This window comes from Mesorhizobium sp. M4B.F.Ca.ET.058.02.1.1 (assembly GCF_003952505.1).
Classification (GTDB): domain Bacteria; phylum Pseudomonadota; class Alphaproteobacteria; order Rhizobiales; family Rhizobiaceae; genus Mesorhizobium.
The window spans coordinates 5,975,560-6,029,742 of the sequence record NZ_CP034450.1; the positions used below are offsets into that span (position 1 = coordinate 5,975,560).

Sequence of the window (54,183 nt, forward strand, 5' to 3'; positions counted from 1 at the left end):
GTAGAGCTGGACATGCGGGCCGCCGCCCTCGAAGCCGCGCGCCCACAGCCAGCCCTGGTCGGACAAGAGCATGCCGACGCGGCCTTCGCCCTTGCGGTCGAGCAGGAGGAGCGGCAGATTGTCGGCGCCCTTCATCACCACTTCGCCTTCGGGGTTCTTGACGCCGATGGTGCGGAACCAGCGGCTCCAGTGCGGCGGCTCGCTGTTGGATCCGTCGAGCCCTCGCGTCACCGGGTGGCGCTGGCCGAGATCGGTGAGGCGCGGGTAGAAGGCCTTGTCGACGACCTCGCCGCTCGGCATCGCCGGCAGCGCCGACATCAGCGGCGTGCGGGCGATAGAACTCTCGCCGGAATATTCGGGGCCGGCGGCGATCAGCAGTGCGCCGCCCTTTTCGACATATTCGGAGATGTAGTCGTAATAGAGGATCGGCAGCACGTCACGGTGCTGGTAGCGGTCGAAGATGATCAGGTCGAAATCCTTGATCTTCTCGACGAACAATTCGCGCGTCGGAAAGGCGATCAGCGACAGTTCGTTGATCGGCGTGCCGTCCTGCTTTTCCGGCGGCCGCAAAATCGTGAAATGGACGAGATCGACCGAGGCGTCCGACTTCAACAGGTTGCGCCAGGTGCGCTCGCCGGCATGCGGCTCGCCGGAGACGAGCAACACGCGCAGATTCTCGCGGATACCATCGACCAGAGCGATGGCGCGGTTGTTGGCGTCGGTCAGTTCGTCCGGCTGGTGGTCAATGGCGAGCTCGACGATGTTGCGGCCGGCATTGGGAATGGTGACCTGCAGGGGCATCGTCTGGCCGATCGTGGCGCGCTCGACGGAGACCTGCTCACCGTTGATCGAAACGCGGACGTCGACCTGGCCGGACTGATCACCGGTGGCGATGACACGGTAGGTCATGTCGAGCGGCTTGCCGACGAGGCCGAAGCGCGGTGCGTTCTCGAAGCGTATGCGGCGGTCCTTCTCGTGGTCATTGCCGGTGATGAGCGCGTGCAGCGGCGCATTGAAGTCGGGCGCGCCGGCGGGCGCGTCATGCACCTCGCCGTCGGTGATCATGACGGCGCCGCCGATTCGCGATGGCGGCACGTCGCGGAAGGCGCCTTCGAGCGCGCTGAACAGCCTGGTATCGGTACGCTCCTCGGCGGCATCGGACTTGCCGGCCTCGACCACGCGCACGTCGAACTGCTTGAAGCGGGCAAGGCGCTGCTGCAGCCCGGCCAAGGCCTCATCGGTCTGTTTGGTGCGTTCGCCGATGTCCTGGCTCTGGCTGCGGTCGACAATGATGGCGACAACGCTCTTCAGGGCATCGCGCTCCTCATCGAGGAACACCGGGTTGAGCAGCGCGGCGCCGAGCGCCAGCAAGGCGGTGAAGCGCAGGACCGAGCCGCGCTGACGGAACCACAGGCCGACCAGCGCCAGCAACGCCAGCGGCGCCAGCACTGCGACAAGCCACGGCCAGGCCAGAAGCGGTTCGAAGGAGATCGACCAGTTCATGGCTTTACTGCCCCAGCCGTTCGAGCAGGACAGGCACGTGCACCTGATCGGATTTGTAGTTGCCGGTCAGCATATACATCATGATGTTCACGCCGGCGCGCAGCGCATAGATCCGCTGCATCGGATCCGCCGGCACTGTGGGCAGCAAGGGGTCGCCATTCTCGTCCACAGCCCAGGCGCCGGCGAAGTCATTGGCGGTGATCAGGATCGGCGAGACGCCGTCGCCGACGCGCACCGGACGGTTCTCGGCATTGCTGGCGTCGAGCGAGGCCTCGACCCACAGCGGGCTGCCGTTGAACCGCCCGGGGAACTCCGGAAGAATGAAAAAGGATTTGGTCAGCACGTGGTCCGACGGCACCGGCTCCAGCGGCGGCACGTTGAGATTGCCGAGGATGTCGCGCAGCCGTTCCGTCGCCGGGCTGGTCGAGTTCGCGCCGATGCCGTTGGCGAACTGGTCGCGGGTGTCGAACAGCACCGTTCCGCCCTGCTGCATGTAAGCGTCGATGCGGGCGATCGAGGCTTCGCTCGGCATCGGGGCGGCCGGGTCGATCGGCCAGTAGATCAGCGGGTAGAAGGACAATTCGTCCTTGGCAATGTCGACGCCGGCCGGCGCGCCGGGCTCCAACGCGGTCTTCTCGATCAGGAAGCGGGTCAGGCCTTCCAGTCCGGCGCGGCTGATCGAATCGACGCCGGGCTCGCCGGTGAGCACATAGGCGATGCGGGTTTTCGAGATGTCCTCGATCGCCTGGGTGTCGCCGGGCTTGGCGTCGTCGGCGCGTGCGCGATCGGCATGGCCGAGCAGCGCGCCAAGCCCGATAAGCAAGGCAGCCGCCGTTGTCGCGGCGGCGCGGCGCGGCCGGCGCGATAGCAGGCCGCCCATCCAGAACACCGCCAGCGTATCGAGCACCATGAGCACCAGCGCCGCGGCGACGAGGGCGCCCTTCAGGTTGCGCGACTCGTCAAAAGCGTACTGGATGGTGGTCACCGGCAGCGAGACGTTGGGCCTCGCCAGCGGCGCAAAGGTGCTGGCTGCATCGAGCAGATTGTGGGCGAACACACCGGTCTCGGAGCCGTAAAGGCCCGGCGGGTTTTCGATCGTCACCGGCAGTGGACCGGGACCTGGCACCAGCGGGCGAGCGTCCGGGGTCGGCGGCACGAGCATGCCGTCTGCGGCGATCATGCGATAGGGGGCCAGCGAGGTGGCGGCGGCTTCGGCATTGGCGACCGCGGCACCCTGGTTGCGCGACAGTTGCACGATGCGCCTCAGCATCTCGACGAAACTGCCCGAGATCGGCAGGTTCGACCATGTCGCCTCGGGCGTGACGTGGAACAGCACCAGCGTGCCCTTGCCCTTCTTTAGCCCGGTCACCAGCGGCGTGCCGTCAGCCAGCGTCGCCCAGGTGCGCTCGACAATGTCGGGCGTCGGTTCGGCCAGCACCTGCCGGGTGACGGTCACCTCGGTCGGTGGTGCAAGATCGGCGAAGGCGCCATTCTTCGGGAATTCGGTCACGGGCTGCGGCGTCGTCCAGGACAGCGCGCCACCTAGCGCGCGTTCGCCGCTGCGCAGCCTGACCGGCAAAAGGTCGTCGTCATTGCCGGCGGCGGCCAGCCGCGAGCCGGCGAAACGCACCAGCGTGCCGCCCTTGTCGACCCAGTCGACCAGCTTAGGCCGGACCTGCTCGGGAATGGTGCCGACATCGGCCATGACGATCATCGCCGGCTTCTGGTCAAGCAATTGCGGGATGGCGTCGGCGAGGTCGACGCTCGATGGCTCGACGAGATCGGCAAAGGGCTGCAACGCACGACGGATGTAGTAGAGCGGCGACAAGAGCGGCTGCGCCTGGTCGGCCTCTGACTGCGACAAAAGCCCGACGCGGCGGCGCTTGGAGCTTTCGTCCAGCACCCGCAGGGCGCCGGCCTGATGTTCGCCGTCGAGCGCGATCGAGGCGAAGTCGTTGCGCAGCTCGAACGGCACGGCCATGGTGCCGGTGGCCATGGACTCGCCCGGCGAAAAGGTCAGCGTCGCATCGGCGATGCGGCGGCCCTTGTCATCGAAGGCGCCCGCGGTGACCTGCGCGGGCGCCGGATCGCCCGGCGCGCGTATGGCGGTCAGCGCGAAACCGTCGACCTGGTTGTCGGCGCCGGTCAGGCCGGTCAGCGAAATCCGGTCGGACGTGGCCCAGACCAGGCGCGCGGCGTTGCTCGACAAAAGCGTGTTGAAGGCGGCTTCGTCGCCTTGCCCGGCGAGCCCGTCGGCGAGCACGGCAACGCTGGCGCCGGGATGGCTCTCCAGGCTTGCCGCGACGCGGGCATAGACGGCGGGACGGTCGGTCGGGATCGGCCGCGGCTTGGCCGCGCGCAGCCGGTCGAGCGCGGTAGCGGCGTCGAAGGGGCCGATCTCGGCGTTGGGCTTTTCGGCGGTGAAGGCGATGATGACGGGCACGCCGTTCGAGCCGGCGTCGGCGATCAGCCGTTCGGCCGTGGCGACGCGCTTGCCCCAGTCGGCGGCACTTGCCCAGTCATTGTCGATGACCAATGCCAGGGCCGAGCCCTCTGCCGGCAGTTTTTCACGCGGATTGAAGACCGGTTCGGCAAGTGCGACGACGATGAGGGCCGCCATCAGCAATCTCAGCAGCGTCAGCCACCATGGGCTCTGCTGTGGCGTCTCCTCGCGCTTCAGGACGCCGGCCAGGATCTTCAGCGGCGGAAACACTTCCGTCTGCGGCTTCGGCGGGGTGAGCCGCAGAAGCCACCAGATCACCGGCAGCGCCAGCAGGCCCCAGAGCACCATGGGCGCACCGAAGGAAAGCGGTAGCCAGCTCATGCGCCGATCTTTCCGGCATGACCACTATGGACGGTCAGCCCGGTATGACTTGCGGTCAACCCGGTATGACCTGCGGTCAACCCGGTATGACCCATGGTCAACCCTGCATGACTGCCTTCGGCGGTCAAAGCCATGTGGATGCGCACCAGCGCTTCCGAGGCGAGGCGGTCGGTGTGATTGACGGTGAAGCTCCAGCCCAGCCGCCTGCACCAGCCGGCCAGTTCCTGGCGGCGGGCATTGTAAAGCAGGCGATACTCATCGCCGAACATCTCGGCGCGACCGGCGGTCAGCTTGTCGCCGGTCTCGGGATCGGTGAACTCGGTGCGCCCGGCATAGGGAAAGGTCTCCTCGGCCGGATCGGCGACCTCGATCAGGTGGGCGCGCACGCCGTGGCGGGCGAGCACGTCGAGCCAGGCCATGGTCTCCTCGACCGGATCGAGGAAGTCGCCGACGAGGACGACGTCGGAAAAGCGGCGGATGCCGGAGAGGTCGGGCTTTGCCGGCAGCGCGCCGGCATGGCCGAGCTGGGCGGCGATGCGCTCGGCGCCGTTGCGGGCGGTGAACGGATCGGTCAGGCCCGGCCAGGCGATGCGCTCGCCGCTGCGCGACAGAAGCTCGGCCATGGCCAGCGCCAGGACGAGCGCGCGCGATTCCTTGGAAACGCTGGCGCCGGCCGATTTGTAGAGCATCGACGGCGAGGGATCGGCCCACAGCCACACCGTGTGGGCCGCCTCCCATTCGCGGTCGCGCACATAGGTGTGATCGTCGCGGGCCGAGCGGCGCCAGTCGATGCGCGAGGAATCGCCTTCGACATAGGGTCGGAACTGCCAGAAATTCTCGCCGATGCCGCGCTTGCGGCGGCCATGCCAGCCGGCGATCACGGTGTTGACGATGCGACGCGCCTCGACCAGCAGGTCCGGCACCAGCGAGGCCCGCAACCGGCCACGGGCGAGCGCATCGCGCGTCGCAACCGGTGCCTGGACCTCGCCTATTCGTGCCATCAGATGCCTTTTGCCAGTTTCGCCACCACGTCACGCACAGATGTGCCCTCGGCGCGGGCGGCGAAGGTCAGCGCCATGCGATGTTGCAGCACCGGCTCGGCGAGCGCCCTGATATCGTCGACCGACGGCGCAAGACGTCCATCATAGAGCGCGCGGGCTCGGGCGCAAAGCGTCAGCGCCTGGCTGGCGCGCGGCCCGGGACCCCAGGCGACTAGCTTGTCGGTCTCGGCGTGGCCCTGGCCGGGGCGGGCCGAACGCACCAGCTTGAGGATCGCCTCGACCACGCTTTCCGGCACCGGCATGCGGCGGATCAGCGTCTGGATCTCCTTGAGCCGCGCCGGCTGCAGCACATTCTCGGCCTTGGCGTCCTCGACGCCAGTGGTTTCGAGCAGGATGCGGCGCTCGGCCTCGATTTCCGGATAGAGGATGTCGACCTGCATCAGGAAGCGGTCCAGCTGTGCCTCGGGCAGGGGATAGGTGCCTTCCTGCTCAAGCGGGTTCTGCGTCGCCAGCACGTGGAAGGGCGAGGGAAGGTCGTGACGCACGCCAGCGATGGTGACGTGGTATTCCTGCATTGCCTGCAGCAGCGCCGACTGGGTCCGCGGCGAGGCGCGGTTGATCTCGTCGGCCATCAGCAGCTGGGCGAAGATCGGGCCGGAGATGAAGCGGAAGGAGCGCTTGCCGAACTCGTCCTGCTCCATCACCTCGGAGCCGAGGATGTCGGAAGGCATCAGGTCGGGGGTGAACTGGACGCGGCGGGAATCGAGGCCGAGCACGACGCCCAAGGTCTCGACCAGCTTGGTCTTGGCGAGGCCAGGCACGCCGACCAGCAGCGCATGACCGCCAGCGAGCAGCGCCACCAGCGTGCGCTCGACGACCGCATCCTGGCCGAAGATGACGCGGCCGACGCCGTTGCGGACTTTCGAGATGTCCGCCAGCGCCTTCTCGGCCTCGGCGATCATGTCCTTTTCGCTGATCGGGCTTTCCTTGATCATCACGCTCATGCCGTTTCGATCCTTGTGCTGGAAATACCGGCTTGCACTGTCTGTGCCGCAGAATGCCGCGATTCGGCCTCGCCTGGCGCCTGCATTTGAACTTAAATCACAGAGTTAGGCTGACAAGCGGAACAACAGTGACTATTTCGTGACCATGACGGAGCTCACAGAACATCGTGAACAGAGCCTCACCAGCGCCACCGAGGCGCGCGGGTTGGAGGCGCTGATCTCGCGCTCGACCCGCGCCGGCAAGGGGCCGGCGCCGGTGGAGCGCTGGAATCCGGACTTCTGCGGCGACCTCGACATGGAGATCAGGGCCGACGGCACCTGGTTCTATCTGGGCACGCCGATCGGGCGCATGCCGCTGGTGCAGCTTTTCTCCACCGTGCTGCGCAAGGACGCGGACGGTAAGACCTATCTGGTGACCCCGGTGGAGAGGGTGGGGATACGCGTCGTCGACGCCCCCTTCGTCGCCGTCGAGATGGATGTGTCCGGCGCCGGCGACGACCAGGTCATCACCTTCCGCACCAATGTCGGCGATGTCGTCGAGGCCGGGCCGGGCCACGCCCTGCGCTTCGTCGACGAGGAGGCGACCGGCGGCCTGAAACCCTATGTGCTGGTGCGCGGCCGGCTGGAGGCGCTGGTGGCGCGGCCGGTGATGTACGAACTGGTCGAGCATGGCGAGGAGATCGACATCGACGGCAGGACGATGTTTGCCGTGCGCTCCAGGGGCGAGGTCTATCCGATCATGCCCGCCGAGAAGCTGAAACGGCTCAGCGCGTGATGGACCAGGTGACGCCGCCGCCGTTCTCGACCTTGGATTTTCGCCAGCGCGTCGCCGCTCAGGCAGACGCACATGCCGGCGACGACTATGGCGATCATCGCTTCAATCCAGGCCATCCTAGGCTGAAGCACGCAAAGCCACTGCGCGATGCCGCCGTGCTGATCCCGGTCGTCGATCACGGCGCCGAGGCGACGATGCTTCTGACCAAGCGGGCGGAGAAGCTGCGCAGCCATTCCGGCCAGGTGGCCTTTCCAGGCGGAACGATCGATCCAACCGATCCCAATCCGGAAGCGGCCGCATTGCGCGAGACGTTCGAGGAGATCGGCCTCGAGCGCGATCATGTCGAGATCATCGGCCGCATGCCTGACTATGTTTCCGGCAGCGGCTACCGCATCGCGCCGGTGTTGGCGGTGGTTCGGCCAGGCTTCTCCTTGACGCTCAATGCCGACGAGGTCGACGCCGCTTTCGAAGTGCCGCTGCGATTCCTGATGGACCCGGCCAACCACGCCAGGGACAGCCGCATGTGGGACGACCTCGAATGGTTCTTCTATGACATGCCCTATGGCGGCCAGCGCATCTGGGGCGTCACCGCCGGCATCATCCGCACCCTCTATGAAAGGCTCTATGCTTGAGTGCTCCGGTATCGCTCGCGGGCAGGGCCGACTGGCTCAATGAAAAGCACCTGCAGCGTCTGCTGGCCGCCCTGGCGGAAGGCGGTGAGCAGGCGCGCGTCGCCGGCGGCGCCGTTCGCAACACGCTGCTTGGCCAGCCGGTCGCCGACATCGATATCGCCGCGACAACGCTGCCCGAGGAGACCATCCGCCGGGCCGAGGCGGCCGGCTTCAAGACGGTACCGACCGGCATCGAGCATGGCACCGTCACGGCGATCGCCGGCGGCAAGGCCTATGAGGTCACCACGCTACGCGCCGATATCGAGACCGATGGGCGGCGGGCCAAGGTGTCGTTCGGGCGCGACTGGAAGCTCGACGCCGAGCGGCGCGATTTCACCATCAACGCGCTTTATGCCGAAGCTGACGGAAACGTCGTCGACCTGGTCGGCGGCATCGCCGACATCGCGGCGCGCCGGCTGCGCTTCATTGGTGATGCGGAAGCGCGCATCCGTGAGGATTACCTGCGCATCCTGCGCTTTTTCCGATTCTTTGCCTGGTATGGCGACGGTCGACCCGACGCCGAAGGGTTGAAGGCCTGCGCGCGGCTGAAGGACGGGCTCGGCCAGCTCTCGGCGGAGCGCATCTGGTCTGAACTGAAGAAGCTCCTGTCGGCGCCGGACCCGTCACGCGCTCTTTTATGGATGCGTCAGGCCGGCGTGCTTACCAGCGTTCTGCCGGAAAGCGAGAAATGGGGCATCGACGCCATCCATGGGCTGATCCGGACCGAGAGGGACCTGGGCTGGACAGCCGACCCGCTGCTTAGGCTGGAAGCCATGGTGCCGCCTGATGCGGCGCGGCTGAAGACGCTTGCCGGAAGACTGAAGTTTTCCGCAGCCGAGGCGGAGCGGCTGCGGCATTGGGCGCTGACGGCGGCGATCGAGCCCAAGACGAGCGAAGGCGAACTGGCGAAGAAACTTTATCTCGGCGACCGAAACGGCATTGGCGACCGGCTGCGGCTTTCGCTGGCTTCGGCGCGGGCGCGGGCTGCCGAGGACAACCAGGCACTGATCGACGCCGGTGGTTTCTCGCGCCTGCTTGCCCTCGGGTCGAAATGGCAAAAGCCGGTATTCCCGATCAAGGGCGCCGATCTCACCGAACTCGGCGCGTCGCCCGGCCCGAAGCTCGGCGCGATCCTGAAAAATCTCGAGAAGGAATGGATCGGGTCCGGTTTTACCCTCGACCGCGGCGCGCTCATCAAGCGCGCCGCAAAGGCACTCGAAGCTTAGGTGCGGCTCACTTGATGGAAGCGGGAGCCAGCGCGCGTGAAAGGCTGGCTTCGCCCTTGCCATAGACCGAGGCATTGTAGTTGACCAGCGTGTCGGTACGGGCTGTGTTGAGCAACTGGTTGGTGATCTGTGTCGGCGTTGCCGTGGTGAATTTGCTGCCGACGATCGCGGCATAGCCGGAAATGATCGGCGCCGCGAAGGAGGTGCCGTAAAGGCTGGTCTTGCTGCCAGTGACACCCACGACAAGGAAATGGCTCTGCACCAGCGGGTTGGAGCCGGCGTAGTTGGAATACGAGGCAAGCTGGGCCTTGCTGGTCGTCGTGCCGTTGGTGGAGAGCGCGCCGACGAAGATCGCCGAGGCTTTGCCGACCAGCGCGAGGTCGAGGTAGTCCTGCTGACCATTCTTGATACCGCCGACGGCGACGGCATCGTTGCCGGCTGCCTTCGAGACGACGGCCGACCCCTTGGTGGCATAGGAGATGATCGAGGCTTCTTCCGGTGCCCAGCCGATCTGACTGACGCTGTAGCCCGCCTTGGCGTACATGCCGTAGCTCAGATTGAGCACGTTGAGACCGGGCGCCAGCGAGACGGCTGTCCCCGTCGAGAAGTCCTTCGACCTGATGGTTGCCAGCGGCGCGACCATGCTGGCCTCCTGGCGGGTCCATTCGCCGTGTCGCTGGGTTTGCACTCCGAGGCCGAAATTGCCGGAGAAGCGCGATGAGCTGCTGAAGTCGTCTACGATGGTGATGGTGACGCCCTTGCCCTTGTAGCCCGCGGCCCACGCGACGCCGACGTCGGGGGTCATCCAGCTCTGCAGCGCTTGCGTCGCCGGCGCGGCCGGAATCGCTGCGCTCACACATATCGATCCGCCGCCGTGGCAGAGCGCGGCCGTCTCGTCGGCGTCGAGGGCTTCCTGCGCCGATGCGATCGGCGCTGAGAGGATGGCGAGCGCAGCGGCGAGGCCGAATTTCCAGTGGTTGGCTGACATTTTGTTACTCCAGTCAAACAGGAACCAGGACGGACGATTGCGACCTTCGGGGTGGGTTGACTTGCTCATGGCAGCCTCCAAGCTCAGAAAGTAACACGGTAGTTCAGCCACAGATGCATGCTCTCGGGCTTAGCGTTAACCAGATATTTCAGGGTTTCCTCAGGTGCCATCTCGGCGGCAGCGAGCCGGCAGTTGACGCTGTAGGTGCCCAAATCCCCATAGTCGGCCACGCATGGCTTTTCGGTGAGGTTGCCGCCGATCGTCGAGGTCAGCGAGATCGACAGGGTGCTGCTCGGTGTCGGATGCGTCTGCGTGAGGAAGCCCAGCTTGAAGCTGGGTCCGATGCTGTACTTCTCGGCTTTTTCTCCGGTGCCGAGCCCCCACAAAATACCGGTGTTTTCCGTCAGCTGGGTGAGGAAGTCGACGTGGAGATCGACCCAGCTGGCGTGGTACCACTGGTTGAACGAAACCCAGGATCCGCTCTGCAACTCGTAGCCGCCGTCGCCAAGGTTCCTGGCGCGGTCGCTGAGCGGCGAACCCTGGTGCATGCCAATCAGTGAAGTCGTAATCTCCTGGGCCGTTGCCGGAGACGCGCCAAGGAAGGCCGACAGCAGCAGTGCTATCGCGCGGTACCTGCGTCGATTGCCGGACCTTTCGCGCATGCGCGAAAACACCTCGCCCCACCGTTTCCGGACCAGCGCCTGTTGGCGGCGGGCTCTGACGGCCCCTGTACCCGGTTCATTCGCCCGACAGTGGCACGACTACCGTTACCGCCGGGTTATCCAAGCAGGTGCGAATATAAGTATTTGATTGAAATATTTGCGCTGTCCGGCAGCCGTGGCCGGCAAGCGGGGCAGGATGCCTGTGGCTCCGGCATCCCGCTTTGCTGGGCTGGATCGCGCAATTGCCGCGATTTGATCCGGCCGGAAGGCGTTACGCGGCGTCGCGAACCTTCTGGATTCGCGAGCGGATCGCCTCGATCATTGTCTCGCGAATGGTCGTTTCGCCATGCGTTTCGCGCATATGCTCGACGGCGCGGCGCATCACCTCGGCCTCTTCTTCGGCGCGTGTGTGCCATTCACAGCCGGGCACGAGCGATCCGCAGTGGAATTCCTTCATCGGATTTTCCTTTCCTCCTTGCAGCGCCGACGGACGTCCGCACTCTCGATGCGTGCACGATCCTTTGTCGAAAACCGAGAAGTTTCCGGGTCGCGCACTGGCGAGCAACCATAACACGGTTCGAGGGTTTTGGTTGCCGGCAGAGCCGAAAAAGGCGGAGCATCGCTGCTCCGCCCTCTTACGCTACCTCGGAGCAAGACCGGACATGACCCCGACTTCCTCCTGCGAGCAGGCCGTCACTTCATGATCTTGACTGCCTCGGCAATCTTGTTCTTGCCGTTCATGTCCCAGGAAACGCGGACCTTCTCGCCAGCCTGCAGGCCAGGATCCTTGAAGGCCTTGGACAGCGTAAAGGTGGATCCATCATCAAGAACGAGGCTCATGGCCGTTCCATCGAAGCTCTTCACCGTGCCCGTGGTGTGCTTGACCGCCGCGAACGCGGCGCCACCAGAGGCGAGAAGAGCAGCGGTTGCCGCCGTCACAATAAGCTTGCGCATGGCATGTTCTCCTGGAAAATGCGGGCACCCGGTTGGCAAGGCACCCCACTCAATCATGGGCCGTCCGGTCACGTCGCGTCGCGGCTCAGAGGGGAGGAACCGCCGGCGTTTCCCGGCCCGGAAACGACAAATAGCCCTGATTTTTCAAATGCCTATTAGACGAAAAAGATAATCAAGGCGCCACATTGCGCGCCCAGATTCGGCGAATGGGACCGCATTGCGGTTCACATCCCGCTCACCGATATTTTATGGCCATCTGACCTCGGGCGGCAGGCTGGACAGGATCGAGGCGACATTGCCGCCGGTCTTCAGCCCGAAGATGGTGCCGCGATCGTGAAGCAAGTTGAATTCGACGTAGCGGCCCCGCCGAATGAGTTGTTCGTCACGGTCGCCGTCGGTCCAGTTGTCGTTGAAATTGCCCCTTACCAGGTGTCCGTAGACGACGAGAAAAGAGCGCCCGACATCCTGGACAAAGTTGAAATCGGCATCCCAACCGCCCTTGTCCTCGCCCGAATGCAGCCAGTCGAAGAAAATGCCGCCGGTGCCGCGCGGCTCGTTGCGGTGCGGCAGATAGAAATATTCGTCGCACCAGGCCTTGAATTTGGCGTAGTCGGCGACGCCGGCGTTCTTCTCGCAGGCAAATTGCATGGCGCGGTGAAAGGCGAGCGTATCCGGGTCGTCCTGGACGCGGCGACGGTCGAGCACCGGCGTCAGGTCGGCGCCGCCGCCGAACCACTGGCGCGAGGTGACGACCATGCGCGTGTTCATGTGCACCGCCGGCACGTTCGGGTTCCAAGGATGCGCGATCAGCGAGATGCCGCTTGCCCAGAAGCGTGGATCCTCCTCCGCGCCCGGCATCTGTTTCCTGAACTCGGGCGAGAACTCGCCGTAGACGGTCGAGGTGTGGACGCCGACCTTCTCGAAGACGCGGCCATACATCATCGACATGGTGCCGCCGCCGCCCTTGCCATCGTCGCGCTCCCAGGGGGTCTTCTCGAAATGGCCAGGCGACCATGAAACCAGCGGACCCGTCAGATCCTGCTCGATCTGCTCGAAGGCGGCGCAGATGCGCTCGCGCAACGCTTCGAACCACAGGCGGGCCTTCATCTTCTTCTGCTCGATGTCGGCCGGCAGGCCCACCGGTATTTCAGGTCGTTCCAAAATCAGGTCTCCAGTCGCGGACGATAAAGGACTCGTCTTTTCCGGGCGCGATCCCTAATCTCTTAGGAGCAAGGGTCAAGTCCCGACCACGGTGCAAGGAGTTCCTTCGTGCGCACCCCGGCAAGACCGCCGCTGGATGGCTTGAAGAAAAGGCTCGACCGCTCGCGCGCCGAGCGCGAGCGCATGCCGCGCGACGGCTTCCTGCGCGAGACCTTCATCCTGCCGCGTTCGGACGCCCGCCTGAAGGCCAAGGAATGGTTCGAGCGCTTCCCCAAGCAGGCCTACTGGACCGAGATCGAAAGCTGGTTCGAGCGGCCAGGCGACGTCATCGAATTCACGATAAGGCGGCTGCCGGCGGCGGATTGAGAGTGGCGGCCCCAGTGGGGTGATCAGCGCGCTATCAGCCTTCGCGCTCCGGTGCCCTCCCGCGCCAGCCGGTCTTCCTTGTTCCTGAGCGGGCATCTGTCGATCGACATGCAGCCGCAGCCGATGCAGTCGCTCAGGCCGTCGCGCAGCTTCTTCAGCTGGTTGATCTTGTGGTCGAGCCCGTTGCGCCAAGCCGTCGAAAGTAGATTCCAATCCTCGCGCGTCGGCGTGCGGCCCTCGGGCAGGGATTGCAGCGCCGTGGCGATTTCGGCCAGCGAGATGCCGACTTCCTGGGCGACGCGGATGATCGCCACGCGCCGCAGCACGTCGCGGCCGTAGCGCCGCTGGTTGCCCGCCGTGCGGTGGCTGCGGATCAGTCCGCGCGTCTCGTAGAAATGCAGCGCCGATACAGCCACGCCGCTGCGCATGGCCACCTGGCCGACCGTCAGTTCCGTTGCTGGAGCCATCTCCCACTTTCCGCTTGACCTCAAGTTAGGTTGAGCTTGTAGCGAAGAAATCCTGATCGGGCAAATGCAGGAGAAGGCAATGTGCGCCTGGGCGAGACTGACTGGAGAAACCACCGCCGTCGGCGATGGCAGGGATGGCGGATTGCGGATCCTATCCGAGCAGGCGGATCGCTTCGCCCGCGACCATGGCGACAGACAGCGCGACGTTGATGCTGCGCGCGCCTGGCCGCAGCGGGATGGTCAGTCGCGCATCCGCAGCGTGATGGACCGGATCCGGCACGCCTGCGGATTCGCGACCGAAAAGCAGGACGTCTCCATCGGCAAAGGCAAAGTCCGTATAGGCGGCGGCGGCTTTGGTGGTGAGCAGCACCAGCCGCCGCGCGTCGCCCGCGCGCCATTGCTCGAAGGCGTGCCAGTCGACATGCCGGGTCAGATCAGCCATTTCGAGGTAGTCCATGCCGGCCCGTTTCAGCGCCCGGTCGGAGAGCGGGAAGCCGGCCGGCTCGATGATGTCGACACCGAGGCCGAGGCAAGCGGCGAAGCGCAGGATCGTTCCGGTGTTGCCGGCAATGTCAGGCTGGTAGAGCGCGATGCGGAGACGGTCGTTCATTTCCGCGTCTTTCTAATAAGTGGCAGATCGGCCACAGGGATTTCCAGGTTTCGCAGATTGCTGGACTGGCGGGTGGCCATTTTCTGCGAAGTCGAGTATACGCCTTTCATCGTCAACCCGAACCGATGGAGGGGGAATTCATGATGACCATGCACAACCAGCGCCCCTCCTGGGGGCTTATGCGCCCCGCGGCGGTTTCGGTACGACGATTCTCCTGACTCTCTAAGACTTGATCGCTCCGATTCCCGCCGAACCCAGTTTTCGGTTCTCGAAGGAATCCTGCGATGTTTTTCAGACGCCCAAAGGGGCCTGACGCCCCACCTGACCGTGCTCTGACTGACGCCTGCCGTCATGTCCGGACCGACGCTGCGCGCACCGACGTACCCGGCCCCTTCGGCCGAATGCCGGAGGTCGATGTTGCGTCACCCTTTTTATCGCATTTGCACATGGAGGATGGACCGATGTTCGATCCCTACAAAATACCCGGCTCAAGAAACCTGCACGAGCGCAGAATGGCGACCTGGGCGCTGCTGGTCGGCGAGACCTACTCGTCGGCAGTGCACGCCGAGACGCGCCGGCGTCCGCATCGCGGCATGCTGCCGGACGTCGACTTCTCACGCGCCGTGCCCGATCACAGCCGGCCTTCGCTGGTGCGTCGCCTCATCAGGCTGATCCGGCCCGGCGCGAAAAGCCGGGCAGGTGCCAGTTTTTCGTCCGCAAACTCTGGGGCGTCAGGATCGTCGGCTGAGCCTGTCGGCGAAAAGCCCGCGACACCCTATATAGCGCGAAGCAGGGCCGGCGATGCAGATGATTCTGCATCGCCGGCCCGCGGCGCTGCACGGTCGAGGAAGCTTGTCCATCAATCCCGCGCCGCGTGAGCGCATAGACAGTCGAGTGCCTGCAATGTTCCGCTGGTTTGAAAACAAGCTCGATCCGTTCCCGGCCGCGGAGCCGGTCGAACCGCCCAAGACGCTGGTCGCCTTCTGCGTGCACTACACGCGCGGCGCCTGGCCCTACATCATCCTCGACGCGCTCCTGGTGACGGCGATTGCCGTCGCCGAAGTGTGGATGTTCGGCTTTATGGGCCGCATCGTCGACTGGCTCTCGGGGCAAAATCGCGAGACCTTCCTGCAGACCGAGAGCTGGAAGCTCGCAGGCATGGCCTTCATCGTGTTGTTCGCGCTGCCGGGCACCGTGTGGTTCCACTCGCTTCTTAACCAGCAGACGCTGATGGGCAACTATCCCATGCGCATCCGCTGGCAGGTGCACCGCTACCTGCTGAAGCAGTCGATGACCTTCTATCAGGACGAGTTCGCCGGCCGCATCGCCACCAAGCTGATGCAGACGGCGCTCGCCGTGCGCGAGTGCGTCATCAAGCTCATCGACGTGCTCAACTACGTCATCGTCTACTTCCTTGGCATGCTGTTCATCGTCGGTTCGGCCGACTGGCGGCTGGCGACGCCGCTCGCTATCTGGCTGGTCGGCTATATCGGGCTGCTACGCTATTTCATCCCGCGGCTCGGCAAGGTCGGCGAGGAGCAGGCCAATGCGCGCTCGACCATGACCGGCCGCGTCGTCGACAGCTACACCAACATCCAGACGGTGAAGCTGTTTTCCCATGCGCGCCGCGAAGCGTCCTTCGCCAAGGAGGGCATGACGGGCTTTCTCGAGACGGTCTACCGGTCGATGCGGCTGGTGACGGTGCTCTACGGCCTGCTCTACATCCTCAACGCGCTGCTCCTGTTCTCGGTCACCACGCTGTCGCTGTGGCTGTGGCTCGGCCAGGCGGTGACGATCGGTGCGGTCGCCGTGGTGATCGGCCTGGTGCTGCGCATGTGGGGCATGTCGCAATGGATCATGTGGGAGATGTCGGGCCTGTTCGAGAATATCGGTACGGTGCAGGACGGCATCGCGTCGATCTCGCTGCCGCGCCTGGTCGATGACAGGCCGGACGCCAAGGACATCGCCGTCAGCCAAGGCGAGATCCGCTTCGAGGACATCCGTTTCCACTATGGCAAGCAAAAGGGCGTCATCGAGAATCTGTCGCTGACCGTGAGGCCGGGCGAGAAGGTCGGCATCGTCGGCCGCTCGGGCGCCGGCAAGTCGACGCTGGTCAACTTGCTCCTGCGCTTCTACGACTTGGAAAGCGGCAGGATCCTCATCGACGGCCAGGAGATCGCTGCGGTGAGACAGGATTCGCTGCGCGCGCAGATCGGCATGGTGACGCAGGACACCTCGCTGCTGCACCGTTCGGTGCGCGAGAACATCCTCTACGGCCGGCCGGATGCCACCAATGAGATGCTGGTCGAGGCGGCGGAGCGGGCCGAGGCGATCGACTTCATCGGCGGGCTGATCGACGCCAGCGGACGCACGGGTTTCGACGCCCATGTCGGCGACCGCGGCGTCAAATTGTCCGGCGGCCAGCGGCAGCGCATCGCCATTGCCCGCGTCATGCTGAAGGACGCGCCGATCCTCATCCTCGACGAGGCGACGTCGGCGCTCGATTCCGAGGCCGAAGCCGCGATCCAGGAAAACCTCTACCGGCTGATGCAGGGCAAGACCGTCATCGCCATCGCGCACCGGCTGTCGACTATCGCTGCGATGGACAGGCTCGTCGTCATGGACAAGGGTCGCGTCATCGAGGAGGGTTCGCACGAGGATCTCGTCGCCAAGGGCGGGCTCTACGCGCAGCTCTGGCAACGCCAGTCGGGCGGTTTCCTGCTTGATGAGGCTCCGGCCGAGGCCGACAACGACGTTATTGCCAAGGGTGAAGCCGCGGAATGATGCAAGCCGTCTATCGCTGGTTCGAGCACTGGGTCTATCCATTCCGCGAGCCTGCGTCTCTTCGGCCACCCGCGGGTGTCGGCGGCTTCCTCTGGCACTATGTCGGGCAGGCGAAGCTCGCCTTCTTCGCCATGCTGGTCATTGGCGGCATCGCGCCACTGGTCGAGGCCGGGCTGTTCTATTTCGTCGGACGGCTGGTCGACATCCTCGATCAGCTTCCCGGCGAGCGCAGCTGGCATGCGCTGTGGACCGCCGCCGGCCCTGAACTCCTGTTCATGGGCGCCGTGGTGCTTGTCATACGCACGGCCGTGGTCGGCCTGTCGGCACTGGTCGACGAGCAGACGATCACGCCCGGCTTCTACAATCTGGTGCGCTGGCAGGCGCATCGCCATGTCTCGCGTCAGTCCTACGCCTTCTTCCAGAACGACTTCGCCGGCCGCATCGCCACTAAGGTCTGGCAGGCTGGCCAGGCGACCGGCGACCTGATGGAGAGCTTCATCGAGGTCATCTGGTTCATGATCGTCTATACGGTGACGACGCTGGCGCTGGTCGCCGGCCTCGATTTCAGGCTGGCAGTGCTTGTGGTGATCTGGATCGCCGCCTTCGGCTTTCTGGCCAAGCGCTATCTGCCGGCGATCCGCAGGCACGCCGAGGCCACCGCCGAGGCCGGCTCGATGATCAACGGCCGAATCGTCGATTCCTACTCCAACGTGCAGACGCTGAAGCTGTTTTCGGCCGATGGCGACGACCGCTACATCCGGAGCGGCTTCGACATCTATCTCGATGCGCTTCGTCCGTTCACGCGCCGGCTGACCGGCGTGCGCATGGCGCTGACGACGCTGTCGGGCGTCATGATCACCACCATCGCCAGCTTTGCCATCTATCTCTGGGTCGAAGGCTCGATCACCGTCGGCGCCGTCGCCTTCACGCTTTCGCTCGTCTTGCGGCTCAACATGCTACTGGGCCGGGTGATGATGCAGCTCAACGGCATCCTCAGGAATCTCGGTGTGCTGGAGAACTCCAAGGCGTTGATCTCGCAGCCGCTCGGCCTCATCGACGCGCCGGAGGCCAAGGAATTGATCGTGGCCGGCGGCCGCATCGATGTGAAGAACGTGACCTTCCACTACGGCAAGGGGGCCGGCGTGCTCGACGGCATCGACCTCGTCGTCAGGCCCGGCGAGAAGGTCGGGCTGGTTGGCCCATCGGGAGCAGGCAAGACGACGCTGGCCAACCTGATCCTGCGCCTCTACGACCTCGAGGGCGGCAAGATCCTGATCGACGGCCAGGACATCGCGCAGGTGACACAGAATTCGCTGCGCGCCAATATCGGCGTGGTCAGCCAGGACACGGCCTTGTTCCATCGCTCGCTGCGCGACAACATCAAGCTCGGCATGCCGGACGCGACCGAGGCGCAAGTGATCGCGGCGGCGCGGAAGGCCGAGGCACACGAGTTCATCACAGGCCTGCGCGACAATCGCGAGCGCACCGGCTACGAAGCCTATGTCGGCGAACGCGGCGTGAAGCTGTCAGGCGGCCAGCGCCAGCGTGTGGCAATCGCTCGCGTCTTCCTCAAGGATGCGCCGATCCTGATCCTGGACGAAGCGACGTCGGCGCTCGATTCCGACATCGAGGCGGCGATCCAGGAAAACCTGGCGCGGCTGATGGAAGACAAGACCGTGATAGCCATCGCGCACCGCCTGTCAACGATCGCCGCGCTCGATCGGCTGGTCGTGCTCGACGGCGGGCGCATCGTCGAACAGGGCACCCATGACGAGCTGGTGGCGCTGGACGGGCTTTACGCGCGGCTCTGGAAGCGGCAGTCCGGCGGTTTCCTGTTCAATGAGGAAAGCGTGCTGGAAGAGACGCGGCCGGCGGAGTAGGAAGAGGAATGTCGGTTCGCATGCCTTCGTATTTTGGACGAGCGGGCGCGCAGGACAACGCGCTCGACCTGCTCGGCCACGAAATCCTCGCCGAGAAGGCGGCGGCGCTCGGCCGCGCCGGCCAGCGCGTCGAGCAGACGCTGGCGAGACTGCGCGAGGATGGCGGCGATGAGGAAAGGCGGCCCCGGCTCCTCAAGGATGCCGCCGAGGCCGTCCATGCCTACTTCATCCAGCGCGAGCTCTGCGGCCTGCGCAAGCACGATGCGGTCATCCGCGAATACAATATCCCGAGAGCGGTTCTGGTCAGGCTCGGCGCGAAATAGGCGCTGCCTTCGGGACTCTTGCCGAACAGGAGGTTCGGGATCTACTCCAGCCACTCGGTGACGAAGCTGCCGTTCTCGTGGATATCGATGGTCTCCAGCGGGCCGGGACCGAGATTGGTGAATTTGTGCGGCGTGTTGGGCGGCACGATCAGGATCTGGCCCGCGAATGCCTCGATCTCCCGGTCGCCGACCGTGAACAGGCCGCTGCCCTGGCGGACAATGAATATCTCGCTGTACGGGTGCCGGTGCAGGCGCGGGCCGCCACCGGTGCCGGGCAGAAAGTTGAAGATCAGGCAGGAGTTGGAACCCCAGGCGCCGCACTCGAGTTCGCCTTGCCAACGGTCGGGCATCCTGGCCCATTTGTCGCGGTCGATGACATGCGCCATGACGGCAGGATAGACCGAGCCGGCGCCTGCTGTCGAGGCAAAGGCGCGGCACCGGTTTGCCATTGTTTTTCCCCCCGTTTCCGGCCAGTTGGCGATCCTTCGGCGCGGTGCCACCCGGCGCCGGATTTAGCCCCCGCGACAATCTGACCTTGTGCCTTCACCCGACTGGACAAAAACTGGCTTCACGCATAAACCGAACTCCAAATGCCGGAGGAATTCGCTAGCCTGTTCGCCATGCGCTGTCGGGCCGGCGCGATTGAGCGGGGACAAGGCTCGGCCGCCGGCACGGAAGAGGCGAAAGGATCAGGCACCCGTGAGCGCAACCGATACCCACGATCCCAACCGTCGTGATTTCCTCTATGTCGCCACCGGCATGGCCGCGGTGGTCGGCGCGGGGGCTGTCGCATGGCCGTTCATCGATCAGATGCGCCCCGACGCCTCGACACTGGCGCTGGCCTCGGTCGAAGTGGACGTCTCCTCGCTGACGCCGGGCTCGTCGCTGGTCGTCAAGTGGCGCGGCAAGCCGGTCGTGGTGCGCAACCGCACCGAAAAGGAGATGAAGGACGGGGAGGCCGTCGATCTCGCCGACCTGAAGGACCCGATCGCCCGTAACGCCAATTTGCCGGCCGACGCTCCGGCGACCGACGCCAACCGCACGACGCCCGGCAAGGAAGCCTGGATGGTCATGGTCCAGGTCTGCACCCATCTCGGCTGCATCCCGCTCGGCCAGGAAGGCGATTTCGGCGGCTGGTTCTGCCCGTGCCACGGCTCGGTGTACGACACCGCCGGCCGCATCCGCAAAGGCCCGGCGCCCGAGAATATGGCGGTGCCGGTATTCAAGTTCATTTCCGATACCAAGATCCTTATCGGTTGAGGCAGGGGATATTTCGATGAGCGAGGGACACTCGACCTATACGCCCAAGACCGGTATCGGACGCTGGTTCGACGCCCGCATGCCGCTGCCCAGGCTGGTCTATGACAGCTTCGTCGCCTATCCGGTGCCGCGCAACCTCAACTACATGTGGACCTTCGGCGGCATCCTGTCGATCATGCTAGCGTCGCAGATCCTGACCGGCATCGTTCTGGCGATGCACTACACGTCCGACACCACTCTCGCCTTCGATTCGGTCGAGAAGATCATGCGCGACGTGAATTCGGGCTGGCTGCTGCGCTATCTCCATTCCAACGGTGCCTCGTTCTTCTTCGTCGCCGTCTACATCCACATCTTCCGCGGCCTCTATTACGGTTCCTACAAGGCGCCGCGCGAGCTGCTGTGGATCCTCGGCTGCATCATCTACCTGTTGATGATGGCCACCGGCTTCATGGGCTACGTGCTGCCGTGGGGGCAGATGAGCTTCTGGGGCGCCACCGTCATCACCGGCTTCTTCAGCGCCATTCCGCTGGTTGGAAACTGGATCCAGGAGCTGCTGCTCGGCGGCTTTGCCGTCGACAACCCGACGCTGAACCGCTTCTTCGCGCTGCACTACCTTTTGCCGTTCATGATTGCCGGCGTCGTCGTGCTGCATATCTGGGCACTGCATGTCGTCGGGCAATCGAACCCGACCGGCATCGAGGTCAAGTCGAAGACCGACACGGTCGCCTTCACGCCCTACGCGACCATCAAGGACGCGTTCGGCATGATCGTGTTCCTGTTCGTCTTCGCCTATTTCGTCTTCTACCTGCCGAATTTCCTCGGCCACCCGGACAACTACACGGTGGCCAACCCGCTGAAGACGCCGGCCCACATCGTTCCGGAATGGTACTTCCTGCCGTTCTACGCGATCCTGCGCGCCATCACCTTCAATATCGGGCCGATCAACTCCAAGCTCGGCGGCGTGCTGTGCATGTTCGGCGCCATCGCCATGCTGTTCCTGGTGCCTTGGCTCGACACCTCCAAGGTGCGCTCGGCGGTCTACCGACCCTGGTACAAGCTGTTCTTCTGGCTGTTCGTGGCCGACGCCATCCTGCTCGGCTGGCTGGGTTCGCAGCCGGCGGAAGGCAGCTACGTCTTCATGGCGCAGATGGCAACGCTGTTCTACTTCGCCTTCTTCCTGGTTGCGCTGCCGGTGCTCGGCCTGATCGAGACGCCGCGGCGTCTGCCGAACTCGATCACCGAGGCGGTGCTGGAGAAGAACAAGGGTGCCGGCGCCGGCCATCCGGCTGGCGCGAACGCCGCGCCGGAAACCAAGGGCTGAGAATCTAAGGGGATTTGGGTATGAAAAAGATTCTCACCTCGCTGGCTCTGCTTGGCTTGCTGGCCGCGGGCACCGCGGCCATCGCCGAGGAGGAACACAACGCGGCCGCACCGACACATTTCCCGATCGACGAACCGAAGGAAATGAGCTGGAGCTTCGCCGGACCATTCGGCACCTATGACAAGGCCCAGCTGCAGCGTGGCCTGAAGGTCTACAAGGAAGTCTGCTCGGCCTGCCATTCGATGAACCTGGTGGCCTTCCGCACGCTGGAAGGGCTCGGCTATTCGGACGCGCAGGTGAAAACGCTGGCCGCCGAATACACGATCCATGACGGTCCCAACGATGCCGGCGACATGTTCGACCGCCCTGGCAAGCCGTCCGATCACTTCCCGGCGCCGTTCGCGAACGAGCAGGCGGCCGCTTCGGCCAATGGCGGCGCCGCTCCGCCCGACATGTCGCTGCTGGCCAAGGCACGCGGCGTCGAGCGAGGCTTCCGGCGCTTCGTCTTCGATATTTTCACCCAGTACGCCCAGGGCGGCCCGGACTACATCCATTCGTTGCTCACCGGCTATGACCAGACGCCGCCGGCCGGCATGGTGATTCCAGAGGGTACGCACTACAACCCGTACTTCCTGTCCGGCGTGTCGCTGAAGATGCCGAAGCCGCTCTCCGACGGCCAAGTGACCTATGACGACGGCTCGCCGCAGACGGTGGACCAGTATTCGCGCGACGTCTCGGCCTTCCTGATGTGGGCGGCCGAGCCGCACCTGGAGGACCGCAAGAAGACCGGCTTCCGCGTGCTGGTGTTCCTGGCGTTGTTCGGCGCCCTGGTCTACATGACCAAGCGCAAGGTATGGGCCGACGTGGCGCACTGAGCCGGGACTTGCCGGAAAAATGCGAGGGCGCCGGACGGCGCCCTTTTCTTTTTCGGCTCTAGCCGGCAAAACTCTACGGCAACGGATCAACCGCCCATGAAATCCTCTCTCGAAGAAACGCTGCTCGCGGCCATCCGCACCATTCCCGACTATCCGAAGCCGGGCATATTGTTTCGCGACATCACCACCTTGCTCGGCAATGCCCGTGCCTTTCGTCGCGCCATCGACGAGCTGGTGCATCCCTATGTCGGGCTGAAGGTCGACAAGATCGCCGGCATCGAGGCGCGCGGCTTCATCCTCGGCGGCGCCGTCGCCCATCAGCTATCTGCCGGCTTCGTGCCGATCCGCAAGAAGGGCAAGCTGCCCTACGAGACGGTGCGCGTCGCCTACAGCCTGGAATACGGGCTGGACGAGATGGAGATGCACAAGGATGGCGTTTCGGAGGGCGAGAAGGTGATCCTGGTCGACGACCTGATCGCCACAGGCGGCACGGCGGAGGCGGCGGTGAAGCTTTTGCGCCAGATTGGCGCCGACATCGTCGCCGCCTGCTTCGTCATCGACCTGCCGGACCTCGGCGGGCGCCAGAAGCTCGAAGCGCTCGGTGTGCCGGTAAGGACGCTGATCGGGTTCGAGGGGCACTAGTGAATAGTGAATAGTGAATAGTGAATAGTGAAGATCATTGCTCAATGAGAGACGCTGGGTCTCTACCTGCCGCTCACTACTCACCATTCACCATTCACCATTCACTACTCCACCTTCACCAGCACCGCGCTGTCGAATTCGATGACCTTGTCGCCTGTCGAATCGAAGGCTTCGCAGCGCAGCGTGAGCAGGTTCCAGCCGGGACGCGCGGCAAGCGGGCGGTGGGCAAGCGCGGTGCGCGAGAAGGTGACGGTCTCGCCGGCATAGACCGGTTTCAACCATTTCAGGTTCCGGAAGCCGGGCGAGGGGCCGAATTCGGGTTGTGGGCCCGGGCCTGTCCAGCGCACGCCCTCGGTCTCCATGCGCTTTTCGAGATTGTATTTCATCCAGGTGGCCGCGGTGTGCCAGCCCGAGGCGCATAAGCCGCCGAGCACGCTGTTCTTCGCGGCCTCCTCATCGACGTGGAAGACCTGCGGGTCGTATTTGCGGGCGAAGGCCTTGATCTCGTCCGGACCGAATTTGTGCGCGCCGAGCGTGACGGTCTGGCCGATCAGGAAGAACTCGTCCAAAGTCATGACGGGTCCTTTGCGGCATCACGCGCGAGGAACATGCCGGTGTTCTCGAGCTCGAAGACGCTTTCGCCGCGTTGGTTGAACAGTTCGCTGCGCATGGAGACGAGGCCGAGCTGAGGCCGCGACTTGGACTGGCGCTTGGCGAGCACGGTGACCGTGCCGCAAAGCGTGTCGCCGGCCAGGACCGGTTTCTTCCATTTGACGTGGTCGATGCCGGGCGAGCCTTGCGAGGTCGAGTCCAGCAAGAAGGCGTCGCACAGCATGCGCATGAACATCGCGCAGGTGTGCCAACCCGAAGCCGACAAGCCGCCGAGGATGCTGGCCTTGCCGGCCGCCTCGTCGAGGTGCATCGGCTGGGCATCGAACTCGCTGGCGAATTCGATGATCTCCGCAGCGCTTACATTTTTCGTGCCGAGGTCGTGCGAGGCGCCCTCGACGAAATCCTCATAGGCCCAGGTCTTTCCGGTCATGGTCCATTTCCGATTAGGCGAACGCGCGATCCCGAGGATCGGGCATCCCGGATGCCGGCCAACAGGCATTTGGTCAAGTCATTTCTGGTGAGCCAGCCGGAGGGCGGCGCCGCCGTCAGAGCCAGCCGCGGCGGCGGAAATACCAGAAGGGCAGGATCGCCGAGATCACCATCATGGCGATGGCGAAGGGGTAGCCGAACTCCCATTTCAGTTCGGGGATTACATTGAAATTCATGCCGTAAATCGAGGCGACCAGCGTCGGCGGCAGGAAGATGACGGCGGCGACCGAGAAGATCTTGATGATGGCGTTCTGCTCGATCGAGATCATGCCAAGGGTGGCGTCGAGCAGGAACGAAATCTTCTGCGACAGGAAGGTGGCGTGGTCGGCGAGCGACAGCACGTCGCGCGACAGGGTCTTGACGCGGGCGCGGATGTCCTTGCTCATCTTGGTCTGGGTCGCGACGTGGGCGAGGAAGCCGGCCAGGCGCTGCAGCGAGATCAGGCTGTCGCGGATCGAGGAGGCGATGTCCTCCTTGCGGCCGATGGCCTTGAGCAACTCCTGGAAGTCGCGGTTGCGCTTGGAGACCTTGGTCGACCTGGCCTCGAAGATATCGCGCGAGATCGCTTCCACGTCGCGGCCGGCGCGCTCCAGAATGTCGGCGAGGCGGTCGACGATCGCTTCCAGTAGGCCGATCAGGATGGTGTCGCCGCTGGTGCAGCCGGTCGCCACCTTCTCGGCGCGCAGCGGAAACGTCTTGAAGGCCTTCGGTTCGTGATAGCGCACGGTGACCAGACGGCTGCCGGCCAGCGCGAAGGTTACCGGCGACATCAACGGGTCGTCGGCCTCGGTCTGGGCCGGCAGCGTCGCGGTCATGAAATAGGCGCCGTCCTCGATGTAGAGGCGACTGGAGATTTCGATCTCCTCCATCTCCTCGCGCGTCGGGATGGCGACGCCGAGCCAGCTCTCGATGGCGGTTTCCTCGTCCTTGGTCGGATTGAAAAGATCGGCCCAGACAACCTTGTCGCCATTTGCCACAAGGTCATCAACCAGACGCAGCCGATCATTGTCCACGACGAATGCCTTGATCATCGCCGGATCTCCCTTGCTGGATCGAAGAGATTTTCGTTCGAAGCGTCGTCAGGACTGCATGGGCTTCGAGGAGCCCGCGAGCACCAGCCGATTAGACCTGCGGCATGATGAGGTCAAGACAGGCGACGGGAGGGCGCAATCTGCCGGACGCGCGCCGCCGCGAGCATCAGGTGTTGAACTTGAACAGCATGATGTCGCCGTCCTGAACGACATACTCCTTGCCTTCGTCGCGCGCCTTGCCGGCCTCCTTGGCCGCGACTTCGCCGCCGAGCGTGACGAAGTCGTTGTAGGCGATGGTCTGGGCACGGATGAAGCCGCGCTCGAAATCGGTGTGGATGACGCCGGCCGCCTGCGGCGCCTTATCGCCTTTGTGGATAGTCCAGGCGCGCGTCTCCTTCGGTCCGACGGTGAAATAGGTGATGAGATGCAAAAGGTCGTAGCCGGCGCGGATCACCTTGTTGAGACCCGGTTCGTCGAGGCCGAGCGAGGCGAGGAACTCCATCTCCTCGTCGTCGGAAAGCTGGGCAACCTCCGCTTCGATCGCTGCCGAGATGACGACGGTGCCGGCGCCCTGAGCGGCGGCCATCTTTTCCACGGCCTTGGAGTGCTCGTTGCCGGTCGCGGCATCGGCCTCGGCGACGTTGCAGACATAAAGCACCGGATGCGAGGTGAGCAGGTTCAGCCCCTGCAGGATGCGCAGATCCTCCGGTCCTATGCCCTTTAGCAGGATGCGGGTCGGCTTGCCCGCCTGCAGCAGTTCGAGCGCTGCCTCCATCATCGGCAGCACGGCCATCGCTTCCTTGTCCTTGCCGGCGGCGCGCTTGCGGAACTGGACGATGCGGCGCTCGAGGCTTTCGAGGTCGGCGAGCATCAGCTCGGTCTCGACCGTCTCGGCGTCGGCGACGGGGTCGATGCGGCCCTCGACATGGGTGATGTCGTCGTCCTCGAAGCAGCGCAGCACATGGACGATGGCGTCAACCTCGCGGATGTTGGCGAGGAACTGGTTGCCCAGCCCTTCGCCCTTGGAGGCGCCGCGCACCAGGCCGGCAATGTCGACGAAGGAGATGCGGGTCGGGATGATCTCCTTCGACTTGCCGATGGCGGCGATCTTCTGCAGGCGCGGGTCCGGCACCGCCACCTCGCCGGTGTTTGGCTCGATGGTGCAGAACGGGTAGTTGGCGGCCTGCGCCGCCGCCGTCCTGGTCAGCGCGTTGAAGAGCGTCGACTTGCCGACATTAGGCAAGCCGACGATGCCGCATTTGAAACCCATTGTGTCCGGTCCTATCGGGAAATCGAAATTTGATCAGGGCTATGGGCGAAAGGAGTGACGAACGTCAACCCCTCGGCCGCCATCCCCGGCGACGTTCAGCCCTTGCCGCCGAACAGCTTCTTCAGCATGGCGGCCATCGGGCCCGTTTCGGGCAGCTTTGCCGGCGCCTGCTGCGGCCTGGCCTGGCGGATGTGGCTCTGCGCCTTTGGCGCCTTGGGTGGCGGGCGATCGTCGTCGCCGGTCGGCGTCAGTTTTTCACGCAGGGCGAGCGTGATGCGGTTCATGAAGGAATTGTCGTCGCCCTTGGCCAGCAGGCCGGCGTCGTCGGCGATGGTGTCGAGCAGAACCTCGAGCCATTCGCGGTCCGCCTTGGCGAAGTCGCCAAGCACGTGGCCGTGCACCATTTCCTTGACGCCCGGATGGCCGACGCCGACACGCACGCGGCGATAGGCTTTGCCGACATGGTCGTCCAGCGAGCGGATGCCGTTGTGGCCGCCGGAGCCGCCACCGACCTTGACCCGAACCTTGCCGGCGGCAAGGTCGATCTCGTCATAGAAGACGGTGAGCGCGGCAGGTTCGAGCTTGTAGAAGCGCAGCGCCTCGCCGACCGCCTGGCCGGACAGGTTCATGAAGGTCTGCGGTTTGATCAGGAGGATCTTTTCGCCGGCGAGCGTGCCTTCGGCGATCAGGCCCTGGAATTTCTTCGACCAGGGCGAAAAAGAATGGCGGCGGGCGACTGCGTCCACCGCCATGAAACCGACATTGTGCCGGTTGTTGGCATATTTCGCGCCCGGATTGCCGAGGCCTGCGAACACAAGCATCGTCGTCTCCGGGCGGGAAAATTACTTCTCTTCGGCGGCCGGAGCCGCTTCGGGCGCTGCCGCCTCGGCCGTCTCTTCCACCTCGGGCTTCATCGCCGAGGAGCCGGCAATGGTCGCGATGGTGAAGTCGCGGTCCGAGATCACCGGCTTGACGCCGGCCGGCAGCGTGACCGCCGAGATGTGGATCGAGTCGCCGATATCGGTGCCGGCGAGATCGATGGTGATGAATTCCGGGATCGCATTGGCCGGGCAGTGGAACTCGACCTCGTGACGCACGATGTTGAGCACGCCGCCACGCTTGATGCCGGGCGACTTGTCCTCGTTGATGAAGTGGACAGGCACGTCGACATTGACCTCGGTGTCCTTGCCGATGCGCAGGAAGTCGACATGGACAGGGAAATCCTTGACCGGGTCGAGCTGGAAGTCCTTGGGCAGAACCTGGATCTTGCTGCCGCCGACATCGATCGTGGCCACCGTGGTCAGGAACCCGCCGCCGTGGATCTTGTAGTAGACGTCCTTGTAGTTGAGGGCGATCGCCAGGGGAGGCTGCTTGTCGCCGTAAATCACTGCAGGCACTTTACCGTTGCGGCGAACTGCACGGGCGGACCCCTTACCGACCTGTTCGCGCGCTTCGGCCTTGAGCTCGTAAGTATCGTGGCTCATGGCATTTCCTTTCGCGTGTTGTGGAGCGTTTGCGGCAGGCAATATGCCCAGCCGAAACGTCGAAAGCCGCCAGGCCTGGATGTCCGAACGCCGGTGGCCGCCAGAAGCGGACCTTTGTTCGGGGATCACAAGGGAAGGCAGCCTTCCGCCGCGTTGCCTCCAAGGGTGTCTACGCGGGTGGCGGCTCTATAGCGGAAGGCGGGCGCAGGCGCAAGCGGTTGGTCTGGAAGGCTTTCGCGACATTTCCAATGTCGAAAGCATACAGTCAAGAATCCCGTCCGTCCGGATGTAGGATCGGGCAGGCTTCAATCGTCCTGCGGCAGTTGTCTCAACCAATCCGTGAGGATCCGATATGAAACTCCTGTTCAGCCGCAATCCCAATCCTCGCCTTGGAGTCGCGACGGCACGCCATCTCAAGGCGGACGTTACGTTCGAATTCGCCTCACCCATGGTATCGGGGCAGGCCGAGCGCTATCGCGTGCTCAACCCAAATCTGACCTTGCCGATACTGGTCGGCTCCGGATGGAGCCTGTGGGAAGCCGACGCCATCGCCTGTCGGCTCTCCCGCGAGGTGGGCTCGAATTTTTGGCGCGGCGGGGACGATGAGCCGGACATGATCCGCTGGATAAGCTGGGGCAAGGAGAATTTCGCCAGAGGCTGCGACATGGTGCATTTCGAGCGCGGCACCAAGCAGCGCTGGGGGCTGGGTCCTATCGACCAGGCCCTCGTCGAGGAAGGCTTCAGGGTTTTCCACGCGGCTGCCGCCATCCTCGCCCCGGTGCTCGCGCAAAGGGAGTGGCTGGTCGGAAATTCCGTCTCCTACGCCGACTTTCGCATGGCGACGTTTCTGCCCTTCAACGATGCTGCCGGGCTACCGCTCGACGACTATCCGTCGATACGTCGCTGGTATGACCAACTCGAGGCGATCGATGCATGGCGCGATCCTTTCGCGGGTCTCGAGGCGCCGCCATTGCCGCGCGTGAAGAGTTACATTTCCAACGGTCGGCCCGGAACAGCGGTCTGATCGGCAGCCAGCGCCTCGCGCAAGGCCCAGACTTTTTGGGTGAGCGAATCGATCTCGGCCAATGTCATCCCGGAGCGCTCGATGAGCGTTTCACCCAGACAGTTGCATTGAGTGAGCAGCGCCCGGCCGGCCACGGTGAGATCGACCTGCACCTGGCGTTCGTCGGCATGGCTGCGCTGGCGGCTCACAAGACCGGCCTGCTCCATGCGCTTGACCAGAGGCGTCACGGTGCTCGATTCCAGCGCCAGCCTGCGCGCGATCGCGCCGACCGACATGCCATCTGCCTCTCCCAGGGCGTTGAGCACGAGATATTGCGGGTAGGTAATCCCCATCTCGTCGAGCATGGGCTTGTAGGTGCGGTTGATCGCCATGCTCGTGGCGTAGAGGGCGAAACAGAGCTGATTGTCCAACGGGAGAGGCACGGCGAATTCCTTTTGCCGACTGAGCATTTCTCAATGTTTACCACGAAAAATGATATCGCGATACATATTTCTTATGGACAAGGGGTTCGATCTGCGCTAACCACATTGTTGTCGCGATATTGATTATCGCGAAAATAATCAATGGAGATTGAGATGACCAAGCCCGGCAGCAGCACGATCGCCACCAAGGACGGAACCGAGATTTTCTACAAGGATTGGGGAGCCGGCCAGCCTATCGTCTTCCATCACGGCTGGCCGTTGAGCAGCGACGACTGGGACGCCCAGATGCTGTTCTTCCTTTCGAAGGGCTATCGCGTCATCGCTCATGACCGGCGCGGCCATGGCCGTTCCACCCAGACGGATACCGGCAACGAGATGGACACTTACGCCGCCGATGTCGCCGAACTCGCTGCGCATCTCGACCTCAAGAACGCCATCCATGTCGGCCATTCCACCGGCGGCGGCGAGGTGGCCCGCTACGTTGCCAAATACGGTGCTGGCGGCCGCGTCGCCAAGGCGGTGCTGATCGGCGCCGTGCCGCCGATCATGCTCAAGACCGCGGCCAATCCCGGCGGCCTGCCGATCGAGGTGTTCGACGGCTTCCGCTCCGCCCAGGCCGCCAACCGCGCCCAGTTCTTCCGCGATGTTCCGGCCGGCCCGTTCTACGGCTTCAACCGTCCCGGCGCCGAAGTCTCGCAAGGCGTCATCGACAATTGGTGGCGCCAGGGCATGATGGGCGGCACCAAGGCGCACTACGACTGCATCAAGGCATTCTCGGAAACCGACTTCACCGAGGACCTTAGGGCAATCGACGTGCCGGTGCTGGTGATGCATGGCGACGACGACCAGATCGTGCCGATCGCGGACTCCGCGCTGCTGGCCATCAAGCTGCTCAAGAAGGGCGAGCTCAAGGTCTACAAGGGCCTTCCGCATGGCATGGCCACGACCCATGCCGACATCATCAACGCCGACCTTCTGGCCTTCTTCAAGGCGTAAGGCCTTTCGGAACACAAGACACCCGCCATCTGGCGGGTGTTCTTGCGTCAGGCCGTGCCGATATCAGGCGATGCTCAAGCCGCCGTCGATCAGAATTTCCGCACCGACGATGAACGGGCATTCGTCCGAAGCGAGAAAAACCACTGCGTTGGCAATTTCCTCGGCGGTCCCGAAACGACCGGCAGGCACCAGGCCGACCACCGCCTTGGCGCGCGCCTTCGCCGCTTCGGGATCCAGCCCGAGCTTGTCGTTGAGCGGCGTGTCGATCGGACCCGGGCTGATCACATTGGCGCGGATGCCGCGCCCTATGAGTTCGCCGGAGAGCGTTCTGGCGAGCGAGATCATGCCGGCCTTGGCGAGCGAATAGACGTGTGTCCCGGCCATTCCCATATGTGCGTTGACCGAGCCGCTGAGGATGATCGAGGACGGGTTCGAAAGCAGCGGCACCAGCGCCTTGATCAGGAAATACGGGCCTTTGAGGTCGATATCGATGCTCCTGTCGAACGCCGCCTCGGTCCAGTCATCGAGCGGGCGTAGATCGGCGATGCCGGCGTTGAGGAAGACGGCGTCGAGCCTGCCGAAGGTTTCTCCGATCTGTCGCGCGATATCGTTTTGCGTCGTAATATCGCCGGCGTCGGCGGCGATGACAAACGTATCGCCGCCAAGAATCTTGCGGGCCTCCTCGAGACGGCTCGTGTTGGTGCCAGTGATGGCGACACGAGCGCCTTCCTCAATGAAGCGCCGCGCCGTCGCCAGACCGATGCCGCTGGTGCCGCCGGTAATCAGCGCGACCTTGTCTTTAAGTCTGGACACTACAGATTGCCTCATCTCGCTCGTAGCGCAGCGCACCGATCGGGCGCTGAGCCCGGCACCTTAGTTCAAGTTGAAGGCGTTCGCGCTACGTCTCGTGATGTCGCGCACACGTTTCAAACACTAACAGGCTTTCGCCTGGCGTGTGGAGAGAGAATCCATGAGCGCGTGGCAACTGCCACGAGCTCACGTCGAGTCCCGAAGATCGGCGGTTCCTTAGCGGGTCGCCGCTTCCGCCTTCCGCGCTTCCTTCATGTTCGGCAAGAACACCGTCAGCAGGCCGAGCAGCGGCAAATACGAGCAGACCTGGTAGACGAAGTCGATACCCTTCATGTCGGCCAGGACGCCGAGCACGGCGGCGGCGATGCCGCCCATGCCGAAGGCGAAGCCGAAGAAGATGCCGGCGATCATGCCGACCCTTCCAGGCACCAGTTCCTGCGCGAAGACGACGATGTTGGAGAAGGCCGACGACAGGATCAGACCGATCAGCACCGTCAGCACCATCGTCCATTCGAGGTTGGCGTAGGGCAGCGCCAGCGTGAAGGGCAGCACGCCGACGATCGAGAACCAGATCATCGCCTTCTGGCCATAACGGTCACCGAACGGGCCGCCGAGCAGGATGCCCAGCGCCGAGGCGCCGAGGAACAGGAACAGCATGACCTGCGAAATCTGCACCGAAACGCCGAACTTATGGATGGCGTAGAAGGTGTAGTAGCTGGAGATCGAGGCGATGTATGCGTTCTTGGTCAGCACCAGCAAGGTCAGCACGGCCAGCGCCCACATGACCTTGCGGCGCGGGAAGGGCGAGACGAGGCTTGCCTGCTTGCGGCTGGCGAGCGAAGCGCGCAGCCGGCTGTACCAGCCGCCGACCTGCCAGAGAACGATGATGCCGATCAGCGAGCCGACGGCGAACCAGGAGATGCTGGTCTGGCCGAAGGGCACGACGATGAAGGCAGCGAGCAGCGGCCCCATCGCCTGCCCGAAATTGCCGCCGACCTGGAACAGCGACTGGGCGAGGCCGAAGCGGCCGCCCGACGCGAAGCGGGCGATGCGCGAGGATTCCGGATGGAAGATGGCCGAGCCGATGCCGATCAGCGAGGCGCCGATCAGCAGCAGCCAGTAGTGGCCGGCATGTGCGAGCACGACCAGTCCGATCAGCGAGGAGGCCATGCCCCAAGGCAGCGAATAGGGCATCGGCCGCTTGTCGGTGATAGCGCCGATCAGCGGCTGGAGCAGCGACGCCGTCACTTGGAAGGTGAAGGTCAAAAGCCCGATCTGCCAGAAGTCGAGGCCGTAATTGTCTTTCAAAAGCGGATAGATGGCCGACAGCAGCGACTGCATGATGTCGTTGACGCAATGGCAGAAGCTCACCGCAAGAATGACGGTGAAGGCCGTCGCTTGCGCCGAAGTGTGGCTGGCCGGCGCCGGAGTGGCGACGGCGGTGGCTGTGGTGTCGGTCAAGGCATGCTCCGTGGTCTTCCTGGCGGCGATCCGCAGGCAGCCTTATAGGATGGTTGCAAAGCGACTTCTTTCGTGGTTTGGTCCAATAGTTTCGCAAGTGGGCCATTGCCAATGCCGCATGGCAGGGAAGTCTTCAAGGGCGATGCCGCCGAACTCGGCCGGCTGCACCAGAGCCGCTGGCAGTGGCTGGAGGAGGCTGTCGGCCCAGCGGTGGCGCTGCCGACCGAATATCCCGACGGCTATCACGTGCCACTGCATCGCCACAGCCGCAGCCAGTTGCTGCATGCGCTGGTCGGCGTCGTGCTGGTGACGACGAAACACGGGCGCTGGATGGTGCCGCCCGACCACGCGATGTGGATCCCCGCCGGGATCGAGCATTCCGTCGAGATGCTGGGCGATGTCTCGATGCGTTCGGTCTATGTGATGCCGAACGCGATTGCCGGCCTGCCGGAGGGACTGCGCGTCGTCGGCATCACCGAGCTGATGCACAGCCTGATCGTGGAATCGGAAAAGCTGCCGCAAGGGGGTGAACTGGAAGGGCGCGGCGGGCTGATCATGGGCCTGTTGCTGCATGAGATCCCGAACCTGCCGGAACGGCCGCTCGGCCTGCCGTTCCCGTCGGATCCGAAACTGGCGGCGCTTTGCCGGCGCTTCGTCGCCGAACCCTCGCCGCATGCGACGATCGACGAATGGGCCAACGCCGCCGGCATGAGCCGCCGTACCTTCACCCGCGCCTTCCATCGCCAGACCGGGCTGTCGCTGTCGACATGGCGCCAGCAGGCGTGCCTGTTCGCGGCGCTGCCCAGGCTTGCCGACGGCGAGCCGATCACCAGGGTAGCGCTCGACCTCGGCTATGACAGCGTGCCGGCCTTCATCACCATGTTCAAGCGCATGCTGGGCGCCTCGCCACGCGGCTATATGCGCGGCGCGCGCGATGCCGGGGAGGGAGTGCGGCGGCTGAGCGGCCCGGCCAGACCGGAAAACGCAATGGTCTAGTCGAACAGGCTCGACACCGATTCCTCGGTCGCGGTGCGCGAGATCGCCTCGCCCATCAGGTCGGCGATCGAGATGACGCGGATGTTGGGCGCGTCGAGCACGGCTTGCGTCGGCTGGATGGAATCGGTGATCACCAGTTCCTGCAGCTTCGAGCTGCTGATGCGGGCAACCGCTCCGCCCGAAAGCACGCCGTGAGTGATGTAGGCGGTGACGCTGGTGGCGCCGTTGGCGAGCAGTGCATCGGCGGCGTTGCACAACGTGCCGCCGGAATCGACGATGTCGTCGATCAACAGGCAATCCTTGCCGGCGACCGCACCGATGATGTTCATGACTTCCGATTCGCCCGGGCGTTCACGGCGCTTGTCGACGATGGCGAGCTGCGCATCGAAGCGCTTGGCGAGCGCACGCGCCCGCACCACGCCGCCAATGTCGGGGGAGACGACGACGACATTGGCGAGCTGCTTGTATTTCGCCTTCACGTCGCGGGCCATCACCGGGACCGAGAACAGATTGTCGGTCGGGATATCGAAAAAGCCCTGGATCTGGCCGGCATGGAGATCCAGCGTCAGCACGCGGTCGACGCCGGCGCGGGTGATCATGTTGGCGACAAGCTTGGCCGAGATCGGCGTGCGGCCGGAAGCGCGGCGATCCTGTCTTGCATAGCCGAAATAAGGGATGACCGCCGTGATGCGCCGGGCCGAGGAACGCATGAAGGCGTCGATCATGATGAGCAGTTCCATCAGGTGATCGTTGGTCGGGAACGAGGTGGACTGCAGGATGAAGACATCCTCGCCGCGCACGTTCTCCTGGATCTCGACGAAGATCTCCTGATCGGCGAAGCGCCGGACGCTGGCCTTCCCCAGCGGGATGTTGAGATAGCGAGCGACCGCTTCGGCCAGCACCCTGTTGGAATTGCCCGCGAAAAGCTTCATGCACCGTTCCTGGTGAAGGATGGAGAGACCGAACAGACTCTCATGAGCCTTTTATGCGGGCTTTTAGCGGCCCGCGCCGGTATTGCAAGCCTCGTCATCGGGAATCCGTCGGCTAAGATCAAAAACGTCGCAGGCGATGAAAGCCGGCAACAGCCTAGCCGGCCTGTCCACCGAGCCACGCGGCGAACTGGTCGACCGTCTGGTCGGCGATGCCCTGCATGGTCGCTGGCGCGACGGCCGTCCAGCCATCGCCGCCCTTGACCGAGGGCGCCTTCTGCTGGCCGTTGATGCGGTGCAGCCGGTTGCCCGAGGGGTCGTAAATGTCCCAGACATAGATGACCGTGGTGTCGCTGCCTTCCGAAATTGCCGAGAAATAGCCCTTCAGCACATGCGTGGCGGTCTGGTCGGTGCTGCCGGCAAGCGTGATGCCGCGCTGCCTGGCACGCGTCTGAAGCTCGGCCGTCAGCGGCGCCGCGGCCTCCACCGAGGCGCCAACGATCGGCGCCACCTGCAACCTTGTCCTGGCGATAGCAGCGGCGCTCTGGGCCGGTGAGGCAGGGGTAGGCGACGAAGCGGCCGGGGCCGTCGTCGAGGGCGCCGGAACGGTCGTGGTTGCCGTGTTGCTCTGAGTGGCAGGCAGCGTCTGGGCCGAGGTCGCCGGCGGGGTGATGGCAGAGGGTTCCAGAACGTCCTTGGCATTGGTGCAGGCGGCCAGCGCCAATGCGGCAAGCAATGACACGGTCGTCACCTGCGATCGTCTCATCTGCCCGAAAACTCCCTGGCGAAGAACGCCCCTCGCGAACCTGCCATTATGGATTCACTGTACGATCAAGTCGAGATCATGGCGGGACAGCGGCCTCGGCTGCGATTCGGTGGTGAGGTAGGTGCGGCCAAGGGTCATCGCCGTCTCGGTTTCGGAGTCCATAATGATCATATGGGCGAACAGCGTCATGTTGGGCGCGATCGGCTCGGGATTGCCCTGATAGAACATCGGCATGTCCATCCATGACGGTGTGAAGCGGGCGCCGACCGAATAGCCGCAGGCGTTCAGCCGGTGCTTGGTCAGGTTGTGGGCTTCGAGCGTTCGGGCATGTGTGTCGAAGACGTCGCCGAAGGTGTTGCCGGGCGTCATCGCCTTCTCCACCGCCAGAAGCGCGGCGCGGGCAGCATCGAACAGCTCCTGATGGCGCTTCGAGACCCTTCCGGTCAGCGCCGTGCGCATCATCGGCGCGTGATAGTGGTGGAAGACGCCGGCCCATTCGAGTGTCAGCTGGTCGTTCTTGGTCAGCTTGCGGCGCCCGGCCTTGTAGCGACAGAGCAGCGCGTCGACGCCGGAGCCGATAATGAATTCATTGGCCGGGTAGTCGCCGCCGCCGGCAAAGACCGCGCCCTGCATGGCGGCAAGGATCAGCGCCTCGTCGCCGCCCTGCTTGATCAGCGGCAGGGCAGCATCGAGCGCGTCGTCGGACAGGCTGGCGGCCTTTTCGACCTTGGCGATCTCGGCCGGGCTCTTGAACAGACGCAGCCGTCCAACGATGCCCGATGCATCGGCGATCTGGCCGAAGGTCTGCAGTTGCTCGTCGAGGCGGCGGCCGTTGTACGCCGTCAGGCCATGGGTGTCGTATTCGACGCCGATGCGGGCGCCGAGCAGGTCGAGCTCGTTGAGCAGGTTGCGCAGGTCGATCGCCGGGTTGGCGCCGTCGCGGTCGGTCCACAGGACGATGTTGTCGATGATCGAGGTTTGGCGCGCCTGCCTGAGATCGGCCGAGCGGGTCAGCAGCACCATCGACCCGTCGGCCTTCACCACCAGGCACTGGAAGAAGCAGAAGCCGAACGTGTCGTATCCGGTCAGCCAATACATGCTCTCCTGCGCGAACAGGAGCACGGCATCGAGCTTCTTCTCCGTCATCTCGATGATGAGCCGGTCGCGCCGCGCGTCGAATTCCGATCGTTCGAAGTGCAGCGCCATTATTCTTTCTCCAAAACAATTGCCGAAACCTGGCGTCCGTAATCCGCTTCCTTGCGATGGGTGGTGCGCCGGTAGGAATAGAAAAGGTGTTCTTCAGTGTAAGTGCAGCGGCCGAGACCCTCGGCGGTGACGCCCGTCTTTCTCAGCCGGTCGACCGTATAGAGGTTGAGGTCGAACAGCGCATGGCCGGGTTTGGCCGATGGCGCGAAATAGCTGATGTTGCCGGCATCGGCGTCGACGAAACGCGAGATGAATTCGGGTCCGACCTCGTAGTTCTCCGGCCCGATCGACGGTCCGAGAACGGCAACGATACGCTCGCGGCGGGCGCCGAGGCCTTCCATCGCCGCGACCGTGTTTTCGAGCACGCCGGCGAAGGCGCCTTTCCAGCCGGCATGCGCGGCGCCGACGACGCGCGCCTCGGTGTCGGCGAACAGCACCGGCCCGCAATCGGCCGTCGAGGCGCCGACGGCTATGCCCGGCCGGTCGGTGACGATGGCGTCGGCCGTGGGACGAGGGCCGGCAAAGGGCTCCCTGGCGATGACGACATCGGGCGAGTGGACCTGATGCGCGGTCAGCAGATGGCTGGCCGGCACCCCCATCCATTCGGCGACGCGGCGGCGGTTCTCTTTGACGCGCTCCTGATCGTCATTCGAGCCGGTGCCGATGTTGAGGCCGCGATAGATGCCGTCGGAGACGCCGCCGATACGGGTGAAGTAGCCGTGGCGGATGCCCCTGGCTTTCGCCGCTTCGAGCAAGGGTGAGCGAACAGGATCCGGTTTGGTCTGATTGAGCATGGATGGGTTTGTTGTCCGCGCCGGCGATTTCGTCAAGGTGAAGTTCGGACAAGAGCCCGTTTGCGCGACCGGGTTCGCAACCCGGCCGCCCGCCTTGGCTCAAGAGACTGGACCGGCCTTAGGCAGCATTTTCAGGACCTTGAACAACTCCCCCATAGCATCAGGCCCAGCCAGCCGCTCAACGGCGTCGGAAATGGCTTGCCGCGACTTTCCATCCGCCTTGGCGCCCAGCGATCCCGCCCTTTCGAGCAGGCCCATGCCGAGCAGGAAATCGCCCTGCGTGGTCGTTTCGACATCGAGGCCGTGCGCCCGGGCGGTCGCTGCCAGGGCGGCGAAATCGACATGCGCGGTGAGGTCCGCTTCGCCCGGATTGGCCAGCACGTTGTCGTGATCATGCTTGCGCAAGGCCTGCAGCGTGTCGCCGATGCCAGGCCGGAGATGGCCGTAGTCGATGAAAAGGCCGGCGCCGCCGTGCCCCGCTATCCGCTCAGCGATCGTTCCCATCAGCGCGGCGCGGGCCGGCGCCAGTTCGACGATCGCGCCTTGCGGCGCGTCCTCGGCGTCGTCGGGCAACAGGGACGGATCGACCGAGCCTGCGCCGGCGAAGAAGCGCAGGCCATCGTCATCGTCGAGGCCGATCATCCGTTCGCGCCAGCCGGCACCGCTGCGGACGAACTGGCGGATGGGCACGGCGTCGAACAGTTCGTTGCCGACGATGAAGAGTGGCGCCTTCGGCAACGTTTCGACGGATTCGTGCCAGTCGAGTCTCACCGGCTGGCGGGTGAGCGTCCGCTGCTGGATTTCGGTCAGGCGCGGGCTTGCCTCGATCATGGCGAAGGTGGCGCCGCCTGCGAAAGCGGGATCGAGGCGCAGGAAGGTGCGCAGCAAGTCCTGCATCAGCGTGCCGCGGCCGGGGCCGATCTCGGCGACGGTGGCGGGCAGAGGCCGGCCAGCGGCCTGCCAGGCCTGGTAGAGCCAGACGGCGACCAGCTCGCCGAACATCTGGCTGATCTCCGGCGCGGTGACGAAGTCGCCCGCGGCGCCGAAAGGCTCGCGCGTGGTGTAGTAACCGTCCTCGGGGTCGAAAAGGCACAGCGCCATGTATTCGCTGACGGGGATCGGCCCCACCGTGCCGATGAGATCGATGATGCGGGTCTTCAGCCGCGTCATGCCGGTTGCGTCTGCGTCACCGGCCTGGCGGTGGCCATCGCCCAGATGCCGGCCAGCACCATGGGCGTCGACAGGATCATGCCCATGGTCAGCCAGTTGGTGCCAAGCAGATAGCCGAGCTGCTGGTCGGGCTCGCGGAAGAACTCGACGAAGATGCGCGACAGGCCATAGCCACAGATGAAGGCGCCGCCGACGAAGCGCGGCGTCTTCAGCTTCAGCCTGGAATGGGTGAGGAAGCGCAGCACGAGGAACAGCACCAGGCCCTCGAGCAGGGCTTCATAGATCTGACTCGGATGGCGCGAAAACGGTCCGCCATTGGGAAACTCCACCGCCCATGGCACGTCGGTTGGCCGGCCCCAGAGCTCGGAGTTGATGAAGTTGGCGACGCGCACGAGGCCAAGCCCGACCGGCACGCCGGCCGACACGACGTCGAACAACGTCCACGTGCGGATACCGCGCTTGAGCGAAAACAGGGTCATCGCCAGGATGACGCCGAGCAGGCCGCCGTGAAACGACATGCCGCCCTGCCAGACGGCGACGATATCCAGCGGATGCGCGATGTAGCGCGGCAGGTCGTAGAACAGCACATAGCCGGTTCGCCCGCCGACCACGACGCCGATCGCTGCCCAGACGATGAAGTCGTCCAGATCTTCCGGCTTCATCGGCAAGGCGCCGTCGGGCCACAGTCTTGCATTGGTGACCAGGCGCTTGGCGTACCACCAGGCAAAGAGGATGCCGACGATGTAGCCGACGCCGTACCAGTGCACCGCCAGCGGGCCGATCTGGACGATGACCGGATCGATGTTGGGGAAGGGCAGGGAGGTCAGCGGCAACAGAAAATATTCGCTCAACAGGGTCTCCCGGGCGCGGTCTGGTTTCGGGCGCGGACCATGCGGCAGGGTTTTGGCAGGGTCAAGGCAAGGCTGCGCTTGCATTCCGCGCCGCGCGCCACTACGTCAAATCGAGCAAGCGAGGATTTGCCATGTCGACCGGACCGAACCGCATTCTCGATGAATTCGCCAAGCTGATGACGGATGCCGCCGGCGCCGCGCAAGGCGTGCGGCGCGAGGTGGAGACGGCCTTCAAGGGCCAGGCCGAGCGAATCCTGAATACCATGGATGTAGTGCAGCGCGAGGAATTCGAGGCCGCGCGCGAGATGGCGGTGAAGGCGAGGGAGGACAACGTCCTGCTCGCCGCCCGTATTGAGGCGCTCGAGGCCAGGCTTGCCGAACTCACCGGCCAGGCCGCACCAGCGGCGGCGGCGAAGCCCAAAACAAAAAAATAATCGTTAAACTTTTCCACAAAGCACAATCCGAAAAAGCGCTTTGCCGTGAATCGCTTACCGGCATTGCATGAATCATCGCGACAGCGCCTTTCCACATGCGAATGACGCAGTGCGAAAAATTGGGCTGGTCACGCGACTCCCGATCAATAGACTGAATTTGTTGCATGATTCGAAGCAGGGATCATGCGCCGGGCGGTGGGGTTCGGTCTGGGTCTTTGCGTTTGAGAAAGTCCTGGCCGTCCGAGTTCTAGACAAGATTGTTCGTCGTGTGTGCCCCGCGGAGCGTGCGGCGCTCCCCTGAACACAGGAAGCATCCATGGAACTTCTCGAACTCGAATTCTCCCGCGAAATCCACCCGGTGGACGTCATCGAGCAGGTGGCGCACAACAATGACTGGTCGTTCGAGCGTGCCGGCGACGACGAGATTTCGATTTCGGTGGCGGGAAGCTGGACCGACTATCACGTCTCCTTCTCCTGGATGGAGGATTTCGAGGCGCTGCACCTGGCCTGCGCCTTCGACATCAAGGTGCCGGAAGCGCGCGCGCTGGAAGTGATGCGGCTCCTGTCGCTGATCAACGAACAGATGCTGTTCGGCCATTTCGACCTGTGGGAGCAGGAAGGCGCGATCATGTTCCGCCAGTCGCTGCTGCTTGCCGGTGGGGTCGAGCCGTCGAGCCAGCAGGTCGAGGTGCTGCTGTCGTCGGCGCTCGAAGCCTGCGAATGCTATTTCCAGGCGTTCCAGTTCGTGGTCTGGTCGGGAACCTCGGCCAAGGACGCGCTTGCCGGCGTCCTGTTCGAGACCTACGGCACCGCCTGAGCCGGATCAGGACCCAAGATGAGTGCGAGTGGCGCGCGCAAGCCCGAGATCAGTTTCGCCGATTTCGACCGGGTCGACATTCGCGCCGGCACCATCATCGAGGCCGAGCCATTCCCCGAGGCGCGCAAGCCGGCATTCAAGCTGAAGATCGATTTCGGTCCGGCGATCGGGGTGAAGAAGTCCTCGGCGCAGATCACGAAATACTACGCGCCGGAGACGCTTGTCGGCCGGCAGGTGTTCGCCGTGGTCAACTTTCCGCCGCGCCAGATCGGAAAGTTCATGTCGGAAGTGCTAACGCTCGGCTTTCCGGACGAGGAGGGCGCGGTCGTGCTCGGCGCCATAGAGCACAGGGTGCCGGACGGCGGGCGTCTGTTCTAGGATGCATGGTATTCAGGTGAGGCCGCAATGCGAACGGCAGGCTCCTGCGCTTGTGGTGCTGGCGTACTTTAGGAACGGCTCCGCTCCGGTTCCCGAGCCCAGCATTCTCAGTTCGGCCTGACCTGAATCTCAATACATCCTGGGCGCTGGCACCATCAGGCGGCCAGCTTGCGCGTCGTTCCCAGCGCTTCTTCGACCGTGTCGAGGAACATCTCCGCGCAGGCCGTCCAGCTGTAGCGCATGGCGCGCTGGCGCGCCTCTGCGCGGTCGACGTGAAGCGCGGCAAGGGCTGCCTCGCGCAGGTCCCCCGACACCGCCCCGCCGACACCGTCGCCGACGATGTCGATCGGACCCGTCACCGGATAGGCGGCGACCGGCGTGCCGCTGGCCAGCGCCTCTATGATGACGTTGCCGAAGGTGTCGGTACGGCTCGGAAAGACAAAGACGTCGGCCGAGGCGTAGATCTCGGCCAGCTCGTCATTCGGTCGGTGGCCGAGGAAATGGGCGTTGGGATAGCGCGCCTTGAGCTTTGCGAGTTCCGGTCCCTCGCCAACGACGACCTTGCTGCCGGGCAAATCGAGGTCGAGGAAGGCGCCCAGGTTCTTCTCGACCGCGACGCGGCCGACGCAGAGGAAGACCGGACCCGGAAATCCCATGTCCTTGCGCTTGTCCGGCCGGAAATGGTCGGTGTCGACGCCGCGGGTCCAGGGTTTCAGCTTGTTGAAGCCGCGCGCGGCAAGATCATCCGCCAGCGACTGGGTGGCGACCAGCGTGCCCTGACCGGAATTGTGGAAATCGCGCAGCCAGCGATAGGCCCAGCTCTCGGGCACCGGCAGGCGGGCACTGAGATATTCGGGAAAGCGCGTGTGATAGCTGGTGGTGAACGGGCGGCCGGCATTGCGGCAATAGCGGCGCGCCATGAAGCCCAACGGACCCTCGGTGACGATATGGATGTGGTCGGCCCTGCGCTGATCGATCAGCCGCGCGACATGGCCGGGCGTCGTCAGCGCCAGCCGGATGTCGGGATAGGTCGGCAGCGGCAGGGTGCGGAAGATGTTGGGGGTCAGGAAATCCAGCTCGACGTCGAAGGCTTTCAGCGTTTCGGCGAGCCGCTCCAGCGTGTGGACGACGCCGTTGACTTGCGGGCGCCAGGCGTCGGTGACCATCAATATGCGCATGGCGCCCCTTTGCCGAAAAGGTCGTCTTTCCCCGTGATGCGATGCCGGAACGGCGGCCAGGCGGCAGCCGGCGCCTCGCTCCAGCGCCCCCTTGAGGGCACGGGCTCGAATCGGGGCGGCATGGCCGAATCAACCGTAGTCGCGCGTTTCATGCGCGCTCTTCACCATGGTTTCATGACGCGCGGATGAAGCCGGTATTTCTGAGAAGCGTGGCTTCGCTTCAGGCAGGAACCCTGATCACCGCGCGCAGGCCGCCGAGAGGACTATCCTCCAGCGTGATGTCGCCGCCATGGCTGCGGGCGATGTCGCGGGCGATGGAGAGGCCAAGGCCGGTGCCGCTGGCGTCGAGATTGCGCGCCTCGTCGAGGCGCAGGAAGGGCTTGAACACCTCCTCGCGCTTTTCCCGCGGGATGCCCGGCCCGTCGTCGTCGATGGTAACCAGAAGCGAGCCGCTTCTGTGGTCGGCGTTGATCTCCACCGTCCTTGCGTAGCGGAAGGCATTGCCGATGACGTTGGACAGCAGCCGGGCGAAGGCGTTCGGCCGTACATGCACGTGTGGGTCGCCGACGAGCGTGGTCGACAGCTTGCATTTGCGCAGCGTGGCCTCTTCGCCGAGCTTCTGGAAATAGGTGTCGAGATCGAAACGGCCGGGGTCCTCCGAGGCCTCGCCGCGGGCGAAGGCGAGATAGCCTTCCAGCATCGACTGCATGTCGTCGATATCCTGGTCGAGCGCCGCCTTGGTTTCGGCCTTGCCGCCGGCCAGAGCCAGCTGCAGCTTGAAGCGGGTGAGGATGGTCCTGAGGTCATGGCTGACGCCGGTCAGCATGGCGGTGCGCTGTTCGATCTGGCGCTCGATGCGCTCGCGCATCTGGATGAAGGCAAAGCCGGCGCGCCGCACCTCCTCGGCGCCGCGCGGGCGGAAATCGCGCGGCATCGGCCGGCCCTTGCCAAAGCTTTCGGCGGCCTCGGCGAGCGTCAGGATCGGCCGGATCTGATTGCGCAGGAAGGGGATGGCAATCATCAGGAGGACCAGCGAAGTGCCAACCATCCAGATCAGGAAGATGTGGGTGTTGGAGGCATAGGCCTGGCTGCGGCGCACGAAGACGCGCAGCACCTTGCCTTCCAACTGGACGCGGACTTCGACGATGTTGGAGTTGCCGACGGTGTCGATCCAGAACGGCCTGTTGATCTGCCTGGTGATCTCGGACGACAGAGCCTCATCGAGGATTGAGAAGAACGGTTTCGGCCCGGGCGGCGGCAGTGGGTCGGGCGGCAGAAGATCGACCTTGAGCTGCATCCTGTCCTGGGCGATGCGGATGATGTTGGCGTAGTCGGCATCGTGCGGATAGGCCTCCATCATGTCAATAATGGCGGCGATGTCGCGTACGGTCGCTTGCGATAGGCGCTGCGTCACGGTCTGCCAGTGGCGTTCCATGAAGACGAAGGCGACGACCGACTGCAAGAGGATCATCGGAGCGATGACGATGATCAGCGAGCGGGCGTAGAGCCGTTTCGGCATGTAAAGCGCAACCAGGCGCCAGAACCGGTTCCAGGCGCGCGGCATGGCTTTCAGCATCCGCATGGCGCGATCGCTCAAGCCGTCATTTCCCGGCCTTTCCAGTTGCGTGGTCGCCATCTGCCCTTCCGCTCGTCAACGGCCGTTCAGCAAGGGCCTCAGGAATATTCTATTCCACGCTGAGCCGATACCCAATACCGCGCACCGTCTGCAGCCAGACCGGGTTGGACGGATCGCGCTCGATCTTGCGGCGCAAGCGATTGATCTGGACATCGATGGTGCGCTCGCCGACGTCGGACTCGTCACCGACCAGTTCATGGCGCGGAATGGTCTCGCCCGCGCGCGCGGCAAAGATCGCCAGGATCTCCTGCTCGCGGTCGGTCAGCTTCAGCGCCTCGCCGCCGCGCTTCAGCTCGCGTCTGGCGATCTGGAAGGTGTAGGGGCCGAATACCAGCTGCTCGACCTTGGGAGTCGCCACCGGGCCGCCACGGCGCAGGATGTTGTTGATGCGCAGGATCAGCTCGCGCGGGTCGAATGGCTTCGGCAGGTAGTCGTCGGCGCCAGCCTCCAAACCGGTGATGCGGCTGTCGGTCTCGGAGAGCGCCGTCAGCATGAGGATCGGAACGTTCTTTTCCGCCCGCAGCGCCTTGGTGAGGTCGACACCGGTTTCGCCCGGCATCATCACGTCAAGCACGAGCAGGTCGAAATCGAGGCCGGCAAGCTTGCGCCGGGCCTCGCCGGAATTGCCGGCGACGGTGACGCGGAAGCCGTTTTCGGACAGGTATTGCTTGAGCAGGTTGCGGATACGGGTGTCGTCATCGACCACAAGCAGATGCGGCGCGTCATCGTCCGGTGCTGTCGGATGATCAACCCTCTCAATGGTCTCCATGGCTTTTCCCCGATATTTTCGCAGGCACAATGTCGATCTGCGCTCTTAGTTCCGGATTGACCATCGCTTCGAGGAAACGTTCGATCGAGGCGCGGTCGGCGGCTCCGGAATCCTCCAATGCAGCACGGATGCGGCGTGACTGTGGCCGCGCCAGCGCCAATGCCAGGGCGCGGCCCTTGGCGGTCGGGTAAAGTTCGCGCTGGCGGCGATCGCGCGGACCCTGCAACTGGACGATATGGTCGGTGTCGATCAACTGCTTGAGCACGCGCGCCAGGCTCTGCTTGGTGATCTTGAGCACGTCGAGCAATTCGGCGACCGTCAGCCCCGGCCTGCGGTTGACGAAATGCAGGACACGGTGATGGGCGCGGCCGAAGCCATAGTCGGCCAGTATCTGGTCCGGATCGGAGGTGAAGTCGCGATAGGCAAAGAAAAGCAATTCGATGATGGCGAAGTCGATGCCGTCCTCGTCGGTGATCGCGGTCCTGATCGGTTTTCCGGCGGCGTGGCTTTGATCCGTCATCTCGTCTCCATGCGAACGGGAATTATGTCAGTACTATTGACGTAATTTCCCGGCAATGGTAATTTTTGACAAGCTTTTCGGCGGATTGCGAACGAAAAGGCAAGGGGAGCCCGTTTTTCCGGAACTTCCTGAGTTTGCCATACATTTGATATCCGCCTACGCTTCCGGACACCGGCCGCGTGCCGCGGCTATACGACAACGATGTGCGGGTTTGCGCCCGCGGGAGGTTTCCATGGCATCCGTTCCTTTCGACCAACTGGACGGCTTCATCTGGATGAACGGCGAGTTCGTCGCGTGGGCCGACGCCAAGATTCATGTGCTGACCCATGGCCTGCACTATGCCAGTGCTGTGTTCGAGGGTGAGCGCGCCTATGGCGGCGCGATCTTCAAGCTCACCGAGCACACCGAGCGCCTGCATGAATCGGCGCGCCTGCTCGGCTTCAAGATCCCCTATACGGTCGCAGAGCTCGATGACGCCTGCCGCACGCTTTTGAAGAAGCAGGGATTCCAGGACGCCTATGTGCGTCCGATCGCCTGGCGCGGCAGCGAGCAGATGGGGGTTTCGGCGCAGAACAACCGCATCAACTGCGCCATCGCCATCTGGCAGTGGCCGAGCTACTTCGATCCAGCGCAGAAACTGAAGGGCATCCGCCTCGACATCGCCGAATGGCGCCGGCCCGATCCACGCACCGCGCCGTCCAACTCGAAGGCCGCCGGCCTCTACATGATCTGCACACTCTCCAAACACGCGGCCGAGGCAAAAGGTTATGCCGACGCCATGATGCTCGACTGGCGCGGCCAGGTCGCCGAGGCGACCGGCGCCAACATCTTCTTCGTCAAGGACGGCAAGATCCACACCCCGAAGCCCGACTGCTTCCTCGACGGCATCACCCGCCGCACGGTCATCGGCCTCGCCAAGGAGCGCGGCCTGGAAGTGATCGAGCGCGCCATCATGCCGGAAGAGCTCGAAGGCTTCGAACAATGCTTCCTTACCGGCACGGCAGCTGAAGTGACGCCGGTTTCGGAGATCGGTCCATACCGATTCGAGGTTGGCGAGATCGCCAAGACATTGATGAATGATTATTCTGCTGCAGTGCAACCAAAGCATGCTATCGCCGCAGAATAGCGATAAGTCACAGCTTTTTTGTCTTACAGGGGCGGTTTTCTGGCCGCCCCTTTTATTTAAGCCTCGGTGCATTTGACTTTCATCCAATTCAGCGTCTCATGATGACGTCGGCCCGAGGAGGCTGGCAGTTATGGAGGGACTGTTAACATGGATACGAACACGCTCGTTGCGATCATTGTGCAGGTGATTGCGGGTGTTATCGGTGGTCAGGCAGTAGGCGTTGCGCTGAAGCAGGCGGCGATGGGACAGCTAACCAAAATCCTCGGTGGCGCGATCGGCGGCGTCGGCGGCGCGGCCATCCTCGGCAGCCTGCTCGGCGGTGGCGCTGTCGACCCGGCAGCCGCGGCGGGTGGAATCGGAAGTGCGATTGACCTGAAGAACATCCTCGGCGGTGCCGGCGGCGGCGCCATCCTGACCGGCATCATCGGCGCGGTCCTGAACGCGATGAAGAAGTAAAGGCCCGAAATCCCCGGGTTTCGCGTGGGCGGCTGCGGCCGCCCATTTTCGTTTGGCAAGCGGTGGACGCCGTTCGTCAGTCTCTCTACATCGGGGAAGACACAGCGAAAGGACAATCATGGGTCAGCTCAATGCCGGCATCGTGCCGGTCACGCCCTTCCAGCAGAACTGCACGATTCTCTTCGACATGGACGACAGACAAGGTGTGGTCGTCGATCCCGGCGGCGACATCGACAAGGTGCTGTCGGTGCTGAAGGACAATGACATCAGGGCCGGCGCGATCTGGATCACGCATGGCCATATCGACCATGCCGGCGGCGCGATGGAGTTGAAGGAGGCGCTCGGCGTCGACATCATCGGCCCGCACGAGGCCGACCGGCCGCTGCTCGCCAACCTCGAGAACCAGGCCAAGCGCTTCGGCGTCACCGACGCGGTGCGCAACTGCGTGCCCGACCGGTTTCTCACCGAAGGCGAGACCGTGTCGTTCGGAAACCACGTGTTCGAGGTCCTGCATTGCCCCGGGCACGCGCCGGGCCATGTCGTCTACTATAATCGCGCGGCGAAGTTCGCCCATGTCGGCGACGTGCTGTTTCGCGGCTCGGTCGGGCGCACCGACCTGCCCGGCGGTGACCACGCCGCGCTGATCGCCTCGATCAAGGAAAAGCTCTTGCCGCTCGGCGACGACATTGGCTTCATCTGCGGCCACGGCCCCGGAGGCCGCTTCGGCGAGGAGCGCCGCACCAATCCGTTCCTGACCTAGGGTGTGTCGATATTCAGGTGAGGCCGGCCTGCGAGCGGTGGGTTCCTGCGCTTCCGGTGCTCACGTACTTTGAGTACGCTCCGCTCCGGTTCTCGGAACCCATCGCTCTCGGCTCGGCCTGACCTGAATCTCAACACACCCTGGGTGAGCGCCTAAAGGAGCCCCAAACAAAAAGCGCTGGCCTTGCGGTCAGCGCTTTCTTGTTAGGGGCAGGGAAGCCTCAGTTGGCGACGCAGAAGTGCTGCTCGCCATCATTGCCGGTGAAGGTACCGGTGCGGGAATTGAAGGTGCGATAGCGGTCCGAGCAATATTCGTACCAGGCACGGGTCCACGGTTCCGCATAGCGGTCGGCATAGACGACGCGCGGCTGCGCATAATAGCGGCGAACCGGAGCCGGCTGCACATAGCGGTAGTCATAGTCGTCGTAGCCCGGCTCGTAATAGCTGTTGTAGCGAGGCTGCGGGTTGCTCAACGCGCCGGCGATCAGGGCGCCGGCAGCAAGGCCGACGACGCCGGCGGCGAGGGCGTCGTTGTGGTTGTGATGGTGACGGCGCCAGCGCCAGTCATCGGCATTGGCCGCCGGCAAGGTGGCCAATATGGTCGCGGCGATGCCCGTGGACAGAATGGCGGTCTTGAGAATTCGGTTCATTTCGGTCTCCTTCGCGCCGGCCCGTGTATTTTCGGGGGGATGCGGACCGGCTTTAGCAAAGGTTAATAAGAGACCGTGGCTGAACGGAGGCTGAACGAAATCCGGCCTGACATTTCGATTGCTTGCGCAAAACCATAGACCCGGCGAGAGCGGACCCGCCTCATCAGTCTCCGCCAGGTCTGTCCTGAACCGGCTTAGCCGATCGACAGGTTGACGGCCTTCGGACCCTTGCCGCGCTTGTCCGGCTCGGTGTCGAATGTCACTTTCTGCCCATCCTCAAGACCGGGAAGACCCGACGCCTGCACGGCCGAAATATGGACGAAGACATCCTTCGCGCCATCGTCCGGCGTGATGAAGCCGAAGCCTTTGGCATGATTGAAGAACTTGACGGTGCCGGTCTGCGGCATGGGAAGCTCCTTTGATCCCATAAAGTCAGTCTCGGGCCGGCAAATGCCCGAGTGGAAATTTGTCCTTTATTTTAGCGCTATCGGCAAGAGAAAGTTTTTGCGCCGCATGGCAGGCATTTCGAGAGCGTGTTGCGTCCGCCGCGCTTTGCGCGCCGCGATTTGAATTATTGTTTTGATGCAGGCTGTTAGCTCAAATGCGCGGCACCCTTCGGATGTCTTGCGTCAGGCATGGAAAAGGCGCGACGGTGGCCCGTCGCGCCTAGGAGAATTCAGCTACGGCTCGGAAGCCGGTTCACGACCTTTGCAGCGCCCGTCGCTCCTCCGCGCAGGCCGATGCTTAGGCCAATCGATCAGGCGGCGCGGAGATTGACCGCCTTCGGACCCTTGCCCATGCGGTCGGGCTCGACGTCGAAGGTGACCTTCTGGCCATCGACCAGCGTGCGCAGGCCCGAAGCCTCGATCGCCGAGATGTGGACGAACACATCCTTGGCGCCGCCGTCAGGCGTGATGAAGCCGAAGCCTTTGGTGGCGTTGAAGAACTTTACGGTGCCGGTCTGGGCCATTGGGGGAAACTCCTCTCACCCGTGTCAGTCTTAATATGGTTTGCCCGCCGCTGGCGCCTTGGGCATGTCCCGGTGGTTGCTTCGGCAGTCATGCATTGGCGCATGGTCAAACCCCCCGCCGAAAAACGGGGCCGTCAGAGATTCACATTATCGGGGAAAGGTCGTCCAAAACGTTCCGCTCTCCGGGTCGCAAATGCCCGAACACGGAATTTATCGCACGGAAACGTGATGGTTGCAAGACAGCGCCGCGGGTGGGCCCGATGAGCGCGCCGACGCAGCACTTCGATAGACCCGGCGCCATGCCCGGTCATCGGCCAGAGCCGGGCCACGCATGGGCCAGCGGCCCCTCGCGGACAGCCGAATGGCGCCAGCGGCAGCGCCATGTCGTCCGCAAACGGGGGTTGCATTTGTCAGAGGAATGGCGAGGATCGGCAAGCGTGTTTTGCGCGGGAGCGGGTCCATTGCACTATGATTTTGCGCGTGATCTTCGGGGTCGTGCGCCGGGAGGCATTGATGAAATTCCTTACGACGCTTTTCTCGCGACAGGGCTTTGCTCTCCTGTTCCTGTCGGCACTGCTTGCGGCATGCACGGTGGTGGTGGACGAAGGACCGGGACCGCGCCCGCGGCCGCCAAGGCCGGAGCCGCAATTCTGCACCAGGGAGTATGAGCCGGTCTGCGCCCGCCGCGGCGGCGACCGCCAGACCTTCGCCAATGCCTGCCTTGCCGATCGGGCCGGATACCGCATCGTGCGCGATGGCCCATGCCGCGACGGCGGCGGTGGCGACGAGCCGACATTCTGCACCCGCGAATACGCTCCGGTCTGTGCCCGTCGAGGCGGGCAACTGCGCACTTTCCCGAATGCCTGCGAGGCCCGCGCGGCGGACTATCGCATCATCGACGACGGTCCGTGCTGAGAACATAGAACCCCGCCGTCCCGGGCGGCGAGGTCCTGCCTGACTCCCTTTGCCAAGGAGATGGGCAATTTCATCAGTGACCGGCGAAGCCGATGCGTCTTGAAACTGCCGGCCGCATGGCTTAGGTCCGGCAAGCGGACAAACACGGCAGGTTTCCCATCACCAGAGATCCAAGACGAGGCGCGGTTTCCGGCCCTGGCGGGCAGACGCTGGGGCTCGATCAGCGCGTGCAGCAGGCGCTGCAACTGCATCAGGCCGGCCGCCGGCAAGAGGCGGAGATCCTGTACCGGCAGGTGCTGGCGCAGAAGGCGAACCATGCCGCCGCCGCGCATTTCCTGGGACTGTTGCTGCACCAGACCGGACGCAGCGCCGACGGGCTGGCGCTGATCGAGCAGTCGGTGCGTCTGCAGCCCGGTAATCCCGATTTCCTCAACAATCTCGGCACCGTGCTGCGCGACCTCGGCCGCGTCGCGGCCGCCGTCGATTATTTCCGCAAGGCGGTGACGTTGCGGCCGGACCAGTTGGCGGCGCGCGACAATCTCGGCTCGGCACTGAAGCAACTCGGCCAGTTCGAGGGCGCCGAAGACATCTATCGCGGCACTATCGGGCGCAACCCGTTTCATGTGCGCGCCCGCATCGGCCTTGCCGAGACGCTGCAGGAGGCGGGACGGCTGGACGAGGCGATCGCGGTGTTCCGCGAGGCGCTGACGATCCGGCCGAAGGACGCCGACTTGCTATACGGGCTGGGCGTCGGGATGATGGAGAAGGGCAAGCTGGATGAGGCCTCCAGCCTTGCCCGGCAGGCGCTGGCGATCGATCCCGCCATGGCAAGGGCCTGGCTGCTGCTGACCCAGGTCAAGCGGCAGACCGAGCGCGACGCCGAACTCGCCGGCATGGAGGCGCAGCACGCCAAGGCGCCGCAGGGAAGCCTGGCGCGCATGCAGCTCTCCTTCGGCCTCGGCAAGGCCAATGACGACCTCAAGGACTATCCCCGCGCCTTCGACTATTTCGCCGAGGGCAACGCCATCCGCCGCACTGGCATCGAGTACGACCCGGCGAGGACGCGCGACGAATTCGAGGCGATGAAGGCGACCTTCGACAAGGCGTTCTTCGAAAAGCACAAGCCAAGTTCGATCGCCGACGACACGCCGATCTTCGTCGTTGGCATGCCGCGTTCCGGCACCACGCTGGTCGAGCAGATCATCGCCAGCCATCCGCAGGTCTATGGCGCGGGCGAGCTCAGCATCCTGAAGACAGCGGTCGGCAAGCAGTTCCCGCTCACCATGAAGGGCGGCTTTCCGCAAGGCATCGCCGACATGCCCGACAAGGCCTTTGCCGAGGCCGGCGAGGCCTATCTCGACATGCTGCATGCCCGCTATTCGGGCTTCAGGCATGTCACCGACAAGATGCCCGGCAACTTCCTGCTGGTCGGCTTCATCCATCTGATGCTGCCGCATGCGAAGATCATCCATTGCGCGCGCGACGCGGCGGCGACCTGCCTGTCGATCTACAAGGTGCATTTCCGCGGCGACAGCCACCGCTACGGCTATGATCTCGGCGAGCTCGCCGACTTCCACAATCTCTACACTGACATCATGGCGCATTGGCGCAACGTGCTGCCCGGCGTCGTGCACGATGTGCGCTATGAAGATTTCGTTGCCGACCAGGAAGGGCAGACGCGGGCACTGATGGCGCATCTCGGCCTGCCCTGGGACGACAAGGTGCTGTCCTTCCACGAGACTGACCGTCCGGTGCGCACGGCCTCGGCCGCGCAGGTGCGCCAGCCGATGTATCAGGGCTCGGTCGACCTGTGGAAGCGTTATGGGGACAGGCTGAAGCCGCTGCTGGACAGGCTGGCGTAGCGTGCTGGTCACCGGCCGAAGCATCTCAGCTTCGTCATCCTAGGGCGAAGCAGGAGCACAGCTCCGTCGCGAAGACCCTAGGATCCATTCCGTGACCTCGATCGAAGGATGCAGCGGAGCAGAATTCTGCACCGTTGCAGCGCCTTTAGGTCACGGCATGGATACTATGGTCTGCGCCGCGTCGCTTCGCTCCTTGCTCCGCCATAGTATGACGAAGCGATGGCTCAAAGCTCGATGAACGTCTGGAAGCCGCCAAAGATCATGCGCTTGCCGTCGAACGGCATTGTCGGCCAATCGGCCTTCAGCCGCTCGTCGACCATTATCTTCGCCATCACTTCGTCGCGCCGTTTTCGCGACTCGTAGACAACCCATGCAAAGACGACGACCTCGTCATCCTTGGCCTGCACGGCGCGCGGGAACGAGGTGAGCTCGCCATAGGGCACGTCGTCGCCGATGCATTCGACATAGGAAAGCGCGCCGTACTCCATCCAGATGGCGCCTGCTTGCCCAGCCATCTTCTTGTAGGCGTCGAGATTTGCCTTGGGGACGGCGAGAACGAAACCATCGACATAGGACATCGTGCTTCTCCTATGCCTTCTTGACAGGCGCGTTCATCGCCCATTCGATTCGACACCGAACGGATCGCGCATGTTGCCCCACTGGTCGCCCCAGAACATCACCTGCAGCGGCATGACGACCTCGCAGCCGGCGTCGACGGCGCGCTTCCACCAGGCCTCGATGTCGTCGCTGCCGAGATGGAGCTGCATCGTGTAGCCCTGCGGCTTCACGGGCGACATGCCGTGCTCGGGATAGAAGTCGGAGATCATCAGCGTCGAGCCGTTGATGTGGAGATGGATGTGCATGGTGCGGCCCTGCTCATCCGGCGGATAGAAGAACACCTGCTCGGCGCCAAAAGCCTTCTTGTAGAATTCGGCAGCCTTGAAGGCGCCGTCGAGCTGCAGATAGGGGGTCAATCCGCCGAGCACTTTCGCTGCCGGCTGAACGGGGGTCTGGTCGGTCATAGCTTGCTCCTCTTTGCGTTTTGGTCTGACCTTGCGAACCACAGGACGAACGAGGCGGCCGCGATCCTACACGGGTCTCGGATTTTTTTAGAACCGCCGAAACCGCGCCGGGCTGGTCGCCCGTCAAATCACCCTGGCCGAGCAGGTTGCCGCGCGGGCGCGACGGCTGTTCTGCACGTCGAAGATTTCCGGAACGCCGATGTCCTTGCGCAGTTCGGCAGGCAGCGAAAGCAAGATACGCTCGCTGCGGTAGCGGGCGCGCGCCGCCGCGTACCGGGTTGCGATGCGACCGATGGATGACAGGACCGACATGATGAATTCTCCCTGGTTGATGCCGGCATTATCGTGTCGGCATCCCAAGGACGTGGCGCATCCCGGCGATCCGACAGGTCGTCGGGACTTTTTTGTCGAGCTACCTCAACCGCCCGTTTCGGCGGCCGCTCGGAAAAAATCCTCGGGGTCGTCGACCTCGGTCAGCCGCCGCTTCTCGATCGGCCAGAAGCGGTTGCCGACGGCGCGGATGAAGGCGCGGTCGTGCGAGGCGAGAACGCAGCTCGCCTGATGCGCTAGCAGTTCCGTTTCCAAGGCTTCTTGGCCATCGATGTCGAGGTGGTTGGTAGGCTCGTCGAGCAGGTAGAAATTGGGATTGGCAAGCCTGAGCGCCAGCATCACCAGCCGCGCCTTCTGCCCGCCCGACAAGAGCCCGATCCGGCGCGCCTGCATGTCAATTGCGACGCCGGCGCCGGCGAGCAGCGAGCGGGCGCGCTGCTCGCCGATGTCGAATCTGCGCGTCACCATCGCCAGCGGCGTGTCGTCGCCGCTCATGCCCGACAGAGCCTGGTCGCTGTAGCCGAGTACCGTCGACGGCGTCACCTTCACGTTGCGCGCGCTTTCCGGCTCGGTGACGGCGTTGCGGAGCAGGGTGACGAAGCGCGACTTGCCGACGCCGTTGCGGCCGAGCAGCACGATGCGGTCGCCCTGGCAGATGTGGCGCTTGCCGGTCCGGAACAGCAGCGTGCCGTCGGGCGTTTCCACGGCCACGTCGTCGAGCGTGATCAAGACCTTGGCGTGCGTGCCGCTGTT

At 64.1% G+C, this 54,183-nt stretch carries 60 protein-coding genes and 1 pseudogene (2 of these 61 cut by a window edge); 23 read left to right on the plus strand and 38 right to left on the minus strand.

Annotated elements, in window-relative coordinates; genetic code table 11:
- The 4 genes in view from EJ073_RS29120 to EJ073_RS29135 are tightly spaced (at most 4 nt apart) and all read right to left on the minus strand, a layout consistent with a single transcriptional unit that may run on beyond the window.
- A protein-coding gene (locus EJ073_RS29120) for a hypothetical protein (protein WP_126058654.1) crosses the window boundary here: on the minus strand, window positions 1-1,503 show its 5' portion. 585 nt of this gene lie to the left of the window's left edge; 1,503 of the gene's 2,088 nt are visible here — the first part of the coding sequence; its start codon is at window positions 1,501-1,503; the stop codon falls past the left edge of the window.
- A gap of 4 nt (window positions 1,504-1,507) precedes the next feature.
- Window positions 1,508-4,327: a DUF4159 domain-containing protein gene (locus tag EJ073_RS29125; RefSeq protein WP_126058655.1), complete on the minus strand. Its 2,820-nt coding sequence runs from the start codon at window positions 4,325-4,327 to the stop codon at window positions 1,508-1,510.
- On the minus strand, window positions 4,324-5,328 hold the full coding sequence (locus EJ073_RS29130; RefSeq protein WP_245455413.1) for a DUF58 domain-containing protein: 1,005 nt from the start codon (window positions 5,326-5,328) through the stop codon (window positions 4,324-4,326). Before EJ073_RS29130 ends, EJ073_RS29125 begins: the two co-directional genes overlap by 4 nt.
- Entirely contained in the window at window positions 5,328-6,332 is a 1,005-nt protein-coding gene (locus EJ073_RS29135; RefSeq protein WP_126058656.1) for a MoxR family ATPase, read from the minus strand. Before EJ073_RS29135 ends, EJ073_RS29130 begins: the two co-directional genes overlap by 1 nt.
- Window positions 6,333-6,477: 145 nt before the next feature.
- Here EJ073_RS29135 and EJ073_RS29140 point away from each other — a divergent pair, with 145 nt between their 5' ends.
- Genes EJ073_RS29140 through EJ073_RS29150 form a run of 3 tightly spaced genes read left to right on the plus strand, consistent with a single transcriptional unit; the run spans window position 6,478 to window position 9,004 of the window.
- The gene (locus tag EJ073_RS29140) at window positions 6,478-7,107 is read left to right on the plus strand and encodes a DUF1285 domain-containing protein (protein ID WP_126058657.1); all 630 of its coding nucleotides are present in this window, start codon (window positions 6,478-6,480) and stop codon (window positions 7,105-7,107) included.
- On the plus strand, window positions 7,107-7,739 hold the full coding sequence (locus EJ073_RS29145) for a CoA pyrophosphatase (RefSeq protein ID WP_126059382.1): 633 nt from the start codon (window positions 7,107-7,109) through the stop codon (window positions 7,737-7,739). Before EJ073_RS29140 ends, EJ073_RS29145 begins: the two co-directional genes overlap by 1 nt.
- Window positions 7,736-9,004, plus strand: a complete 1,269-nt coding sequence (locus EJ073_RS29150) for a CCA tRNA nucleotidyltransferase (protein WP_126058658.1) — start codon at window positions 7,736-7,738, stop codon at window positions 9,002-9,004. The genes EJ073_RS29145 and EJ073_RS29150 overlap by 4 nt, the downstream gene beginning before the upstream one ends.
- 7 nt (window positions 9,005-9,011) lie before the next feature.
- Here the strand turns inward: EJ073_RS29150 and EJ073_RS29155 are convergent, their stop codons facing one another.
- From EJ073_RS29155 to hemF, 5 genes are all read right to left on the minus strand, one after another.
- On the minus strand, window positions 9,012-9,992 hold the full coding sequence (locus tag EJ073_RS29155) for a S8 family serine peptidase (RefSeq protein WP_126058659.1): 981 nt from the start codon (window positions 9,990-9,992) through the stop codon (window positions 9,012-9,014).
- Between the two features lie 83 nt (window positions 9,993-10,075).
- Window positions 10,076-10,654 (minus strand): hypothetical protein, encoded by a 579-nt coding sequence (locus tag EJ073_RS29160; protein ID WP_126058660.1) that lies wholly within the window; start codon window positions 10,652-10,654, stop codon window positions 10,076-10,078.
- Between the two features lie 271 nt (window positions 10,655-10,925).
- Entirely contained in the window at window positions 10,926-11,111 is a 186-nt protein-coding gene (locus tag EJ073_RS29165; protein ID WP_126058661.1) for a DUF1059 domain-containing protein, read from the minus strand.
- A gap of 236 nt (window positions 11,112-11,347) precedes the next feature.
- Complete coding sequence (locus EJ073_RS29170; protein WP_126058662.1) at window positions 11,348-11,608, minus strand: DUF1344 domain-containing protein; 261 nt, start codon at window positions 11,606-11,608, stop codon at window positions 11,348-11,350.
- Window positions 11,609-11,854: 246 nt separating this feature from the next.
- Window positions 11,855-12,769, minus strand: a complete 915-nt coding sequence (gene hemF, locus EJ073_RS29175; protein ID WP_126058663.1) for an oxygen-dependent coproporphyrinogen oxidase — start codon at window positions 12,767-12,769, stop codon at window positions 11,855-11,857.
- 108 nt (window positions 12,770-12,877) lie between these two features.
- Between hemF and EJ073_RS29180 the strand changes: the two genes are divergently transcribed.
- Window positions 12,878-13,135, plus strand: a complete 258-nt coding sequence (locus tag EJ073_RS29180) for a hypothetical protein (RefSeq protein WP_126058664.1) — start codon at window positions 12,878-12,880, stop codon at window positions 13,133-13,135.
- A gap of 23 nt (window positions 13,136-13,158) precedes the next feature.
- Here EJ073_RS29180 and soxR read toward each other — a convergent pair whose 3' ends face one another.
- Complete coding sequence (gene soxR, locus EJ073_RS29185; RefSeq protein WP_126058665.1) at window positions 13,159-13,602, minus strand: redox-sensitive transcriptional activator SoxR; 444 nt, start codon at window positions 13,600-13,602, stop codon at window positions 13,159-13,161.
- Window positions 13,603-13,753: 151 nt separating this feature from the next.
- Complete coding sequence (locus tag EJ073_RS29190) at window positions 13,754-14,212, minus strand: tRNA (cytidine(34)-2'-O)-methyltransferase (protein WP_126058666.1); 459 nt, start codon at window positions 14,210-14,212, stop codon at window positions 13,754-13,756.
- A 461-nt stretch (window positions 14,213-14,673) separates the two neighbouring features.
- Between EJ073_RS29190 and EJ073_RS29195 the strand changes: the two genes are divergently transcribed.
- From EJ073_RS29195 to EJ073_RS29210, 4 genes are read left to right on the plus strand one after another with little or no spacing between them, the layout of a single operon-like run.
- Complete coding sequence (locus EJ073_RS29195; RefSeq protein ID WP_245455414.1) at window positions 14,674-15,090, plus strand: hypothetical protein; 417 nt, start codon at window positions 14,674-14,676, stop codon at window positions 15,088-15,090.
- 25 nt (window positions 15,091-15,115) lie between these two features.
- Window positions 15,116-16,996, plus strand: coding sequence for an ABC transporter ATP-binding protein (locus tag EJ073_RS29200; RefSeq protein WP_126058668.1), 1,881 nt, complete (start codon window positions 15,116-15,118; stop codon window positions 16,994-16,996).
- Window positions 16,993-18,876, plus strand: a complete 1,884-nt coding sequence (locus tag EJ073_RS29205) for an ABC transporter ATP-binding protein (RefSeq protein WP_126058669.1) — start codon at window positions 16,993-16,995, stop codon at window positions 18,874-18,876. The genes EJ073_RS29200 and EJ073_RS29205 overlap by 4 nt, the downstream gene beginning before the upstream one ends.
- A gap of 8 nt (window positions 18,877-18,884) precedes the next feature.
- Complete coding sequence (locus EJ073_RS29210) at window positions 18,885-19,199, plus strand: DUF6665 family protein (protein WP_126058670.1); 315 nt, start codon at window positions 18,885-18,887, stop codon at window positions 19,197-19,199.
- A 41-nt stretch (window positions 19,200-19,240) separates the two neighbouring features.
- Here EJ073_RS29210 and EJ073_RS29215 read toward each other — a convergent pair whose 3' ends face one another.
- Window positions 19,241-19,585: a cupin domain-containing protein gene (locus EJ073_RS29215; RefSeq protein WP_126059383.1), complete on the minus strand. Its 345-nt coding sequence runs from the start codon at window positions 19,583-19,585 to the stop codon at window positions 19,241-19,243.
- Between the two features lie 373 nt (window positions 19,586-19,958).
- Between EJ073_RS29215 and petA the strand changes: the two genes are divergently transcribed.
- The 4 genes from petA (at window position 19,959) to EJ073_RS29235 (ending at window position 23,297) form a co-directional block, all read left to right on the plus strand.
- Window positions 19,959-20,459 (plus strand): ubiquinol-cytochrome c reductase iron-sulfur subunit, encoded by a 501-nt coding sequence (gene petA, locus EJ073_RS29220; RefSeq protein WP_245455790.1) that lies wholly within the window; start codon window positions 19,959-19,961, stop codon window positions 20,457-20,459.
- A gap of 16 nt (window positions 20,460-20,475) precedes the next feature.
- Window positions 20,476-21,780, plus strand: coding sequence for a cytochrome b N-terminal domain-containing protein (locus EJ073_RS29225; RefSeq protein WP_126058672.1), 1,305 nt, complete (start codon window positions 20,476-20,478; stop codon window positions 21,778-21,780).
- Between the two features lie 20 nt (window positions 21,781-21,800).
- The gene (locus EJ073_RS29230) at window positions 21,801-22,655 is read left to right on the plus strand and encodes a cytochrome c1 (protein ID WP_126058673.1); all 855 of its coding nucleotides are present in this window, start codon (window positions 21,801-21,803) and stop codon (window positions 22,653-22,655) included.
- Between the two features lie 96 nt (window positions 22,656-22,751).
- Window positions 22,752-23,297 (plus strand): adenine phosphoribosyltransferase, encoded by a 546-nt coding sequence (locus tag EJ073_RS29235; RefSeq protein WP_126058674.1) that lies wholly within the window; start codon window positions 22,752-22,754, stop codon window positions 23,295-23,297.
- A gap of 104 nt (window positions 23,298-23,401) precedes the next feature.
- Here EJ073_RS29235 and EJ073_RS29240 read toward each other — a convergent pair whose 3' ends face one another.
- The 6 genes from EJ073_RS29240 to EJ073_RS29265 form a co-directional block, all read right to left on the minus strand.
- Window positions 23,402-23,872: a MaoC family dehydratase gene (locus tag EJ073_RS29240; protein WP_126058675.1), complete on the minus strand. Its 471-nt coding sequence runs from the start codon at window positions 23,870-23,872 to the stop codon at window positions 23,402-23,404.
- Window positions 23,869-24,339 (minus strand): MaoC family dehydratase, encoded by a 471-nt coding sequence (locus EJ073_RS29245; protein WP_126058676.1) that lies wholly within the window; start codon window positions 24,337-24,339, stop codon window positions 23,869-23,871. The genes EJ073_RS29240 and EJ073_RS29245 overlap by 4 nt, the downstream gene beginning before the upstream one ends.
- A gap of 115 nt (window positions 24,340-24,454) precedes the next feature.
- Complete coding sequence (gene corA, locus EJ073_RS29250; RefSeq protein WP_126058677.1) at window positions 24,455-25,429, minus strand: magnesium/cobalt transporter CorA; 975 nt, start codon at window positions 25,427-25,429, stop codon at window positions 24,455-24,457.
- 166 nt (window positions 25,430-25,595) lie between these two features.
- Window positions 25,596-26,699 (minus strand): redox-regulated ATPase YchF, encoded by a 1,104-nt coding sequence (gene ychF, locus EJ073_RS29255; RefSeq protein WP_126058678.1) that lies wholly within the window; start codon window positions 26,697-26,699, stop codon window positions 25,596-25,598.
- 95 nt (window positions 26,700-26,794) lie between these two features.
- On the minus strand, window positions 26,795-27,520 hold the full coding sequence (gene pth, locus EJ073_RS29260) for an aminoacyl-tRNA hydrolase (protein ID WP_126058679.1): 726 nt from the start codon (window positions 27,518-27,520) through the stop codon (window positions 26,795-26,797).
- A 21-nt stretch (window positions 27,521-27,541) separates the two neighbouring features.
- Window positions 27,542-28,183, minus strand: coding sequence for a 50S ribosomal protein L25/general stress protein Ctc (locus tag EJ073_RS29265; protein ID WP_126058680.1), 642 nt, complete (start codon window positions 28,181-28,183; stop codon window positions 27,542-27,544).
- Window positions 28,184-28,535: 352 nt separating this feature from the next.
- Here EJ073_RS29265 and EJ073_RS29270 point away from each other — a divergent pair, with 352 nt between their 5' ends.
- On the plus strand, window positions 28,536-29,207 hold the full coding sequence (locus EJ073_RS29270) for a glutathione S-transferase family protein (RefSeq protein ID WP_126058681.1): 672 nt from the start codon (window positions 28,536-28,538) through the stop codon (window positions 29,205-29,207).
- Here the strand turns inward: EJ073_RS29270 and EJ073_RS29275 are convergent.
- Window positions 29,171-29,629, minus strand: a complete 459-nt coding sequence (locus EJ073_RS29275) for a MarR family transcriptional regulator (protein WP_126059384.1) — start codon at window positions 29,627-29,629, stop codon at window positions 29,171-29,173. The two genes, EJ073_RS29270 and EJ073_RS29275, sit on opposite strands and share 37 nt — an antisense overlap.
- 153 nt (window positions 29,630-29,782) lie before the next feature.
- Here EJ073_RS29275 and EJ073_RS29280 point away from each other — a divergent pair, with 153 nt between their 5' ends.
- Window positions 29,783-30,625 carry an alpha/beta hydrolase gene (locus tag EJ073_RS29280; RefSeq protein WP_126058682.1) on the plus strand — a complete coding sequence of 281 codons (843 nt, stop codon included), beginning with the start codon at window positions 29,783-29,785 and terminating at the stop codon, window positions 30,623-30,625.
- Window positions 30,626-30,688: 63 nt separating this feature from the next.
- Here the strand turns inward: EJ073_RS29280 and EJ073_RS29285 are convergent, their stop codons facing one another.
- Window positions 30,689-31,438, minus strand: coding sequence for an SDR family oxidoreductase (locus EJ073_RS29285; protein ID WP_126058683.1), 750 nt, complete (start codon window positions 31,436-31,438; stop codon window positions 30,689-30,691).
- Window positions 31,439-31,651: 213 nt separating this feature from the next.
- On the minus strand, window positions 31,652-32,896 hold the full coding sequence (locus EJ073_RS29290) for an MFS transporter (RefSeq protein ID WP_189375492.1): 1,245 nt from the start codon (window positions 32,894-32,896) through the stop codon (window positions 31,652-31,654).
- 111 nt (window positions 32,897-33,007) lie between these two features.
- On the opposite strand from EJ073_RS29290, the gene EJ073_RS29295 reads away from it, so the two are divergent.
- Entirely contained in the window at window positions 33,008-33,892 is an 885-nt protein-coding gene (locus EJ073_RS29295) for a helix-turn-helix transcriptional regulator (RefSeq protein ID WP_126058685.1), read from the plus strand.
- On the opposite strand, the gene EJ073_RS29300 is transcribed toward EJ073_RS29295, so the two are convergent.
- From EJ073_RS29300 to lgt, 6 genes are all read right to left on the minus strand, one after another.
- Window positions 33,889-34,824 (minus strand): ribose-phosphate pyrophosphokinase, encoded by a 936-nt coding sequence (locus tag EJ073_RS29300; protein ID WP_126058686.1) that lies wholly within the window; start codon window positions 34,822-34,824, stop codon window positions 33,889-33,891. The two genes, EJ073_RS29295 and EJ073_RS29300, sit on opposite strands and share 4 nt — an antisense overlap.
- A gap of 154 nt (window positions 34,825-34,978) precedes the next feature.
- The gene (locus EJ073_RS29305; protein WP_126058687.1) at window positions 34,979-35,587 is read right to left on the minus strand and encodes a hypothetical protein; all 609 of its coding nucleotides are present in this window, start codon (window positions 35,585-35,587) and stop codon (window positions 34,979-34,981) included.
- A 54-nt stretch (window positions 35,588-35,641) separates the two neighbouring features.
- On the minus strand, window positions 35,642-36,793 hold the full coding sequence (locus EJ073_RS29310) for a Xaa-Pro peptidase family protein (RefSeq protein WP_126058688.1): 1,152 nt from the start codon (window positions 36,791-36,793) through the stop codon (window positions 35,642-35,644).
- Window positions 36,793-37,587, minus strand: coding sequence for a peptidoglycan editing factor PgeF (gene pgeF / locus EJ073_RS29315; RefSeq protein WP_126058689.1), 795 nt, complete (start codon window positions 37,585-37,587; stop codon window positions 36,793-36,795). The genes EJ073_RS29310 and pgeF overlap by 1 nt, the downstream gene beginning before the upstream one ends.
- 99 nt (window positions 37,588-37,686) lie before the next feature.
- Window positions 37,687-38,757 carry a class I SAM-dependent methyltransferase gene (locus tag EJ073_RS29320; RefSeq protein ID WP_126058690.1) on the minus strand — a complete coding sequence of 357 codons (1,071 nt, stop codon included), beginning with the start codon at window positions 38,755-38,757 and terminating at the stop codon, window positions 37,687-37,689.
- A complete protein-coding gene (lgt, locus tag EJ073_RS29325) occupies window positions 38,754-39,608 on the minus strand; it encodes a prolipoprotein diacylglyceryl transferase (RefSeq protein WP_126058691.1) in 855 nt (284 codons plus the stop codon). The genes EJ073_RS29320 and lgt overlap by 4 nt, the downstream gene beginning before the upstream one ends.
- Window positions 39,609-39,739: 131 nt before the next feature.
- On the opposite strand from lgt, the gene EJ073_RS29330 reads away from it, so the two are divergent.
- From EJ073_RS29330 to EJ073_RS29340, 3 genes are all read left to right on the plus strand, one after another.
- Window positions 39,740-40,042 carry an accessory factor UbiK family protein gene (locus tag EJ073_RS29330; protein WP_126058692.1) on the plus strand — a complete coding sequence of 101 codons (303 nt, stop codon included), beginning with the start codon at window positions 39,740-39,742 and terminating at the stop codon, window positions 40,040-40,042.
- A 316-nt stretch (window positions 40,043-40,358) separates the two neighbouring features.
- Window positions 40,359-40,859: a YbjN domain-containing protein gene (locus EJ073_RS29335; protein WP_126058693.1), complete on the plus strand. Its 501-nt coding sequence runs from the start codon at window positions 40,359-40,361 to the stop codon at window positions 40,857-40,859.
- Window positions 40,860-40,877: 18 nt separating this feature from the next.
- Window positions 40,878-41,237, plus strand: coding sequence for a tRNA-binding protein (locus tag EJ073_RS29340; protein WP_126058694.1), 360 nt, complete (start codon window positions 40,878-40,880; stop codon window positions 41,235-41,237).
- Between the two features lie 155 nt (window positions 41,238-41,392).
- Here the strand turns inward: EJ073_RS29340 and EJ073_RS29345 are convergent, their stop codons facing one another.
- From EJ073_RS29345 to EJ073_RS29360, 4 genes are all read right to left on the minus strand, one after another.
- Window positions 41,393-42,415, minus strand: coding sequence for a glycosyltransferase family 1 protein (locus EJ073_RS29345; RefSeq protein ID WP_126058695.1), 1,023 nt, complete (start codon window positions 42,413-42,415; stop codon window positions 41,393-41,395).
- 220 nt (window positions 42,416-42,635) lie between these two features.
- Entirely contained in the window at window positions 42,636-44,051 is a 1,416-nt protein-coding gene (locus tag EJ073_RS29350; RefSeq protein WP_126058696.1) for an ATP-binding protein, read from the minus strand.
- Window positions 44,052-44,100: 49 nt separating this feature from the next.
- Window positions 44,101-44,820: a response regulator transcription factor gene (locus tag EJ073_RS29355; protein ID WP_126058697.1), complete on the minus strand. Its 720-nt coding sequence runs from the start codon at window positions 44,818-44,820 to the stop codon at window positions 44,101-44,103.
- Entirely contained in the window at window positions 44,807-45,340 is a 534-nt protein-coding gene (locus EJ073_RS29360) for a MarR family transcriptional regulator (RefSeq protein ID WP_126058698.1), read from the minus strand. The genes EJ073_RS29355 and EJ073_RS29360 overlap by 14 nt, the downstream gene beginning before the upstream one ends.
- Before the next feature lie 232 nt (window positions 45,341-45,572).
- On the opposite strand from EJ073_RS29360, the gene EJ073_RS29365 reads away from it, so the two are divergent.
- From EJ073_RS29365 to EJ073_RS29375, 3 genes are all read left to right on the plus strand, one after another.
- On the plus strand, window positions 45,573-46,466 hold the full coding sequence (locus tag EJ073_RS29365) for a branched-chain amino acid aminotransferase (protein ID WP_126058699.1): 894 nt from the start codon (window positions 45,573-45,575) through the stop codon (window positions 46,464-46,466).
- 147 nt (window positions 46,467-46,613) lie between these two features.
- Window positions 46,614-46,922, plus strand: coding sequence for a hypothetical protein (locus EJ073_RS29370; RefSeq protein ID WP_126058700.1), 309 nt, complete (start codon window positions 46,614-46,616; stop codon window positions 46,920-46,922).
- 118 nt (window positions 46,923-47,040) lie between these two features.
- The gene (locus EJ073_RS29375; RefSeq protein WP_126058701.1) at window positions 47,041-47,682 is read left to right on the plus strand and encodes an MBL fold metallo-hydrolase; all 642 of its coding nucleotides are present in this window, start codon (window positions 47,041-47,043) and stop codon (window positions 47,680-47,682) included.
- Between the two features lie 220 nt (window positions 47,683-47,902).
- On the opposite strand, the gene EJ073_RS29380 is transcribed toward EJ073_RS29375, so the two are convergent.
- The 3 genes from EJ073_RS29380 to EJ073_RS29390 all read right to left on the minus strand — a co-directional run bounded on the left by EJ073_RS29380 (window position 47,903) and on the right by EJ073_RS29390 (window position 49,301).
- The gene (locus EJ073_RS29380) at window positions 47,903-48,331 is read right to left on the minus strand and encodes a BA14K family protein (protein ID WP_126058702.1); all 429 of its coding nucleotides are present in this window, start codon (window positions 48,329-48,331) and stop codon (window positions 47,903-47,905) included.
- Between the two features lie 194 nt (window positions 48,332-48,525).
- The gene (locus EJ073_RS29385; RefSeq protein WP_006202521.1) at window positions 48,526-48,738 is read right to left on the minus strand and encodes a cold-shock protein; all 213 of its coding nucleotides are present in this window, start codon (window positions 48,736-48,738) and stop codon (window positions 48,526-48,528) included.
- Window positions 48,739-49,088: 350 nt separating this feature from the next.
- A complete protein-coding gene (locus EJ073_RS29390) occupies window positions 49,089-49,301 on the minus strand; it encodes a cold-shock protein (RefSeq protein ID WP_006202520.1) in 213 nt (70 codons plus the stop codon).
- 513 nt (window positions 49,302-49,814) lie between these two features.
- On the opposite strand from EJ073_RS29390, the gene EJ073_RS29395 reads away from it, so the two are divergent.
- Both EJ073_RS29395 and EJ073_RS29400 read left to right on the plus strand, forming a co-directional pair.
- Window positions 49,815-50,216, plus strand: a complete 402-nt coding sequence (locus EJ073_RS29395; protein ID WP_126058703.1) for a Kazal-type serine protease inhibitor — start codon at window positions 49,815-49,817, stop codon at window positions 50,214-50,216.
- A gap of 227 nt (window positions 50,217-50,443) precedes the next feature.
- Window positions 50,444-52,078: a sulfotransferase gene (locus tag EJ073_RS29400; protein ID WP_126058704.1), complete on the plus strand. Its 1,635-nt coding sequence runs from the start codon at window positions 50,444-50,446 to the stop codon at window positions 52,076-52,078.
- A 224-nt stretch (window positions 52,079-52,302) separates the two neighbouring features.
- Here EJ073_RS29400 and EJ073_RS29405 read toward each other — a convergent pair whose 3' ends face one another.
- The 4 genes and pseudogenes from EJ073_RS29405 to EJ073_RS29420 form a co-directional block, all read right to left on the minus strand.
- Window positions 52,303-52,656, minus strand: coding sequence for a DUF1428 family protein (locus EJ073_RS29405; RefSeq protein WP_126058705.1), 354 nt, complete (start codon window positions 52,654-52,656; stop codon window positions 52,303-52,305).
- A 10-nt stretch (window positions 52,657-52,666) separates the two neighbouring features.
- Window positions 52,667-53,100, minus strand: a pseudogene (locus EJ073_RS29410) (glyoxalase/bleomycin resistance/extradiol dioxygenase family protein).
- A gap of 123 nt (window positions 53,101-53,223) precedes the next feature.
- Entirely contained in the window at window positions 53,224-53,412 is a 189-nt protein-coding gene (locus EJ073_RS29415; protein ID WP_126058706.1) for a hypothetical protein, read from the minus strand.
- Between the two features lie 105 nt (window positions 53,413-53,517).
- Window positions 53,518-54,183, minus strand: the 3' portion of a protein-coding gene (locus EJ073_RS29420; protein ID WP_126059385.1) for an ABC-F family ATP-binding cassette domain-containing protein. It continues 861 nt past the right edge of the window; only the last 666 of its 1,527 coding nucleotides appear in the window; its start codon lies beyond the right edge, outside the window — the gene reads right to left on this strand; its stop codon occupies window positions 53,518-53,520.

Bases quoted from the DNA above. Each gene is read 5' to 3' on its own strand.
- petA (WP_245455790.1), top strand. From the start codon at position 19,959: ATGGCCGCGGTGGTCGGCGCGGGGGCTGTCGCATGGCCGTTCATCGAT.
- EJ073_RS29210 (WP_126058670.1), top strand. From the start codon at position 18,885: ATGTCGGTTCGCATGCCTTCGTATTTTGGACGAGCGGGCGCGCAGGAC.
- EJ073_RS29340 (WP_126058694.1), top strand. From the start codon at position 40,878: ATGAGTGCGAGTGGCGCGCGCAAGCCCGAGATCAGTTTCGCCGATTTC.
- EJ073_RS29195 (WP_245455414.1), top strand. From the start codon at position 14,674: ATGTTCGATCCCTACAAAATACCCGGCTCAAGAAACCTGCACGAGCGC.
- EJ073_RS29230 (WP_126058673.1), top strand. From the start codon at position 21,801: ATGAAAAAGATTCTCACCTCGCTGGCTCTGCTTGGCTTGCTGGCCGCG.
- EJ073_RS29380 (WP_126058702.1), bottom strand. From the start codon at position 48,331: ATGAACCGAATTCTCAAGACCGCCATTCTGTCCACGGGCATCGCCGCG.
- EJ073_RS29245 (WP_126058676.1), bottom strand. From the start codon at position 24,339: ATGACCGGAAAGACCTGGGCCTATGAGGATTTCGTCGAGGGCGCCTCG.
- EJ073_RS29215 (WP_126059383.1), bottom strand. From the start codon at position 19,585: ATGGCGCATGTCATCGACCGCGACAAATGGGCCAGGATGCCCGACCGT.
- EJ073_RS29355 (WP_126058697.1), bottom strand. From the start codon at position 44,820: ATGGAGACCATTGAGAGGGTTGATCATCCGACAGCACCGGACGATGAC.
- EJ073_RS29360 (WP_126058698.1), bottom strand. From the start codon at position 45,340: ATGACGGATCAAAGCCACGCCGCCGGAAAACCGATCAGGACCGCGATC.
- pgeF (WP_126058689.1), bottom strand. From the start codon at position 37,587: ATGCTCAATCAGACCAAACCGGATCCTGTTCGCTCACCCTTGCTCGAA.
- EJ073_RS29125 (WP_126058655.1), bottom strand. From the start codon at position 4,327: ATGAGCTGGCTACCGCTTTCCTTCGGTGCGCCCATGGTGCTCTGGGGC.
- EJ073_RS29350 (WP_126058696.1), bottom strand. From the start codon at position 44,051: ATGGCGACCACGCAACTGGAAAGGCCGGGAAATGACGGCTTGAGCGAT.
- EJ073_RS29155 (WP_126058659.1), bottom strand. From the start codon at position 9,992: ATGTCAGCCAACCACTGGAAATTCGGCCTCGCCGCTGCGCTCGCCATC.
- EJ073_RS29390 (WP_006202520.1), bottom strand. From the start codon at position 49,301: ATGGCCCAGACCGGCACCGTAAAGTTCTTCAACGCCACCAAAGGCTTC.
- EJ073_RS29300 (WP_126058686.1), bottom strand. From the start codon at position 34,824: ATGAAGCTTTTCGCGGGCAATTCCAACAGGGTGCTGGCCGAAGCGGTC.
- EJ073_RS29135 (WP_126058656.1), bottom strand. From the start codon at position 6,332: ATGAGCGTGATGATCAAGGAAAGCCCGATCAGCGAAAAGGACATGATC.
- corA (WP_126058677.1), bottom strand. From the start codon at position 25,429: ATGATCAAGGCATTCGTCGTGGACAATGATCGGCTGCGTCTGGTTGAT.
- EJ073_RS29165 (WP_126058661.1), bottom strand. From the start codon at position 11,111: ATGAAGGAATTCCACTGCGGATCGCTCGTGCCCGGCTGTGAATGGCAC.
- EJ073_RS29295 (WP_126058685.1), top strand. From the start codon at position 33,008: ATGCCGCATGGCAGGGAAGTCTTCAAGGGCGATGCCGCCGAACTCGGC.
- EJ073_RS29365 (WP_126058699.1), top strand. From the start codon at position 45,573: ATGGCATCCGTTCCTTTCGACCAACTGGACGGCTTCATCTGGATGAAC.
- pth (WP_126058679.1), bottom strand. From the start codon at position 27,520: ATGCTTGTGTTCGCAGGCCTCGGCAATCCGGGCGCGAAATATGCCAAC.
- EJ073_RS29265 (WP_126058680.1), bottom strand. From the start codon at position 28,183: ATGAGCCACGATACTTACGAGCTCAAGGCCGAAGCGCGCGAACAGGTC.
- EJ073_RS29240 (WP_126058675.1), bottom strand. From the start codon at position 23,872: ATGACTTTGGACGAGTTCTTCCTGATCGGCCAGACCGTCACGCTCGGC.
- EJ073_RS29415 (WP_126058706.1), bottom strand. From the start codon at position 53,412: ATGTCGGTCCTGTCATCCATCGGTCGCATCGCAACCCGGTACGCGGCG.
- EJ073_RS29270 (WP_126058681.1), top strand. From the start codon at position 28,536: ATGAAACTCCTGTTCAGCCGCAATCCCAATCCTCGCCTTGGAGTCGCG.
- EJ073_RS29385 (WP_006202521.1), bottom strand. From the start codon at position 48,738: ATGCCGCAGACCGGCACCGTCAAGTTCTTCAATCATGCCAAAGGCTTC.
- EJ073_RS29130 (WP_245455413.1), bottom strand. From the start codon at position 5,328: ATGGCACGAATAGGCGAGGTCCAGGCACCGGTTGCGACGCGCGATGCG.
- EJ073_RS29160 (WP_126058660.1), bottom strand. From the start codon at position 10,654: ATGCGCGAAAGGTCCGGCAATCGACGCAGGTACCGCGCGATAGCACTG.
- ychF (WP_126058678.1), bottom strand. From the start codon at position 26,699: ATGGGTTTCAAATGCGGCATCGTCGGCTTGCCTAATGTCGGCAAGTCG.
- EJ073_RS29200 (WP_126058668.1), top strand. From the start codon at position 15,116: ATGTTCCGCTGGTTTGAAAACAAGCTCGATCCGTTCCCGGCCGCGGAG.
- EJ073_RS29310 (WP_126058688.1), bottom strand. From the start codon at position 36,793: ATGGCGCTGCACTTCGAACGATCGGAATTCGACGCGCGGCGCGACCGG.
- EJ073_RS29170 (WP_126058662.1), bottom strand. From the start codon at position 11,608: ATGCGCAAGCTTATTGTGACGGCGGCAACCGCTGCTCTTCTCGCCTCT.
- EJ073_RS29370 (WP_126058700.1), top strand. From the start codon at position 46,614: ATGGATACGAACACGCTCGTTGCGATCATTGTGCAGGTGATTGCGGGT.
- EJ073_RS29405 (WP_126058705.1), bottom strand. From the start codon at position 52,656: ATGTCCTATGTCGATGGTTTCGTTCTCGCCGTCCCCAAGGCAAATCTC.
- EJ073_RS29145 (WP_126059382.1), top strand. From the start codon at position 7,107: ATGGACCAGGTGACGCCGCCGCCGTTCTCGACCTTGGATTTTCGCCAG.
- EJ073_RS29235 (WP_126058674.1), top strand. From the start codon at position 22,752: ATGAAATCCTCTCTCGAAGAAACGCTGCTCGCGGCCATCCGCACCATT.
- EJ073_RS29225 (WP_126058672.1), top strand. From the start codon at position 20,476: ATGAGCGAGGGACACTCGACCTATACGCCCAAGACCGGTATCGGACGC.
- EJ073_RS29190 (WP_126058666.1), bottom strand. From the start codon at position 14,212: ATGAACGACCGTCTCCGCATCGCGCTCTACCAGCCTGACATTGCCGGC.
- EJ073_RS29320 (WP_126058690.1), bottom strand. From the start codon at position 38,757: ATGACGCGGCTGAAGACCCGCATCATCGATCTCATCGGCACGGTGGGG.
- EJ073_RS29205 (WP_126058669.1), top strand. From the start codon at position 16,993: ATGATGCAAGCCGTCTATCGCTGGTTCGAGCACTGGGTCTATCCATTC.
- soxR (WP_126058665.1), bottom strand. From the start codon at position 13,602: ATGGCTCCAGCAACGGAACTGACGGTCGGCCAGGTGGCCATGCGCAGC.
- EJ073_RS29330 (WP_126058692.1), top strand. From the start codon at position 39,740: ATGTCGACCGGACCGAACCGCATTCTCGATGAATTCGCCAAGCTGATG.
- EJ073_RS29140 (WP_126058657.1), top strand. From the start codon at position 6,478: ATGACGGAGCTCACAGAACATCGTGAACAGAGCCTCACCAGCGCCACC.
- EJ073_RS29305 (WP_126058687.1), bottom strand. From the start codon at position 35,587: ATGAGACGATCGCAGGTGACGACCGTGTCATTGCTTGCCGCATTGGCG.
- EJ073_RS29335 (WP_126058693.1), top strand. From the start codon at position 40,359: ATGGAACTTCTCGAACTCGAATTCTCCCGCGAAATCCACCCGGTGGAC.
- EJ073_RS29375 (WP_126058701.1), top strand. From the start codon at position 47,041: ATGGGTCAGCTCAATGCCGGCATCGTGCCGGTCACGCCCTTCCAGCAG.
- EJ073_RS29345 (WP_126058695.1), bottom strand. From the start codon at position 42,415: ATGCGCATATTGATGGTCACCGACGCCTGGCGCCCGCAAGTCAACGGC.
- EJ073_RS29395 (WP_126058703.1), top strand. From the start codon at position 49,815: ATGAAATTCCTTACGACGCTTTTCTCGCGACAGGGCTTTGCTCTCCTG.
- EJ073_RS29280 (WP_126058682.1), top strand. From the start codon at position 29,783: ATGACCAAGCCCGGCAGCAGCACGATCGCCACCAAGGACGGAACCGAG.